The sequence below is a fragment of the Pseudomonas sp. BN515 genome, from assembly GCF_029873155.1.
In the GTDB taxonomy this organism is placed as follows: domain Bacteria; phylum Pseudomonadota; class Gammaproteobacteria; order Pseudomonadales; family Pseudomonadaceae; genus Metapseudomonas.
In genome coordinates this window covers 1-57,149 of sequence record NZ_SSOH01000041.1, presented here as the reverse complement: position 1 = coordinate 57,149, position 57,149 = coordinate 1, and the positions used below count along the sequence as shown (strand labels likewise).

General features: G+C 64.3%; 48 protein-coding genes and 1 riboswitch. Of the genes, 25 read left to right on the top strand and 23 right to left on the bottom strand.

The features are described from left to right. Positions 1 to 232 precede the first annotated feature (232 nt). Both E8E91_RS10755 and E8E91_RS10750 read right to left on the bottom strand, forming a co-directional pair. Positions 233 to 1,768, bottom strand: coding sequence for a sigma-54-dependent transcriptional regulator (locus E8E91_RS10755; RefSeq protein WP_280375748.1), 1,536 nt, complete (start codon positions 1,766 to 1,768; stop codon positions 233 to 235). A gap of 22 nt (positions 1,769 to 1,790) precedes the next feature. Then, positions 1,791 to 2,702, bottom strand: coding sequence for a LysR family transcriptional regulator (locus E8E91_RS10750; RefSeq protein ID WP_280375747.1), 912 nt, complete (start codon positions 2,700 to 2,702; stop codon positions 1,791 to 1,793). A 156-nt stretch (positions 2,703 to 2,858) separates the two neighbouring features. Between E8E91_RS10750 and speB the strand changes: the two genes are divergently transcribed. The 5 genes from speB (at position 2,859) to E8E91_RS10725 (ending at position 9,973) form a co-directional block, all read left to right on the top strand. Beyond that, on the top strand, positions 2,859 to 3,830 hold the full coding sequence (gene speB / locus E8E91_RS10745) for an agmatinase (protein ID WP_280375746.1): 972 nt from the start codon (positions 2,859 to 2,861) through the stop codon (positions 3,828 to 3,830). 20 nt (positions 3,831 to 3,850) lie between these two features. After that, positions 3,851 to 5,353 carry an aldehyde dehydrogenase family protein gene (locus E8E91_RS10740; protein ID WP_280375745.1) on the top strand — a complete coding sequence of 501 codons (1,503 nt, stop codon included), beginning with the start codon at positions 3,851 to 3,853 and terminating at the stop codon, positions 5,351 to 5,353. 138 nt (positions 5,354 to 5,491) lie between these two features. Continuing rightward, a complete protein-coding gene (locus E8E91_RS10735; protein WP_280375744.1) occupies positions 5,492 to 6,997 on the top strand; it encodes a cytosine permease in 1,506 nt (501 codons plus the stop codon). A 32-nt stretch (positions 6,998 to 7,029) separates the two neighbouring features. Then, on the top strand, positions 7,030 to 8,715 hold the full coding sequence (gene betA / locus E8E91_RS10730; RefSeq protein ID WP_280375743.1) for a choline dehydrogenase: 1,686 nt from the start codon (positions 7,030 to 7,032) through the stop codon (positions 8,713 to 8,715). Between the two features lie 259 nt (positions 8,716 to 8,974). Then, complete coding sequence (locus tag E8E91_RS10725) at positions 8,975 to 9,973, top strand: alpha/beta hydrolase (RefSeq protein WP_280375742.1); 999 nt, start codon at positions 8,975 to 8,977, stop codon at positions 9,971 to 9,973. Positions 9,974 to 10,186: 213 nt separating this feature from the next. On the opposite strand, the gene glpD is transcribed toward E8E91_RS10725, so the two are convergent. Together glpD and E8E91_RS10715 are read right to left on the bottom strand one after the other, a co-directional pair. Then, entirely contained in the window at positions 10,187 to 11,716 is a 1,530-nt protein-coding gene (gene glpD, locus E8E91_RS10720) for a glycerol-3-phosphate dehydrogenase (RefSeq protein WP_280375741.1), read from the bottom strand. A 137-nt stretch (positions 11,717 to 11,853) separates the two neighbouring features. Further along, positions 11,854 to 12,612 carry a DeoR family transcriptional regulator gene (locus E8E91_RS10715; RefSeq protein ID WP_280375740.1) on the bottom strand — a complete coding sequence of 253 codons (759 nt, stop codon included), beginning with the start codon at positions 12,610 to 12,612 and terminating at the stop codon, positions 11,854 to 11,856. Positions 12,613 to 12,713: 101 nt separating this feature from the next. Here E8E91_RS10715 and ybaK point away from each other — a divergent pair, with 101 nt between their 5' ends. The 4 genes from ybaK (at position 12,714) to E8E91_RS10695 (ending at position 16,462) form a co-directional block, all read left to right on the top strand. Then, complete coding sequence (gene ybaK / locus E8E91_RS10710) at positions 12,714 to 13,184, top strand: Cys-tRNA(Pro) deacylase (RefSeq protein WP_190834334.1); 471 nt, start codon at positions 12,714 to 12,716, stop codon at positions 13,182 to 13,184. 89 nt (positions 13,185 to 13,273) lie between these two features. Then, positions 13,274 to 14,761, top strand: a complete 1,488-nt coding sequence (glpK, locus tag E8E91_RS10705) for a glycerol kinase GlpK (protein WP_280375739.1) — start codon at positions 13,274 to 13,276, stop codon at positions 14,759 to 14,761. Between the two features lie 25 nt (positions 14,762 to 14,786). After that, a complete protein-coding gene (locus E8E91_RS10700) occupies positions 14,787 to 15,578 on the top strand; it encodes a transporter substrate-binding domain-containing protein (protein ID WP_280375738.1) in 792 nt (263 codons plus the stop codon). A gap of 101 nt (positions 15,579 to 15,679) precedes the next feature. Then, the gene (locus E8E91_RS10695) at positions 15,680 to 16,462 is read left to right on the top strand and encodes a PhzF family phenazine biosynthesis protein (RefSeq protein WP_280375737.1); all 783 of its coding nucleotides are present in this window, start codon (positions 15,680 to 15,682) and stop codon (positions 16,460 to 16,462) included. 56 nt (positions 16,463 to 16,518) lie between these two features. Here the strand turns inward: E8E91_RS10695 and E8E91_RS10690 are convergent, their stop codons facing one another. Both E8E91_RS10690 and argF read right to left on the bottom strand, forming a co-directional pair. Further along, on the bottom strand, positions 16,519 to 17,628 hold the full coding sequence (locus E8E91_RS10690) for an ABC transporter ATP-binding protein (protein WP_280375736.1): 1,110 nt from the start codon (positions 17,626 to 17,628) through the stop codon (positions 16,519 to 16,521). Continuing rightward, on the bottom strand, positions 17,625 to 18,542 hold the full coding sequence (argF, locus tag E8E91_RS10685) for an ornithine carbamoyltransferase (RefSeq protein WP_280375735.1): 918 nt from the start codon (positions 18,540 to 18,542) through the stop codon (positions 17,625 to 17,627). Before argF ends, E8E91_RS10690 begins: the two co-directional genes overlap by 4 nt. A 371-nt stretch (positions 18,543 to 18,913) precedes the next feature. Here argF and E8E91_RS10680 point away from each other — a divergent pair, with 371 nt between their 5' ends. From E8E91_RS10680 to grxD, 4 genes are all read left to right on the top strand, one after another. Beyond that, positions 18,914 to 20,437, top strand: coding sequence for a sensor domain-containing diguanylate cyclase (locus E8E91_RS10680; RefSeq protein WP_280375734.1), 1,524 nt, complete (start codon positions 18,914 to 18,916; stop codon positions 20,435 to 20,437). Positions 20,438 to 20,620: 183 nt separating this feature from the next. Further along, complete coding sequence (locus E8E91_RS10675; protein WP_280375733.1) at positions 20,621 to 21,058, top strand: hypothetical protein; 438 nt, start codon at positions 20,621 to 20,623, stop codon at positions 21,056 to 21,058. A gap of 136 nt (positions 21,059 to 21,194) precedes the next feature. Continuing rightward, positions 21,195 to 23,303: a molybdopterin oxidoreductase family protein gene (locus tag E8E91_RS10670; RefSeq protein WP_280375732.1), complete on the top strand. Its 2,109-nt coding sequence runs from the start codon at positions 21,195 to 21,197 to the stop codon at positions 23,301 to 23,303. Between the two features lie 93 nt (positions 23,304 to 23,396). Beyond that, positions 23,397 to 23,723: a Grx4 family monothiol glutaredoxin gene (gene grxD, locus E8E91_RS10665; protein WP_280365197.1), complete on the top strand. Its 327-nt coding sequence runs from the start codon at positions 23,397 to 23,399 to the stop codon at positions 23,721 to 23,723. 99 nt (positions 23,724 to 23,822) lie between these two features. Here grxD and E8E91_RS10660 read toward each other — a convergent pair whose 3' ends face one another. The 3 genes from E8E91_RS10660 to E8E91_RS10650 all read right to left on the bottom strand — a co-directional run bounded on the left by E8E91_RS10660 (position 23,823) and on the right by E8E91_RS10650 (position 24,870). Next, a complete protein-coding gene (locus tag E8E91_RS10660; protein ID WP_280365199.1) occupies positions 23,823 to 23,975 on the bottom strand; it encodes a hypothetical protein in 153 nt (50 codons plus the stop codon). A gap of 6 nt (positions 23,976 to 23,981) precedes the next feature. Continuing rightward, positions 23,982 to 24,452, bottom strand: coding sequence for a bacterioferritin (gene bfr / locus E8E91_RS10655; protein ID WP_280375731.1), 471 nt, complete (start codon positions 24,450 to 24,452; stop codon positions 23,982 to 23,984). A 199-nt stretch (positions 24,453 to 24,651) separates the two neighbouring features. After that, complete coding sequence (locus tag E8E91_RS10650; protein ID WP_069085145.1) at positions 24,652 to 24,870, bottom strand: bacterioferritin-associated ferredoxin; 219 nt, start codon at positions 24,868 to 24,870, stop codon at positions 24,652 to 24,654. 282 nt (positions 24,871 to 25,152) lie between these two features. On the opposite strand from E8E91_RS10650, the gene E8E91_RS10645 reads away from it, so the two are divergent. After that, on the top strand, positions 25,153 to 25,755 hold the full coding sequence (locus E8E91_RS10645) for a peroxiredoxin C (RefSeq protein WP_280375730.1): 603 nt from the start codon (positions 25,153 to 25,155) through the stop codon (positions 25,753 to 25,755). 122 nt (positions 25,756 to 25,877) lie between these two features. Here E8E91_RS10645 and rnt read toward each other — a convergent pair whose 3' ends face one another. Together rnt and pyrC are read right to left on the bottom strand one after the other, a co-directional pair. Then, positions 25,878 to 26,552 (bottom strand): ribonuclease T, encoded by a 675-nt coding sequence (gene rnt / locus E8E91_RS10640; protein ID WP_190834353.1) that lies wholly within the window; start codon positions 26,550 to 26,552, stop codon positions 25,878 to 25,880. After that, complete coding sequence (gene pyrC / locus E8E91_RS10635; protein WP_280375729.1) at positions 26,549 to 27,595, bottom strand: dihydroorotase; 1,047 nt, start codon at positions 27,593 to 27,595, stop codon at positions 26,549 to 26,551. The genes rnt and pyrC overlap by 4 nt, the downstream gene beginning before the upstream one ends. Positions 27,596 to 27,762: 167 nt before the next feature. On the opposite strand from pyrC, the gene E8E91_RS10630 reads away from it, so the two are divergent. The 6 genes from E8E91_RS10630 (at position 27,763) to modC (ending at position 33,562) form a co-directional block, all read left to right on the top strand. Next, positions 27,763 to 28,779, top strand: a complete 1,017-nt coding sequence (locus E8E91_RS10630) for an OmpA family protein (RefSeq protein WP_280375728.1) — start codon at positions 27,763 to 27,765, stop codon at positions 28,777 to 28,779. 129 nt (positions 28,780 to 28,908) lie between these two features. Continuing rightward, positions 28,909 to 30,126, top strand: coding sequence for an argininosuccinate synthase (locus tag E8E91_RS10625; RefSeq protein WP_280375727.1), 1,218 nt, complete (start codon positions 28,909 to 28,911; stop codon positions 30,124 to 30,126). A gap of 95 nt (positions 30,127 to 30,221) precedes the next feature. Then, entirely contained in the window at positions 30,222 to 30,614 is a 393-nt protein-coding gene (gene gloA / locus E8E91_RS10620) for a lactoylglutathione lyase (protein ID WP_190834359.1), read from the top strand. Between the two features lie 57 nt (positions 30,615 to 30,671). After that, entirely contained in the window at positions 30,672 to 31,718 is a 1,047-nt protein-coding gene (locus tag E8E91_RS10615) for a sensor domain-containing diguanylate cyclase (RefSeq protein WP_280375726.1), read from the top strand. Between the two features lie 68 nt (positions 31,719 to 31,786). Continuing rightward, positions 31,787 to 32,473: a molybdate ABC transporter permease subunit gene (modB, locus tag E8E91_RS10610; protein WP_280375725.1), complete on the top strand. Its 687-nt coding sequence runs from the start codon at positions 31,787 to 31,789 to the stop codon at positions 32,471 to 32,473. Between the two features lie 3 nt (positions 32,474 to 32,476). Further along, positions 32,477 to 33,562, top strand: coding sequence for a molybdenum ABC transporter ATP-binding protein (gene modC, locus E8E91_RS10605; protein WP_280375724.1), 1,086 nt, complete (start codon positions 32,477 to 32,479; stop codon positions 33,560 to 33,562). 226 nt (positions 33,563 to 33,788) lie between these two features. Here the strand turns inward: modC and E8E91_RS10600 are convergent, their stop codons facing one another. The 9 genes from E8E91_RS10600 to E8E91_RS10560 all read right to left on the bottom strand — a co-directional run bounded on the left by E8E91_RS10600 (position 33,789) and on the right by E8E91_RS10560 (position 45,493). Beyond that, the gene (locus E8E91_RS10600; RefSeq protein WP_280375723.1) at positions 33,789 to 35,282 is read right to left on the bottom strand and encodes a sensor domain-containing diguanylate cyclase; all 1,494 of its coding nucleotides are present in this window, start codon (positions 35,280 to 35,282) and stop codon (positions 33,789 to 33,791) included. Positions 35,283 to 35,337: 55 nt separating this feature from the next. Then, positions 35,338 to 36,192, bottom strand: a complete 855-nt coding sequence (locus tag E8E91_RS10595) for a DUF4824 family protein (RefSeq protein WP_280375722.1) — start codon at positions 36,190 to 36,192, stop codon at positions 35,338 to 35,340. Beyond that, positions 36,189 to 37,259, bottom strand: a complete 1,071-nt coding sequence (locus E8E91_RS10590) for a DUF2157 domain-containing protein (protein ID WP_280375721.1) — start codon at positions 37,257 to 37,259, stop codon at positions 36,189 to 36,191. The genes E8E91_RS10595 and E8E91_RS10590 overlap by 4 nt, the downstream gene beginning before the upstream one ends. A 197-nt stretch (positions 37,260 to 37,456) precedes the next feature. Further along, positions 37,457 to 41,095 (bottom strand): urea carboxylase, encoded by a 3,639-nt coding sequence (gene uca, locus E8E91_RS10585; RefSeq protein WP_280375719.1) that lies wholly within the window; start codon positions 41,093 to 41,095, stop codon positions 37,457 to 37,459. Between the two features lie 220 nt (positions 41,096 to 41,315). Next, complete coding sequence (locus E8E91_RS10580; protein WP_280375718.1) at positions 41,316 to 41,951, bottom strand: urea amidolyase associated protein UAAP2; 636 nt, start codon at positions 41,949 to 41,951, stop codon at positions 41,316 to 41,318. Positions 41,952 to 41,962: 11 nt separating this feature from the next. Continuing rightward, positions 41,963 to 42,691, bottom strand: coding sequence for an urea amidolyase associated protein UAAP1 (locus E8E91_RS10575; RefSeq protein WP_280375717.1), 729 nt, complete (start codon positions 42,689 to 42,691; stop codon positions 41,963 to 41,965). Positions 42,692 to 42,705: 14 nt separating this feature from the next. Continuing rightward, complete coding sequence (locus E8E91_RS10570) at positions 42,706 to 43,503, bottom strand: ABC transporter ATP-binding protein (RefSeq protein WP_280375716.1); 798 nt, start codon at positions 43,501 to 43,503, stop codon at positions 42,706 to 42,708. Continuing rightward, the gene (locus E8E91_RS10565) at positions 43,500 to 44,315 is read right to left on the bottom strand and encodes an ABC transporter permease (protein ID WP_280375715.1); all 816 of its coding nucleotides are present in this window, start codon (positions 44,313 to 44,315) and stop codon (positions 43,500 to 43,502) included. The genes E8E91_RS10570 and E8E91_RS10565 overlap by 4 nt, the downstream gene beginning before the upstream one ends. A gap of 110 nt (positions 44,316 to 44,425) precedes the next feature. Next, the gene (locus tag E8E91_RS10560) at positions 44,426 to 45,493 is read right to left on the bottom strand and encodes a putative urea ABC transporter substrate-binding protein (protein ID WP_280375714.1); all 1,068 of its coding nucleotides are present in this window, start codon (positions 45,491 to 45,493) and stop codon (positions 44,426 to 44,428) included. 64 nt (positions 45,494 to 45,557) lie between these two features. After that, positions 45,558 to 45,657, bottom strand: a riboswitch (guanidine-I (ykkC/yxkD leader). Between the two features lie 306 nt (positions 45,658 to 45,963). On the opposite strand from E8E91_RS10560, the gene E8E91_RS10555 reads away from it, so the two are divergent. Further along, positions 45,964 to 46,557, top strand: a complete 594-nt coding sequence (locus E8E91_RS10555) for a hypothetical protein (protein WP_280375713.1) — start codon at positions 45,964 to 45,966, stop codon at positions 46,555 to 46,557. Here E8E91_RS10555 and E8E91_RS10550 read toward each other — a convergent pair. Next, complete coding sequence (locus E8E91_RS10550; RefSeq protein WP_280375712.1) at positions 46,554 to 47,456, bottom strand: LysR family transcriptional regulator; 903 nt, start codon at positions 47,454 to 47,456, stop codon at positions 46,554 to 46,556. The two genes, E8E91_RS10555 and E8E91_RS10550, sit on opposite strands and share 4 nt — an antisense overlap. Positions 47,457 to 47,553: 97 nt before the next feature. On the opposite strand from E8E91_RS10550, the gene E8E91_RS10545 reads away from it, so the two are divergent. From E8E91_RS10545 to lapD, 4 genes are all read left to right on the top strand, one after another. Next, positions 47,554 to 49,341: an alkyl sulfatase dimerization domain-containing protein gene (locus tag E8E91_RS10545; protein ID WP_280375711.1), complete on the top strand. Its 1,788-nt coding sequence runs from the start codon at positions 47,554 to 47,556 to the stop codon at positions 49,339 to 49,341. Between the two features lie 84 nt (positions 49,342 to 49,425). Continuing rightward, on the top strand, positions 49,426 to 49,671 hold the full coding sequence (locus tag E8E91_RS10540; RefSeq protein ID WP_280375710.1) for a DUF1145 domain-containing protein: 246 nt from the start codon (positions 49,426 to 49,428) through the stop codon (positions 49,669 to 49,671). Positions 49,672 to 49,937: 266 nt separating this feature from the next. Next, entirely contained in the window at positions 49,938 to 50,597 is a 660-nt protein-coding gene (gene lapG / locus E8E91_RS10535) for a cysteine protease LapG (RefSeq protein WP_280375709.1), read from the top strand. A gap of 8 nt (positions 50,598 to 50,605) precedes the next feature. Then, positions 50,606 to 52,555 (top strand): cyclic di-GMP receptor LapD, encoded by a 1,950-nt coding sequence (gene lapD / locus E8E91_RS10530; protein WP_280375707.1) that lies wholly within the window; start codon positions 50,606 to 50,608, stop codon positions 52,553 to 52,555. A gap of 142 nt (positions 52,556 to 52,697) precedes the next feature. Here the strand turns inward: lapD and E8E91_RS10525 are convergent, their stop codons facing one another. Both E8E91_RS10525 and E8E91_RS10520 read right to left on the bottom strand, forming a co-directional pair. Beyond that, positions 52,698 to 53,048, bottom strand: coding sequence for a tryptophan synthase subunit beta (locus E8E91_RS10525; protein WP_280375706.1), 351 nt, complete (start codon positions 53,046 to 53,048; stop codon positions 52,698 to 52,700). An 86-nt stretch (positions 53,049 to 53,134) separates the two neighbouring features. After that, on the bottom strand, positions 53,135 to 57,149 hold a 4,015-nt coding region (locus tag E8E91_RS10520), incomplete at its 5' end, for an Ig-like domain-containing protein (RefSeq protein WP_280375705.1).

Genomic DNA, 57,149 nt, shown 5'->3' with positions numbered 1-57,149 from the left:
CAGCTGCTCTGAATGAGGAAAGGCCCGGAAGCCGAGGCTTTGAAGGACATTGGAGCGAAATCGCTCCAGTGGAATGGAATCGAACCGGTTGCGAAAAGATGCCGGGTGACTTGTAGGGGCGAATTCATTCGCCAAGGGCAGCGCAGCTGCCCCCAACAACCCGAAGGGCAGGACTGCGTCCTGCTTTGTCGAATGAATTCGACCCTACAGGAGAGGTTGCCCCACGCCCGCCCTAGCGGGAAATGCCGTACTTGCGCAGCCGCTGCCCAATGGCGGTGTGGGAGGTATTCAACCTGGCCGCCAACTGCCGGGTGGACGGGTAGGCGGTGAAGAGTTGCTGCAGCAGGTTTTTCTCGAAGCCCTGCACGGCGTCTTCCAGGCTGGTGACTTCCATGGGGTCGGCCTGGGGAGCACCGAGGGCCGTGCCGGCAAGCTCCAGGCCGTCGCAGTCGATCAGGTCACCTTCGCTGATGGCGGCGGCGCGGAAGATCACGTTCTGCAACTGGCGGACGTTGCCCGACCAGCGGTTGCCCAGCAGCAGCGGGTAGGTGGCCGGGGCCAGGTGGCACGGAGCGCGCTGGATCTGCGCGCAGGCCTGGTCGAGGAAGTGCTCGGCGAGCAGGAGGATGTCCTGGCCGCGTTCGCGCAGGGGCGGTACGTCGAGGTTGAGCACGTTGAGGCGATAGAACAGGTCCTCGCGGAAACTGCCTTCGCTGACCATGCGTTCCAGGTGCCTGTGGGTGGCGCCGAGCACGCGGACATTCACGTGGACTTCCTTGTCGCCGCCGACCCGGCGGAAGCAGCCGTCGCTCAGAAAGCGCAACAGCTTGGCCTGCAGGTAGGGCGACATCTCGCCGACTTCGTCGAGGAATACCGTGCCGCCGTCGGCCAGTTCCAGCAGGCCGGGCTTGCCGCCGCGCTGGGCGCCGGTGAAGGCGCCCGCCGAGTAACCGAAGAGTTCGCTTTCGGCCAGGCTCTCCGGCAACGCCGCGCAGTTCAGTGCGAGGAAGGGCGCATCCTTGCGGTCACTCAAGGCGTGGCAGGCGCGGGCCACCAGTTCCTTGCCGGTGCCGGTTTCTCCGCGAATCAGCAGGTGCGCGTCCAGCCGGGCGACCTTGTGCAGGCGCGCCTTGAGCTGCTTCAGGGGCGCCGACTTGCCCAACAGGGTTTCCAGGCCTTCGCCGCTTTCCGGGCGCAGGGAGGCCAGGCGCGAGCCGATGCGGCTGGGCGGGTAAAGGGTCAGCAGGCTGCCGGCCAGGTCCTGTGCCTCGGCGTCCGCACCGCCCGTAATCGGAGTGGCGTCCAGCAGCAGAGCGAGGCCCTTGAGCGCCACTTCGCACATGGGCAAGCGGAAGCCCCGCTCGATCAGGGTCTGCGCCAGGCCAGGGTCATCGAACAGGTTCGACAGAGGCTCGCCCGTCGGATCGCGACCGTAGAGGCCGACCAGCGAAGGGTTGGCCAGCAGCACGTGGCCGCTGGCGTCCACCGCCAGCAGCGGGTCGCTGACGGCGGCGAGGAGGGCATCGAGCTGCAGACGGCGGCGCTGGCCGGGGAGGATGTCGACCACTGTCACCGCCTGCACACCTTGTACGCCATGCAGGGCTTCGCGCAGTTCGTCCAGCACCTCTGGACCGAGGCTGGGGGCGTCGATGTAGACGTTCGGCGGAATCATCTCCACCGCTTCCAGATTGAGGTTGCGACCACCAAGCAAGGCCAGGACTTCCTGGGTGATGCCGACGCGGTCGATGAAGGTGACGTGTATGCGCATGGGGAATTCGCCTGCTGGCTGGTCAGCCCTTGGTCAAACCGCCGGAGCAGGCGGTCAGGTCTTCGAGGAAGGCGCGGAGGATCGGTGGCGCCGCGCCGCGACGGGTGATCACGTCGAAGGGCGACTCCAGTTGGTCCCGGGAGATGGGCAAGTGGCGCATCTCGCGGGTGCTGACCCACTGCTCGGCGACGTGCGCCGGAAGCAGGCCGATATAGGCACCCGAAATGACCAGGATCGCCAGGGCCTCGATGTTGTCCACAGTGGCCGCCGCCTTGCTCACGCCGAGCACGTCGAGGTCGTACTGCTGCATGTAGCCGCGTACCGCGATGCGGCTTACGGCAATGGCCTCGTGCAGTGCCTGCCCGGTCAGGGTGCTGGCGAACAGCGGGTGGTGACGCCCGCAGTACAGGCCCAACGCCTCCTGGTACAGCGGTGAGTAGTCGAGGCCGGGAATTTTCGCGGGAAAGTGACCGATGGCCAGGTGCAGACGGTTGTCCAGCACCCGCTCTTCCAGCTCCGCCGGGGTACCGACGTAGACGCTGAGGTGAACGTCGTGCCCACGGGAAACGAAACGCTGGGTGGCGCGGGGCAGGGGGGAAGCGCGATCGGTGAGGGTGCTGTCGATGATGCCGAGGTTGAGCTTGCCGCTGATGCGCTGCTTGAGCACGTCGGCGTCCATGCAGAACGTCTCCACCGCCGAAAGCAGGCGCTGGGTCGCCTCGTGGATGGCCACGCCCTGCTCGGTCAGGCGGAAGCCGCTGCGGCCGCGCTGGCAGAGCTTGACCCCGAGGCGGGTCTCCAGGTGGCTCATCTGTTCGCTGATGGTGGACTGACCGGCATTCAGGGCCGCCTGGGCAGCGGAAAAGCCCCCGCATTTGACGATCGTGGCGAAGACCCGAAGCAGCTTCAGGTCGACATCGTGCAACTGGATCACGTGGGCCTCCCGGTCGGCGATTTACATCGCTACTGGCGATATGAGCATCTGATGTTTTGCATTTTTACAAAATAAATCTGCGCACATATTCGCTGCAACGGCGAATTCGAAGCCGGTTCGCCGACCACTGAAAACAAAAAAGCGAGGCGTGCGACTATGTCGAAGAATGCTTATGAATCCGGACGGTTGAACCTGCCTTTCGTAGGTCACTGTACGTTTGCCAAGTCCCCGATCTGCACCGATTGGGATGCCATCAACGCGGACGTCGCCATCCTCGGCGCGCCCAATGACATGGGCACCCAGTGGCGCTCCGGTGCACGCTTCGGACCGCGCAGCATTCGCGAAGCCTCCACGCTGTTTTCCTTCGGCCATTCCGGCGCCTACGACCATGAAGACGACGCCCTTTACCTGACCCAGGATCAGGTGACCATGGTGGATGTCGGCGATGCGGACATCGTCCACACCGACATGGCCTCCAGTAACGACAACATCGAATTCGCCGTACGCAAGATCCTCGAATCCGGCGCCATGCCGGTGGTGCTGGGCGGGGACCACTCGATCCATGCCCCGGTGATCAAGGCCTTCGAGGGCCACGCCCCCATCCATATCGTGCATTTCGATGCTCACCTGGACTTCGTCGACGAGCGCCACGGTGTGCGCTACGGCCACGGCAACCCGCTGCGCCGCGCCTCCGAGCTGGACCATATCGTTGGCATGACCCAGATGGGCATCCGCAACGTGTCGTCCTCCAACCGCGATGACTACGACGCCGCCCGCGCCGCCGGTTCGCAGATCCTGTCGGTGCGCGACGTGCGCCGCCTGGGCACCGAAGGCGTCATGGCGAAGATTCCGGAAGGCCTGGACTACTACATCACCATCGACATCGACGGTTTCGACCCGTCCATCGCCCCTGGCACCGGCACCCCCAGCCACGGCGGCTTCCTCTACTACGAAGTGCTGGAAATCATCCAGGCGCTGGCCAAGCGCAGCCAGGGCCGGGTCGTCGGCATGGACCTGGTCGAGGTTGCACCGGCCTACGACCCCACTGGCGCCACCTCGATCCTCGCGGCGCAACTGCTGATGAACAGCATCGGCTTCATCTTCCACGAACGCGCCCGTAACCGCTGACAGGTCTGGAGGAATAGAGAGTGGACATCAAAGTAAAAGAGTATCTGCAGAAATTCGGTGTATCCGAGGCGACCCAGCGTTTCCTCGGCAAGTCCCAGAAAATGTTCGTTGGCGGTGCCTGGCTGGAATCGGCTGATACGGCCGAGGTGATCGAGCCCTCTACCGGCGCCGTGCTCACCCGCATCCCCATGGGCACTGCGGACGATCTGGATCGTGCCGTGCAGACCGCTCGCGCGCAGTTCGACGGCGGTGCCTGGAGCCAGCTCAAACCGCTGGAGCGTGAGCGCCTGCTGCATGGCCTGGCCGACCTTATCGAAGCCAACGCAGATGAACTGGCGGAGATCGAATCCATCGACATGGGCAAGTCGGTCGCCCAGGCGCGTGCGGTGGATATCCAGGGCACCATCGACACCTTCCGCTACTTCGCCGGCTGGGCCAGCAAGATCCACGGGCGCACCGTGGAGCCGTCGCTGCCCGGCAACTACCTGGCTTACACCCGCAAGGAGCCGGTGGGCGTGGTTGGGGTGATCGTGCCCTGGAACTTCCCGCTGCAGACCATGGCCTGGAAACTCGGCGCCGCCCTGGCGGTGGGCTGCACCGTGGTAGTGAAGCCGGCCGAGCTGACCTCCCTGTCGGCCCTGCGTTTCGCCGAACTGGTACAGGAAGCCGGCATCCCCGATGGCGTGGTGAACATCGTCACCGGGCGCGGCAGCGTGGTCGGTTCGGCCATGTCCAGCCATCCGGGCATCGACAAGCTGAGCTTCACGGGATCGACCCCGGTGGGCTGCTCCGTCGGCAAGGCGGCCATGGACCAGATGAAGCGCCTGACCCTGGAACTGGGCGGCAAATCGCCGGTGATCGTCTTCGCCGATGCCGATATCAAGGCGGCGGCCCAGGCAGTGGCCAACGGCGTGTTCTTCAACTCCGGGCAGGTCTGCGACGCCGGTACCCGCGCCTATGTCCACCGCAGCGTGTACGCCGAGTTCCTGCGCGAGCTGGCGGACTACACCGCAACACTGAAGATCGCCCCCGGCCTGGACCCGGATTGCTTCATCAGCCCGATGGTGTCGCGCCAGCAACAGCAGCGCGTGCTGGAGTACATCGAGACCGGCAAGGCGGAAGGTGCGGAGCTGTATTACGGCGGCGAGCCGGTCGACGGCCCCGGCTTCTACGTCCAGCCCACCGTCTTCGCCAACTGCCGCAATTACATGCGCATCGTCCAGGAAGAGATCTTCGGCCCGGTGCTGGTGACCGCGCCCTTCGACGACGAAGAAGAAGCGCTGGCCCTGGCGAACGATTCGCTCTTCGGCCTGGCCGCGGCGCTCTATTCCAACGACCTCGGGCGGGTTCACAGCCTGATCCCGCGACTGCGTGCGGGCACCGTCTACGTCAATGCCCACAGCACTCTCGATCCCTCCATGCCCTTCGGCGGCTACAAGCAGTCGGGCTATGGCAAGGACCTTGGGTCGGAACAGTTGGATTACCTGCTGGAAACCAAGGCGGTGTGGATCACACTTCCTTAAGTGATTTCAGCTGAAGCGTCGGCAGTCCCCGCTGCCGCCGCATGATCGATCCGCACCCGCCTTGCAAGGCAGTTCCTGACGGGCTGCCTGGGTGCGGAGCCTGGTGATACTCCATACGAAAATAAGAGCGGAGATACCATGAAATCAGCATCACAAAGTCTGCCCGCGACCGAGGGACAACGCGGACTGGAAATCGAAGGACACTCCATCGATTTCATCCAGGAGAACGAGAGAACCGACAAGCTGTCCGCCCAGGGCCCCTTCTGGTTCGTTGGCAACTTCACCTTCTTCACCATGACCATCGGTTTCGTGGGCCCGAGCGTCGGCTTGAGCGCGTTCTGGACCATGATCGCCGGCACGCTGGGCATCATGTTCGGCACCCTGTTCATGGCCTTCCACGGCTCGCAAGGGCCGCATCTCGGCCTGCCGCAGATGATCCAGTCCCGCGCCCAGTTCGGCTATCGCGGTGTGGTGCTGGTGCTACTGGCGACGCTGTTCGTCTTCGCCGGCTTCAACATCGTCAACCTGGTGTTGATGATGCAAGGGCTGGAGCACCTGTTCCACTGGGACCCCATGACCGTTGCCCTGGTCGTCTCGGTGCCCGCCACCGCCCTGGCCATCCTCGGCCATGACTGGATGCACAAGACCTTCAAATGGTCGCTGTTCCTCTCGCTGCCGCTCTACGGGCTGGTGACGCTGGCGGTACTGCTGGGCTGGGTACCGTCCGCACCGCTGCCGGCTGAGGGGGCTGAAACGGTCAAACTCGGCTTCACCCTGACCGGTTTCGTCGCCCAGTTCGCGGCGGCCGCCAGCTACAACATCGCCTACGCACCCTACGTCTCGGACTACTCCCGTTACCTGCCGAAGAACACCTCGAGTGGGAAGCTGATCGCGGCGGTCTTCATTGGGGCCTCGCTCTCGGGCGCCTGGATGATCTCGGTCGGTGGCTGGTTGGCTGAACACCTGCGTACCGCTGATGTGCTCGTTGCGCTCAACAGCGTCGGTGCCAGCTTCGCCCCGGAGTTGGGGACGGCGGTGGTGGCGGTCACCATCCTGGCCTTCCTGCCGGTGATCGCAATGAATATCTACAGCGCCAAGCTGACCACCATCACCGGCGTGGATTCGTTCAGGAAGATCAAGCCCACGGCCCGCGTACGCATCCTGGCGATCATCTTCGTCGTGCTCCTGCAACTGGGCGTGGCCATCAGCATCAATGCCTCCGGTTCGGGACTGTCGATGCTCAACATGTACCTGGTGGTGATGCTGTACTTCCTGGTGCCCTGGACCGCCGTCAACCTCACCGACTACTTCTTCGTGCGCAAGGGCCGCTATGCCATCCCGCACTTCTTCCTGCCGCACGACAACATCTACGGTCGCTGGGGTAGCCGTGGGCTGATCGCCTACCTGATCGGCTTCGTGGTGATGATTCCGTTCTTCACCATCTTCAGCGGTCCCGATGAGGTCTACGTCGGCCCGCTGGCCCGAATGATCGGCAGCGTGGACATGGCGTGGCTGGTCGGTCTGATCGTTTCGGGTGTCGCCTACTACCTGCTGTGCCTGTCGCTCGACCTGAAGAAGGAGGAAACCCTCATTCGCCAGATCGAGAAAGAGGCCCCTCAATTCACGACGGGTAAAGCCTGGTAACAGCCCCGTCCCGTTTCATTGCGAGAAAGATCATGGCTAACAGATACGACTACATCATCATTGGTGCGGGTTCGGCTGGCTGCGTCCTGGCCAACCGCCTGACTGAAGACGCCGGCACCTCCGTGCTGGTTCTGGAATTCGGCGGCAGCGACCGCAGTGTGCTGATCCAGATGCCCAGCGCCTTCTCCATTCCGATGAACACCAAGAAGTACAACTGGCGCTACGAGACCGTGGCCGAGCCGCACCTGGATGGCCGCCGCCTGCATTGCCCGCGCGGCAAGGTGCTGGGCGGTTCGTCCTCGATCAACGGCCTGGTTTACATCCGTGGCCACGCCTACGACTTCGACGAATGGGAAAACCTCGGGGCGAAGAACTGGAGCTACCGGAACTGCCTGCCGTACTTCAAGCGCGCGGAGACCTACAAGTTCGGTGGTGACGACTATCGCGGCGCCAGCGGCCCGCTTTCCACCAACAACGGCAACAACATGCAGAACCCGCTCTACGGTGCCTGGGTGGAGGCCGGCGCCGAGGCTGGCTACATCAAGACCGACGACTGCAACGGCTACATGCAGGAAGGCTTCGGCGCCATGCACATGACGGTCAAGGATGGCGTGCGCTGGTCCACCGCCAACGCCTACCTGCGTCCGGCGATGGAGCGCCCCAACCTGACCGTGGTCACCCACGCCATGACCCGTCGCATCATCCTCGATGGCAAGCGTGCCGTGGGCGTGGAATACGACCAGGGCGGCCAGACCCACGTCGTGCAATGCAACCGCGAGGTGCTGGTGTCCTCCGGTCCCATCGGCTCGCCGCACCTGCTGCAGCGTTCCGGCATCGGCCCGGCGGCGGTCCTGAAGAAGGCTGGCATCGAGGTCCGTCACGACCTGCCGGGGGTGGGCGAAAACCTCCAGGATCACTCGGAGATCTACATCCAGTACGCCTGCAAGGAGCCCGTCACCCTCAACGGCAAGATGAGCCTGTGGGGCAAGGCGCTGATCGGTTTGCGCTGGCTGCTGTTCAAGGATGGCCTGGGCGCCAGCAACCACTTCGAGGCGGGCGGTTTCATTCGTTCCGAGAAGGGGCTGCGCTGGCCGGACATCCAGTTCCACTTCCTGCCGGCGGCGATGCGCTACGACGGTGACAAGCCGTTCAAGGGCCATGGCTTCATGATCCTCACCGGGCCCAACAAACCGAAGAGCCGTGGCCACGTCCGCGCGCTGTCGGCGGACCCGTACCAGCACCCGGAGATCCGTTTCAACTACCTGGAGAGCGAAGAGGACCGCGAGGGCTTCCGTCGCTGCGTGCGCCTGACACGCGAGATCATCGGCCAGCCGGCCATGGACCGTTTCCGTGGCGAGGAACTGGCGCCCGGTCCCCACGTGCAGACCGATGAGGAAATCGATGCCTTCGTGCGCGCCAACATGGAAAGCACCATGCACCCTTGCGGTTCCTGCCGCATGGGCGAAGACGACATGGCGGTGGTGGATTCCGAGCTGCGCGTGCGGGGCATCCAGGGCTTGCGGGTGATCGATTCGTCGGTCTTCCCCACCGAGCCCAACGGCAACCTCAACGCGCCGACCATTATGCTCGCCGAACGCGCCTCGGACCTGGTGCGCGGTCGCCGGCCGCTTGCGCCCGAGGATATGCCCGTGGGGCTGGCGGCCAACTGGGAAAGTGCCCAGCGCAGCCACGCGCCGGTGCGTCAGGTGGGTGTCTGAGGGGGCTCTGTTCATCCCAGAACCTCTGTGCCCGCTGACGCAGCCCTCACCCCCGCCCCTCTCCCAGAGGGCGAGGGGTGACTCGCGCCGGCTAGGCGCAGGTCATCCTGAAACTCTCACTGGTCTGTAACCGAGTAGACGGGGCAGGGCATGACCGTTCGGCGCCGGTCATCAAACTGTCACGGTTCTGTGGCAGAGCGACACACGGAAATTCATCAGAATTGCGTTCGACTGGGGTTTTGCGTTCTGGATTTCCAACATGCGTGTGCTGATCCTGCTCGCCGCGCTCATTTGCGGCCTGCCTTCATTTGCTTTCGCCAACGCTCGCTGCGATGTGACCGTGCCGACGGAAACCGTCGACCTGGGCGAGGTGCGTCTGGCGTACCAGAGTGTGGGGCGTGAGCGGGATCCGGCGCTGCTGTTGATCATGGGGTTGGGCGGGCAACTGATTCACTGGCCGGATGAGGTGGTAGAGCGCCTGTGCGAAAGCGGTTTCCGGGTGATCCGCTTCGACAATCGCGATGTCGGGCTGTCCGCCTGGATAGGTACCGCGCCTTCGGCGAACCTGCCCTATGAAGTGGTGCGCTATCGCCTGGGCCTGCCGGTGTCGGCGCCCTACGGCCTGCGCGACATGGCGCGTGATTCGCTGAACCTGCTGGACGCGCTGCATATCCGTCAGGCCCACGTCCTGGGCGCCAGCATGGGCGGGATGATCGCCCAGCACCTGGCGGACCTGGCCCCGGAACGGGTGCTCAGCCTGACCCTGGTGATGACCAGCTCCGGCGCCCAGGGCCTGCCGGCGCCGAGTGCCGCCTTGCTCGACCTGCTGGCGCGGCGCGAGGCGCCGAGCCGGGAGGTGGCCATCCAGCAACAGGCCGACCTGCTGGCCGCCCTTGGCAGTCCGGAGGTCAGTGATGATCGTGAGCAACTGGTCGAACAGGCCGCCCGCGCCTATGACCGGTCCTTCAACCCCGAAGGCGTGCAGCGGCAGATCCTGGCGATTCTCGCCGAGCCCAGCCGCGTCGACATGCTCAACCGCCTGCGGGTGCCGACCCTGGTGGTGCACGGCACCGCCGATCCGCTACTGCCGGTGATGCACGGCGTGCATGTGGCGGCGCATATCAAGGGTTCGGAACTGAAGCTGATTCCCGGCCTGGCCCATCGCTTCCAGGAAGCCTTCAAGGAGCCGCTGCTATCGGCGGTGCTGCCACATCTGAAGGCCCATCGCCGCGCCGAGGGGCATGTGGCGCAGCTGTGATTGGGGAGCCTTCAAGTTGTGACAATTCGAATGCTCAGGCTGGCAGGATGAAGCCGATCCGGTAGGGTGCGCCGCGCGCACCGGCGGTTTGACAGGGTGCGAAAGCCGATGCCGGAATCTGTGCGCACAGCGCACCCTACGATCCAGACCGAGCCAAAGATGTGGGCATTGTGCACGGGGGCAATTCGCCCCCACGAAGTTTCCCGGTACGTCTTACGCCGCATCCGCCCGCGGCCGGCGCGGATGTTCGTGCTTCAGGTACTGAGCCAGGCGCGCCTGCTGGGTCGCGCTCATGAACAGGCCGAGCTTGGTACGGCGCCAGAGGATGTCCTCGGCGCTGGCCGCCCATTCTTCCTGGCAGAGATAGTCCACTTCCCGCGTATAGAGGCCGGCGCCCAGGTGTTCGCCGAGGTCTGTCAGTTCGCGGACATTGCGCAGCAGGTGCCAGCTGCGACTGCCATAGAGGTTGGCCCAGCGCCTGGCGATGTGGGTGGGCAGCCAGCCGAAGCTGGAGCAGAGGGCTTCCACCAGGGCGCTGCGGCTTTCCATCTGTTCACCACCGGGCAACGGCGCGCTGGCGGTCCAGGGGCCCTTGGCGAAGGGGAACCAGGGCACGAGCTGCTGCAGGGCGGCTTCGGCGAGTTTGCGGTAGGTGGTGAGCTTGCCGCCGAACACCGAAAGCAGGGGGGCATCGCCGGGATGGGCGGAAAGGGCCAGGGTGTAGTCACGGGTCACCGCTGACGGATCGTCCGATTCGTCGTCGCACAGCGGGCGCACGCCGGCATAGCTGTGGAGGATGTCCTGCTCGCTCAACTGGCGCTTGAAATGGCGATTGACCACGTCCAGCAGGTAGCGGGTCTCTTCGGCGGTGATCGCCACCTCGGCCGGATCGCCGTGGTATTCGCGGTCGGTGGTGCCGATCAGCGTGAAACGCTCCAGGTAGGGAATCGCGAAGACGATGCGGCGGTCCTCGTTCTGCAGGATGTAGGCCTGCTCGCCGTCATGCAGGCGCGGCACGATGATGTGGCTGCCCTGGATCAGGCGCACGCCGTAGGGCGCCGCCTGCTTGAGATCCTGTTCGATGAAGCGTGCCACCCAGGGGCCGGCGGCGTTCACCAGGGCGCGGGCGCGGATCGACAACAGGCTGCCATCGGCACGCTCCAGGTGGATATGCCAGAGGCCCTTGCTGCGGCGGGCGCTGACGCAGCGGGTGCGGGTATGCACATGGGCGCCGCGCTCGCGGGCGGCCATGGCGTTGAGCACCACCAGGCGGGCGTCGTCGACCCAGCAATCGGAGTATTCGAAGCCTTGGGTGATCTCCGCCTGCAGCGGGCTGCCGGCGCCGAAACGCAGGCCACGGGAGGCGGGCAGGCGCTTGCGCTTGCCGAGGTGGTCGTAGAGGAACAGGCCGGCGCGGATCATCCAGGCCGGGCGCAGGTGTGGCCGGTGGGGCAGGATGAAGCGCAGCGGCTTGACGATGTGCGGCGCCTTGGCGAGCAGCACTTCGCGCTCGGCCAGGGCTTCGCGTACCAGGCGGAATTCGTGGTGCTCCAGGTAGCGCAGGCCGCCATGGATCAGTTTGCTGCTGGCCGATGAGGTGTGCTGGGCGAGGTCGTCCTTCTCGCAGAGGAATACCGAAAGACCTCGGCCAGCCGCGTCGGCGGCGATGCCGACGCCATTGATGCCGCCACCGACGATGGCGAGGTCATAGACCTCGGCGATAGGGGAATGGTTGTGATTCATAGGCAGGCACCAAGGTCGAAACTGAACTTTCAATGTTCATTTCCGAAAATAGCCTAGATGAGAGCGAACAAAATGACCAGCCCGATGCGCGGTTTCGCGCCAGGTGGTCATTGAAAATTCATGTGGGGGAGGGCGGGTCAGACCCGCTCGAGGTGCACCTTGTGCTCGGCCAGCAGGCGGCCCAGCGCGGGGGAGGGTTGGTGGTCGGTGAACAGGCGATCCACCAGTGCGATGGAGCCCAGACGAACCACGGCATTGCGGCCGAACTTGCTGGAGTCGGCGGCGAGGAACACCTGCCGCGCGTTTTCAATGATGGCCTGGGAAACCCGCACTTCCTGGTAGTCGAAGTCCAGCAGGCTGCCGTCTTCGTCGATACCGCTGATGCCCACCAGGGCGTAGTCCACCTTGAACTGCTGGATGAAATCCACCGCCGCCTGGCCCACGATGCCGCCGTCGCTGCGCACGGTGCCGCCGGCCACCAGTACTTCGAAGTCCGGCTTGTCCGCCAGTTGCGCAGCCACGTGCAGGTTGTTGGTGATCACCTTCAGGCCCTTGTGGCCCATCAGGGCGCGGGCGATGGCTTCGGTGGTGGTGCCGATGTTGATGAACAGCGAGGCGTGGTCGGGGATGTATTCGGCCACCGCATCGGCGATGCGCTGTTTCTCGTCACGGTTCTGCCCGGCGCGCATGGCGTAGGCGGTGTTCTGGGTGCTTGAACCTTCGCTGGCGGCGCCGCCGTGGGTACGCCGCAGCAGGCCGTGTTCGGCGAGCTGGTTGATGTCGCGGCGGATGGTCTGCGGGGTGACGCCGAAGGCCTGGGCCAGTTCGTCAATGCTGACGTAGCCGCGTTCGCGGGCGAGGTCGAGGATGTCTTGTTGCCGTGGGCCCAGGTTCATGCTGGCTCCTTGTTTTGCGCGGCATTATAGCGGTGGGCTGTCGAATCACCGCTTTTCCGCTAAGGTACGCCGAATCTGTCGCAGGATTTTCACAATCGAACATGACTCCCGCCATCGATCTGCTGAAGAAAGCCAAGGCTGAGCACAAGGTGCACAGCTACCACCACGATCCCAAGGCGCCTTCCTACGGGCTGGAGGCTGCCGAAAAGCTCAACCTGGACCCGGCGAGGGTGTTCAAGACCCTGCTCGCCGCCACCGAAAAGGGCGAACTGCTGGTGGCCGTGGTGCCCGTGGCAGGCACCCTGGACCTCAAGGCCCTGGCCCATGCCGCTGGCGCGAAGAAGGCCGAGATGGCCGACCCGAACCAGGCCCAGCGCAGCACTGGCTACCTGGTGGGCGGTATCAGCCCGCTGGGACAGAAGAAGCGCCTGCGCACCTTCATCGACGGTAGCGCCCGCAACTTCGACACCATCCACGTCAGCGCCGGCCGGCGCGGGCTGGAAGTCGAACTCTCGGCCGACACCCTGGCGACCCACACCCAGGGACATTTCGCCGACATCGGCCGCCCCTGAGGAATCACCCACGATCCGCCGCGCAGGGGTGGCGGGATCGTGGACAGGCTCGAAACTGACAACAAGAACGCCAACAAGGAAGCATCCCCATGGCCCAATACCTGCTCGCCATCGACCAGGGCACCACCAGCAGCCGCGCCATCGTTTTCAGCGCCCAGGGCCTGCCGGTGGCGCGCGCCCAGCAGGAGTTCAAGCAGTACTTCCCCAAGGACGGCTGGGTGGAGCATGACGGCGAGGAAATCTGGCTGACCACTCTCAAGGTCTGTCGCGAGGCCATCGAGCAGAGCGGCCTCAACCCTGCCGATATCGCCGCCATCGGTATCACCAACCAGCGTGAAACCACCCTGGTCTGGGACGCGGTGACTGGCACGCCCATCCATCCGGCCATCGTCTGGCAGGACCGCCGCACCGCGGACTATTGCGCCTCGCTCAAGGCTGCTGGCCACGAGGCGGATGTGGCCAATCGAACCGGCCTGCTGATCGACCCCTATTTCTCCGCCACCAAGCTGCGCTGGGTGCTGGAAAACGTTCCGGGCGCCCGCGAGCGTGCCGAGCGTGGCGAGCTGCGTTTCGGCACGGTGGATTGCTTCCTGCTCTGGCGCCTGACCGGCGGCAAGGTGCATCGCACTGACGCCACCAATGCCTCGCGGACCCTTTTGTTCAACATCCACAGCCAGCAGTGGGACGCGGAACTGCTGCGCCTGTTCGACATTCCCGTCAGCCTGTTGCCAGAGGTGCTGGACTGCGCCGCGGAGTTCGGCGATACCGACGCGTCTCTGCTCGGCGCCAGTATTCCGGTACGCGGCATGGCCGGCGACCAGCAGGCGGCGCTGATCGGCCAGGCCTGCTTCCAGCCGGGAATGGTGAAGAGCACCTACGGCACCGGCTGTTTCATGATCCAGAACACAGGCGATCAGCCAGTGGTTTCCCGCAACCGCCTGCTGACCACGGTGGGTTACCGCCTGAATGGCAAGGTGAGCTATGCGGTGGAAGGCAGCATCTTCGTCGCTGGAGCCGCGGTGCAGTGGCTGCGTGACGGCATCAAGCTGATCAGCCACGCCCGCGATACCGAGGCCCTGGCCGAACAGACTGGCGATGCCTGTGGCGTGTACCTGGTGCCGGCCTTCACCGGCCTCGGCGCTCCCTACTGGGACCCGCGCGCACGCGGCGCCATCTTCGGCCTGACCCGCGACACCGGCATCAAGGAGATCGTCACCGCCGGACTGCAATCGGTCTGCTACCAGACCCGTGACCTGCTGGAGGCCATGGCCCAGGACGGCGCCGCCGCGCCCAGCGCCCTGCGTGTGGACGGCGGCATGGTGGAGAACAACTGGGTGATGCAGTTCCTCTCCGACATCCTCGGGGTGCCGGTGGAGCGCCCGGAAGTGACGGAAACCACAGCGCTGGGCGTGGCCTATCTCGCAGGTTTGCAAGCCGGGCTCTATCGCGATCTGGACGAAGTGGCCAGCCACTGGCATCGTCAACAACGCTTTGCCCCGCGCATGGCCGACGAGCATCGCAAGAAGCTCTATGACGGTTGGCTGGATGCCGTTAAGCGGGTGCGCAGCGGGGCTTGAGTTCGCCACAGGGACGGGAGGCGCAATGGGGAAAGGGCAAGGATGGCTGAAATGCCGCTGGCAGCTACTGGCGCTGCTGATCGTTCCTTTGCTCTTTCCTACGGTTCGCGCTGAAACCCTGGTGATCGCCGGGGATATCTGGTGCCCGATCAATTGCCAGCCCGGCTCGCCACGGCCGGGCATCTTCGTTGAATTGGCGCGGGAAATCTTCGGCGAAGCCGGCATCAAGGTGGAAGACCGCGTGGTGAACTGGGCCCGTGCTGTCCACGACACCCGAAACGGCCGCCTGGATGCGCTGATTGGCGCCGGTATCCAGGACGCTCCCGACTTCGTCTTCACTCGCACGCCGCCCGGCGTGTCGCGCATGTGCTTCTACGTTGCCCCTGATAGCCAATGGCGTTACCGCGGATTGGCGTCGCTCGCTGAAGTTCGTCTGGGCAGCATCAACAGTTACAGCTACGGCCAGGAACTGGACACCTACATTCGCATCAAGCGGGATGATCCGGCGCGGGTGCAGGTCGTGTCCGGCGATCAGGCTCTGGCAATGAATGTGGAAAAGGTCCTGCTCGGCCGCGTCGATGCCACCGTCGAGAATGCCTGGGTGATGGACGCCTTGCTCACCAGCACTGGCCAGCAGGGCAAGTTGATGAAGGCGGGTTGCCGCACGCCGGACGTGCCCATCTACCTCGCATTCTCTCCGGCGCTGAAAGCCAGCGCGCGGCATGCTGCGGTGTTCGAGGCAGGGCTCAAGCGCCTGCGAGAGTCCGGGCGGATGAACGCGCTCCTGCAGCGCTATGGTTTGCCTCCACTAGACTGATTTGGCTGTACCCCCGATAAAAGCTGGCCGCTGTACGGCGCGCGGGACGCTGATGGCTGGCAAGCTGGTTTTTCCCACCCCGCTTCAAAAAGGAGCTTGTGATGCAGCTGGAATTCCATCAGGTCGACGCCTTCACCCAACGCCCATTCGGTGGCAACCCGGCGGTGGTCTATCGCCTCGACGCCTGGCTCGACGACCAGCTCATGCAACGCATCGCCGCCGAACACAACCTGTCGGAGACCGCTTTCCTGGTTAAGGAGGGCAGTGCCTGGCACATCCGCTGGTTCACTCCCAAGGCCGAGGTGCCGCTGTGTGGCCACGCCACTTTGGCCAGCGCCCACGTGCTGTTCGAGCTTTATCAGGAACCGGGCGACCGCCTGGAGTTCATGAGCAAGTCCGGCGAGTTGCGGGTGAGCCGTGAGGAGGAGGGTCGACTGGCCCTGGATTTCCCCGCTCAGGTTCCCCAGGAGGTGGGTGTGACCCTGGAACTGGAGCATGCCCTCGGCGTTGCCCCGGTGGATGCCCTGGGAGCCAACTTCCTGCTGGCAGTGCTGGATTCGGAGCAGGCCGTGCGCGAATGCGCGCCGGACTTCAAGGCGCTGGCGAAACTGCCCTGGTCGGGGGTGATCGTCACTGCGCCGGGGATGAAGCATGACTTCGTCTCGCGCTTCTTTGCCCCGGTGATCGGTATCGATGAGGACCCCGTAACCGGTGCAGCTCACTGCGCGCTGATTCCTTACTGGGCGAATCGCCTCGGCAAGCGCGTGCTACGCGCCGAACAGTGCTCCGCGCGCAGTGGCGATCTCTGGTGCCGACTCGACGGTGATCGGGTGAGCATCGCCGGACATTCAGTGCTGGTGGCCAGCGGCAGGCTTTGGGTGTAGGGCGAACTCAGGGGCAGCTGCGCTGCCCTTGGCGATTGAAATCGCCCCTACAGGTTTCAGAGTGCGCCGCTGATGCGGCGTACGCCGGAATCCTGGGGCGTGAAGTGGGCGGCGACGCTGCCCTGGGCCGGGAACACCACGAGGTGATCGGCGGCGATGCGGATGCCGACTTCCTGTCCGGGCTGGTGGTCGGCATGGCTGGGGAAGATCGATTCCAGCTGGCTGCCGGTGGACAATTGCAGGCGGTAAAGGGTGGCGGCGCCGAGGAAGGTCTTGCCGATCACCTTGGCGCGCAGGTCACTTTCCGGCGCATGCACGATGTCATCCGGGCGCAGCAGCACGTCCACCGCCGAGCCCTGCGGCCAGGTGTAGGCGCGGTTGCCGCGGATGGTGCCCAGTTCGGTGTTTACCGAATCGGCCGAAACCAGCTGGCCACGGATGAAATAGCCCTGGCCGACGAAGCTGGCGACGAAGGGGGTCAGGGGCTCGTGATAGAGGTTGTAGGGTGTATCCCACTGCTCCAGCAGGCCGTCCCTGAACACGCCGACATGGTCGCTGACCGCGAAGGCCTCTTCCTGGTCGTGGGTCACCAGGATGGCGCTGGTGCCGCGGGCCTTGAGAATCTCGCGGACTTCCTGGCTCAGGCGGCGGCGCAGTTCGCCATCGAGGTTGGAGAAGGGTTCGTCGAGCAGTAGCAGGCGCGGCTCGGGCGCCAGCGCACGGGCCAGCGATACGCGTTGCTGCTGGCCGCCGGACAGCTCGTGGGGATAACGCTTGGCCAGGTGGCCAAGCTTCACCAACTCCAGCAGTTCGCCAACCTTGTCTTCGAAGTCGGGTTCCTTGCGGATACCGAAGGCGACGTTCTCGGCCACGGTCAGGTGCGGGAACAGGGCGTAGTCCTGGAACACCATGCCGATGTGACGCTTCTCCGGCGCGAGAGTGAATCCGGCGCGGGAGATGATGTCGCCGGCCAGCGCGATTTCGCCCTCCAGCACCGGCTCGAAACCGGCGATGGCGCGCAGGGTGGTGGTCTTGCCGCAGCCCGACGGGCCGAGCAGGCAGCCGATATCACCGGCATTGAGATGAAGGTTCAGGCCCCGCACAACCTGCTGGTCGTGGTAACCGCAAGTGAGGTTGCGCAGGTTGAGGAGCATTTCGCGATTCATGCGTGATGGGCGTGTTCTACCAGCAGTTCGAGCAGGGCCTTCTGGGCATGGAGACGGTTTTCCGCCTGGTCCCAGGCCACCGAACGGGGGTCGTCGAGCAGGTCGACGCTGATCTCCTCGCCGCGGTGGGCCGGCAGGCAGTGCATGAATATCACGTCCTCCGCGGCCAGGTCGAGGAGCGCCTTGTTCACCTGGTAGGGGGCGAACAGCGCCAGGCGCTTGGCGGTTTCTTCTTCCTGGCCCATGGAGGTCCAGACGTCGGTGCTGACCAGGTGGGCGCCGGCCACGGCTTCGCGCGGGTCACGCACGACCTTGACGCGGTCGCCGGCCTGGGCGAGGAACGCAGGATTGGGTTCGTAGCCTTCGGGGCAGGCGACGCGCAGCTGGAAGTCGAACTGGATGGCCGCCTCTATATAGGTGTTGCACATGTTGTTGCCGTCGCCGATCCAGGCCACGGTCTTGCCCTGGATGCTGCCGCGGTGCTCGAGGAAGGTCTGCATGTCGGCCAGCAGCTGGCAGGGGTGCAGGTCATCGGACAGGCCGTTGATCACCGGCACACGGGAGTGGGCGGCGAACTCTGTCAGCGTGCTGTGGGCAAAGGTGCGGATCATCACCGCATCGAGCATGCGCGACATAACGATGGCGCTATCGCTGATGGGCTCGCCGCGGCCGAGCTGGGTGTCGCGCGGGGACAGGAAGATGGCCTGGCCGCCGAGCTGGATCATGCCGGCCTCGAAGGAGAGGCGGGTACGGGTGGAGGCCTTCTCGAAGATCATGCCCAGCACACGGCTTTTCAAAGGTTCGTAACGCACGCCTCGGTTGCGCAGATCCTTCAGCTCGGTGCCTCGACGGATCAGGCTGTTCAGCTCCTGGGGAGTGCAGTCCATCAGGGAGAGAAAATGCCTAGCGCTCATGGTTACTACCTTTCTTCTTTTGTCACTGGCCGCATGTCCTGGCCGGGTGTTGCGGGAACAAAGCAGGCGGGACGGGCGGTCAAAGCCGCACGTGGCGACGATTTAGGGGGAAGGCGCGATCTTATAAGGAAATGTCGCGCTTTTCCAATATGCGCTGGAGGCCGCGTCGTTCGTGGCTATGCGCCTGACGGGGCGGCACTGGCCGGGGCACTCCGGTGCTATCGGAAAGGCCGCTCTAGCTCGCCATTCGCGCCGGGGCGAAGGTTGTACAACGACCTCGGGGGTGGCGGCAATCATCCATCGCTCCAGATTGTTTCGACCCAGGCGCTTGTCTAAGGTGTGTCCAGTCGCAGGCAGTGAGGAGTACGCGGATGGCCGGAAACGGTCCGGAGCCCGTTCAGGACAATCCGGGAACCCGACGTTCCCTGTGGCTGGCTTACGCCTTGCTGCTGGTCGCCGGGTTGGGCGCCATCCTGGTGAATCTGGCGCAGGTCCTGGATTCCAAGCAGCTCTATCTGCGGGAGGCGGACAAGGCCAATGCCAACCTGGCCTACTCCGTCGCCCAGCATGCCCAGGAATCCATAAAGGAAGCCGATATCGTCCTCAGCGCCCTGGTTCCCCTGCTGGAACGAGGCGAGACCAGTGCCGATGCCATCGACCAGTTGCTGCTGACCTTCAAGCAGCGCTCCCCGCAGCTGGCCGGGGTGTTCGTCTACGACGCCGAAGGACGCTGGCTCCACTACACCAACCCGCCGCCCACGGTGGACGCGAACAACGCGGATCGCACCTATTTCCAGCATCACCGCCATTCGGTGAGCCGTGACACGGAGGTGAGCAGTCCGCTCCGCAGCCGTTCCACTGGCGAGTGGATACTGCCGGTTTCACGCCGTTTCAATGACAAGGACGGTCGATTCGCCGGCGTCGTGCTGGCGAGCATCCGTATCGATCACTTCCGCGAGTTCTACAAGCACTTCGACATCGGTGCGCAAGGCAGCATCCTCATCACCATGAATGACGGCACCATCATCTATAGGCGGCCGGAGGACGTCGGGGGTACTGGAGAGAGCATGGCTGGCAGCTACATGTTCCAGCACGACCTCAAGCGCTCGCCTGTGGGGGTCGGGGCGAGCATTTCAACGCTCGACGGGGTGGACCGGGTCTATGCCTACCGTGCCCTGGACCACTTTCCGCTGGTGACGGCCGTGTCCATGTCCCGCCAGGAAGTGCTGGCCGAATGGGGGCGCAAGGCGGCGATGGTCGGCAGCCTGGTCGCGGTTCTGGTACTGGCGTTGATCGTCGTCGGCGGAGGGCTGGTGGCACGGATGCGCAAACGCATGGCCGTTGCCCAGAGCATCGCGCAGGAAAACCGCGAACTGTTTCACCTGGCCAACCGCGACAGCCTGACCGGCATCGCCAATCGCCGGCAGTTCGATCAGGCCCTGCAGGTCGAGTTCCACCGTGCCGCCACAGTAGGTTCACCCCTGGCGCTGGTAATGATCGACGTCGACTACTTCAAGGCCTACAACGACCGCTACGGCCACCAGGCCGGCGATGTCTGCCTGAAGGCGGTGAGCGATGTGCTGCGTCGCTTCAAGGTGCGCGCCGGCGATACGGTGGCGCGTTACGGCGGCGAAGAGTTCGCGGTGCTGTTGCCACACACGGACCTGGCCGGCGCGCGGCTGGTGGCGGAGCGGATTCTCCAGGCGGTCTACGAGCGGGGGCTGGCCCATTTCGACAACCCCGCCGGCGTGGTGACGGTGAGCGTGGGCGCACACAGCCTGGTGCCCAGTCCCGACGACCGTCCCGAGCAACTTCTGGAATGGGCCGATACCGCCCTCTATCGTGCCAAGAGCGGTGGGCGCAATCGGGTTTGCCTGGTTGAGCCTACGTCCTGAGGTAATTCGGGGCGGAACTGGTGGGAAAGTATCTGAGAGCCCTTTAGGAATGCATGAACTGATGCTCCAAGCCGTCGATTGATAGGTTTGCGCGTCCCCGGAATCGAGTGGTTCCGGGGATGGCTCCCGCATATGGAAAACCTGCGGAGCCGCTCAGACTTTCAACGATCCATGGAGATTCCAATGAATAAGTTCCTCGTTCCCGCCGCCTTGGCCGCTGCCCTCGCTGCTCTGACGGGTTGCAGCAGCTACAACGTCAGCCAGCCGAGTTCGCCGCTGAATGGCAGCGTGAAAACTGATCTCAAGGCCGACGTCGCCGTGGGTGAGCAGATCAGCGGACAGTCCGAAGTGAACATCCTGTTCAACTTCCTGAAGTTCGGTGGGGACTCCCAGTTCGCGGATGGTGTTGCCTATGGTGGCGACACTGGCGGTGGTCTGCCGTTCGGTCCCGATCCCATCTCCGCAGTGAAATCCGCCGCTGCTTACAAGGCCGTCAAGGAATCCGGCGCTGACCTGATCGTGGCGCCTCGCTACGAGCTGACCGTCCAGGACTATGTGGTATTCAAGAAGGTGACCGCCAAGGTGACTGGCAACAAGGGCACCATCAAGTCCATCCGCTGACCGCGTTGGCGAATCGGCAGGCCTGATGCCTGCCGATTCATGGCGCTGACGCTGCTGGCCGATCGGCCAATCTGGCTCCATAGTCTTCTCCTTGCGACCCGACCGGTCGTCTCGAACAAGAACTTGAGGCCAGGCCATGACCAAGACCCTCCATCACCGTGCGTGCCATCTCTGCGAGGCCATCTGTGGCCTGACCATCGAGACCGAAGACCAGGAAGACGGCAGTCGCCGCATCCTTTCTATCAAGGGCGACGCGCACGACAGCTTCAGTCGCGGCCATATCTGCCCCAAGGCTGTGGCTCTGCAGGACATCCAGAACGACCCGGACCGCATTCGCCAGCCCATGCGCCGCGCCGGCAACGAATGGCTGCCCATCGAATGGGACGAAGCCTTTGCCCTGGTTGCCGAGCGCCTGGCCGATATCCAGGCGCGCCATGGCAACAACGCGGTGGCTGTGTATCAGGGCAACCCGAGCGTGCACAACTATGGGTTGATGACCCACAGCAACTACTTCCTCGGCCTGCTCAAAACCCGCGGGCGCTTCTCCGCCACCTCGGTGGACCAGCTGCCCCATCACCTGATCAGCCAGCAGATGTATGGCCACGGCCTGCTGATCCCGATCCCCGACATCGACCACACCCGCTTCATGCTGATCCTCGGCGGCAACCCGCTGGCCTCCAACGGCAGCATCATGACCGTGCCGGATGTGGAAAAGCGCCTGAAGGCCCTGCAGGCACGGGGCGGCAAGCTGGTGGTCGTAGACCCGCGACGCAGCGAAACCGCGGCCATGGCGGACCAGCACCTGTTCGTGCGTCCGGGGCAGGATGCGGCACTGCTTTTCGGCCTGCTCAACACCCTGTTCGAAGAAGGCTTGGGGCGCGCCACCCACCTCCAGGTCGAGGGGCTGGAGCAGGTCAGGGCGGCCATCGCCCATTTCACACCCGAAGCCATGAGCCAGCGTTGCGGCATCCCGGCAGAGCAGATTCGCCAGCTGGCGCGGGAATTCGCTGCGGCCGAGAGTGCGGTTTGCTATGGCCGCATGGGCGTTTCCACCCAGGCCTTCGGCAGCCTCTGCCAATGGCTGATCCAGCTTATCAACCTGGTCACGGGCAACCTGGACCGGGTCGGTGGTGTGCTCTGCACCGAGCCGGCGGTGGATCTGGTGTCCGCGACCTCGGGCGGGCATTTCAATCGCTGGCAGAGCCGCGTATCCGGCCTCCCCGAGTACGGCGGCGAACTGCCGGTGGCGGCACTGGCCGAAGAGATGCTCACGCCCGGCGAGGGGCAGGTGAGGGCGCTGGTGACGGTCGCCGGCAACCCGGTGCTGTCCACGCCCAATGGCCGCCAGCTGGAACAGGCACTGGACGGCCTGGAATTCATGCTCAGCATCGACCTCTATATCAACGAGACGACCCGTTACGCTGACCTGATCCTGCCGCCCACCGCGCCGCTGGAGCACGAGCACTACGACACCACCTTCAACCTCTTCGCCGTGCGCAACGTCACCCGCTTCAACGAGGCCGTTCTGGACCGGCCGGCCGGAGCAAAGCACGACTGGGAAATCTTCGTCGGCCTGGCCAAGGCCTTTGCCGCCCGTACCGGTATCGAGCTCAAACCTACCCTGGCGCCTGAGCAGATGATCGACATTGGCCTGCGCGCCGGCCCCTATGGCGACCGTTCCGAACACAAGCTGTCTGTGGCGCGCCTGCGGGAACATCCCCACGGCATCGATCTGGGAGCGCTGAAACCCAATCTGGCCGGACGCCTGAAGACGACCAGCGGCAAGGTGGAGGCAGCCCCCGCGATCCTGCTGGGCGACCTCGACCGCTTTGCGGCGCAGCCTGTACCCCGGGAGGGACAACTGATGCTGATCGGCCGCCGTCACGTACGCAGCAACAACTCCTGGATGCACAACTACCATCGACTGGTGAAGGGCAAGCCGCGTCACCAGTTGCTGATGCACCCGAACGACCTGGAGGCTCGCGGGCTGGTGGATGGCCAGCGGGTCAAGGTGCGTTCGCGGGTGGGCGTGATCGAGGTGGAGGTCGGCGCCAGCGACGACATGATGCCCGGCGTGGTCAGCCTGCCCCACGGCTGGGGGCACGCGCGTCCCGGCGTTCGCATGGGTATCGCCAGTGAGCAGCCCGGTGCCAGTGCCAACGACCTCACCGACGAGCGCCATCTGGACGCGGTTTCCGGCAACGCGGCACTCAATGGCGTTCCCGTGGAAGTGGTGGCCGCCTGAAGGTATGGAGAGTCCGAGCGCACCGCTCGGCTTTCCGTTACAATGCCGCCATCCTGCCGACTCACCAGTCGGAAAGTTCAGCCGAGGTGCCCAATGGATATCATCGAAACCATCAAAGAGCAGATCGCCAACAACACTGTCCTGCTGTACATGAAAGGCTCGCCGAACGCTCCGCAGTGCGGCTTCTCGGCCCGCGCCGCGCAAGTCCTCATGGCTTGCGGCGAAAAGTTCGCCTACGTGGACATCCTGCAGAACCCGGAAATCCGCGCCAACCTGCCGAAATACGCCAACTGGCCGACCTTCCCGCAGCTGTGGGTAGCCGGTGAACTGGTTGGTGGTAGCGACATCATCACCGAGATGTTCGAAAAGGGTGAGCTGCAGACCCTGGTCAAGGATGCCGTGAGCAAGGCCAGCGCCTGATCCGTCATTCAATGAAAAAGCCCCGCCAAGTGCGGGGCTTTTTCATTGGTGCCTGGCAAACAGCCTTCCGGAACCTGGGGGAAATGTAAGGCGTACCGGTCAAGGAAGTTGAGTCACGGATAGTGGGCGTAAGTTCAGTTCGGGAAGTTCTGTCTTATTTCCCGCTGCCATTTGCCAATTGGAAATATTCCCGTTTTCCATTATTTCAAAGGCAAATAAAAAGCCCCGCAATTGCGGGGCTTTTTTAATCACGCTGGATTACTCGTCCATCTGCGACTGCAGGTAGTTTTCCAGGCCAACCTTATCGATCAGGCCCAGTTGGGTTTCCAGCCAGTCGATGTGCTCTTCCTCGGACTCGAGGATCTCTTCCAGCAGTTCGCGGCTGCCGTAGTCACCCACGCTTTCGCAGTAGGCAATGGCGGTCTTCAGGTCCGGTATTGCCTGCTGCTCCAGCTTCAGGTCGCTGGACAGCATTTCCTTGGTGTTCTCGCCGATCATCAGCTTGCCAAGGTCCTGCAGATTCGGGAGGCCTTCGAGGAAGAGGATGCGCTTGATCAGCTTGTCCGCATGCTTCATCTCGTCGATGGACTCGTGGTATTCGTGATCGCCCAGTTTCTTCAGGCCCCAATCTTCATACATGCGGGCGTGCAGGAAGTACTGGTTGATCGCAACAAGTTCGTTGCCGAGGATCTTGTTGAGATGCTGAATGACTTTCTTGTCGCCTTTCATGTGGAGTCCTGCCGTAGGTGGGAGATTTATGAATTCTGAGCCTGGCAGTTAAGTGTGTCAAATCTAAGCTATTGAATTTCAAATGAATTTGAATATTAATAAGAATGTTTAACTTCTACATTTGAACTCTAAATAATTGAAAAACAGGCACAAAAAAACCGGACGCTGAGGTCCGGTTTCCTGTGTTTCCGCCGAATGGTCAGGCGATAGCGTAGGCAGCGGGGTAGGCGAGGGCTGCCTGGCTGCTCTGTACCTCGGCGAGGGTCTCCTTGACCACCTGCTTGGCCAGGCACGCGCACTTGCCGCATTGGGTACCCACTTCCAGGGTGTTGCGTACTTCGCGATAGCTGCAGCAGCCTTCATAGATGGCTTCGCGAATTTGACCGTCAGTGACACCTAGACAGAGACAGACGTACATAGCACTCAGAACTCAGGGAGTGGTTGGATGGAGGGGATACTAATAGTAATGAGAATGATTGTCAAAGATATGCTTGAAAGGCCCGGACCAGAGGCCTTCCCGCGTTCCCGGACGGTGTTTCGCCGACATTGACCCGCTAGTCGAAAGCGGTGGGCGGGGCTACCTGCCGAGTGTATTATTGCCCGTCCTTTTGGAAGCGGGTGTCATGGCGCCGCCACATCGGTTGGCCAGGCTGTGACCCCCGGCCCCACTGATTACTCATGACAACTCAGGAGACATTCAATGAGCGTACTCGTAGGCAAGCAGGCTCCGGACTTCACCGTTGCCGCCGTTCTGGGCAATGGCGAAATCGTTGACAGCTTCAACCTGTCCTCGGCCATCAAAGGCAAATACGGTCTGGTGTTCTTCTACCCGCTGGACTTCACCTTCGTGTGCCCGTCCGAGCTGATCGCCCTGGACCACCGCATCCCCGAATTCCAGGCTCGCGGCGTGGAAGTGATCGGCGTGTCCATCGACTCCCACTTCACCCACAACGCCTGGCGTAACACCCCGGTAGACAAGGGCGGCATCGGCCAGGTCAAGTACACCCTGGCTGCCGACATGAAGCACGAAATCGCCAAAGCCTACGACGTCGAGTCCGAAGACGGCGTGGCGTACCGCGGTGCCTTCCTGATCGACAAGAACGGCATTGTGCGTTCCCAGATCGTCAATGACCTGCCGCTGGGCCGTAACATGGACGAGCTGCTGCGTCTGGTCGACGCCCTGCAGTTCACCGAAGAGCACGGCGAAGTTTGCCCGGCCAACTGGAAAAAAGGCGACAAGGGCATGACCGCTTCTCCGGAAGGCGTTGCTCAATACCTCGCCGAAAACGCTTCTTCTCTGTAAGCGTTTCCAGGTCAAGAAAAAGCCCGGCATTTGCCGGGCTTTTTCATGTCTGGGTGTTGGTAGGAGCCAGCTTGCTGGTGAAGCTTCGCGAGCAAACTCGCTCCTACAACTGGATGCAGAGGTCAGTCCTCGTCGTCGATCCAGCCGCCCATTTCCTTCCAGCGGTTGACGATGCCGCAGAACAGCTCGGCGGTCTTCTCGGTGTCGTAACGCGCCGAGTGCGCCTCGCGGCCGTCGAACTCGATGCCAGCGGCCTGGCAGGCCTTGGCCAGCACGGTCTGCCCGTAGGCAAGGCCGGCGAGCGTCGCGGTGTCGAAGCTGGAGAAGGGGTGGAAGGGGTTGCGCTTGAGGCCGGTCCGGTTAACCGCGGCGTTGAGGAAGCCGAGGTCGAAGCTGGAGTTGTGGCCGACCAGGATGGCGCGCTTGCAGCCGTTGGCTTTGATCGACTTGCGCAGGCCGCGGAAGATTTCCGTCAACGCGTGCTCCTCGCTCACCGCCATGCGCAGCGGGTGATCCAGCTTGATCCCGGTGAACTCCAGCGCGGCCTGTTCGATATTGGCGCCTTCGAACGGCTCGATGCGGAAGAAGTGGGTGTGGTCCGGATAGAGGAAGCCCTGCTCATCCATCGCGATGGTGGTCGCGGCGATTTCCAGCAGGGCGTCGGTCGCGGCATTGAAACCGCCGGTCTCCACGTCCACCACTACCGGCAGGTAACCACGGAAACGCGCCGCCATGGGATGGCGCGGGCCGGACGGCAGGCTGCCGTCCAGTTCGTCGTCGTAGAGGTCCTCGCTCACGCTTGCTCCTCCAGCAGACGCCAGCGCAGCTTCTCGCCGGCGCGCAGCGGTACCACCACCTGCTCGCCCAGCGGCAGGGTGGCCGGGGCGGTCCACTCCTCGCGCACCAGGGTGATGCGGTCGGTGTTGCGCGGCAGGCCGTAGAAGTCCGGCCCGTGGAAGCTGGCGAATGCTTCGAGTTTGTCCAGCGCATTGCGCTGCTCGAAGGCTTCGGCGTACAGCTCGATGGCCGCGTAGGCGGTGTAGCAGCCGGCGCAGCCGCAGGCGGCTTCCTTGGCGTGCTTGGCATGGGGCGCCGAGTCGGTGCCGAGGAAGAACTTGGCGCTACCGCTGGTGGCGGCGTCCAGCAGGGCTTCCTGGTGCACGTTGCGCTTGAGGATCGGCAGGCAATAGAAGTGCGGGCGGATGCCGCCAACCAGCATGTGATTGCGGTTGTACAGCAGGTGATGGGCAGTGATGGTGGCGCCGACGTTGGCCGAGGCCGACTGCACGAACTGCACCGCGTCGCCGGTGGTGATGTGTTCGAACACAACCTTCAGGGTCGGGAAGCGCTCGACCACACGGGTCAGGTGCTCGTCGATGAACACCTTCTCCCGGTCGAATACGTCGATCTCGCCACGGGTCACTTCACCGTGTACCAACAGCAGCATGCCGACTTCGGCCATGGCTTCCAGGGCCGGGAAGATCTTGTCGACGCTGGTGACGCCGGAGTCCGAGTTGGTGGTGGCGCCGGCCGGATAGAGCTTGGCTGCGTGCACGAAACCGGAAGCCTTGGCCGCGCGGATGTCCTCCGGGCTGGTGCGGTCGGTGAGGTAGAGCACCATCAGCGGCTCGAATCGGCTGCCGGCCGGGCGGGCAGAGAGGATGCGCTGGCGATAGGCGTCGGCTTCCTCGGCATTGCGGACCGGGGGCACCAGGTTGGGCATGATGATGGCGCGGCCGAAGGTGCGGGCAGCATCGGCGACGGTATGGGCCAGGACGGCACCATCGCGCAGATGGATGTGCCAGTCGTCGGGACGCAGGAGGGTCAAACGGTCGGACATGAGGGGCTTCCAGGCGGGCAGAACTGGGCGGACATGCTACCGGAAAAGCCCTTCCGGGGCACGCAGGGCAGGAGCTGGCGACAGCCTCATGAGTAAAACCGCGCTCAAGTTTTTCCGCTTGGCACCGATATCCAGCAGGAACGCCGTAATTCCCCGTGGAGCCCGCCGTGCGCCAGCGCTATCTCGTCTTCCTGAGCTTGTTCGCCAGCCTGCCGGCCATGGCCATTACCTTCCAGACGCGTCTGGAGAAAGTGGAGTGGAAGGTCGAGGGGGATAAGTTCGAATGCCGGCTATCGCAGCCCATCACCGACTTCGGTTCGGGGGAGTTCGTGCGCCGGGCGGGCGAGCAGGCCACCTTCCGCCTGAAGGCGCGCGAGCGCTGGATGGGCGCCGGCTCGGCGACGCTGCTGGCGGCTGCGGCGCCCTGGCAGCCGGGGAGGGGAGACATCAACCTCGGCGTGGTCAGCGTCGGCGGCGGTGAAGTGCCTTTCAACAGTTCCCAGCAACAGGCCGGTCGTCTGCTTACCGGCTTGCTGGAAGGCCGCAGCCCAGTCATACGGCATCGCACCCTCCAGGGCGGCGATGCCATGGAAGTGCGTCTGCTGCCGGTGAAGTTCAATCAGGCCTACCAGGATTACCTGGCCTGCACCGCCAAGCTGCTGCCGGTGAACTTCGACCAGGTCAAGCAGGTGCAGGTCGGCTTTCCGGGCAGCGGCATGGAGTTGGACGACATGGCGCGGGCGAAGCTGGAAATCATGCTCGACTTCATCAAGGCTGATCCCAGCGTCAATCACATCGAAATCGACGGTCACTCCGACAACAGCGGCAACCGCCTGACCAACCGAGACCTGTCGCGCCGCCGCGCCCTGGCGGTGTACGACTACTTCAAGGCCAACGGCTTCCCCGAAGCGCAGATGGTCATGCGCTTCCATGGCGAGCGTTATCCGCTGGCACCGAACAACAGCTCGGCCAACCGGGCGAAGAACCGTCGCGCCACCGTGCAGCTGTCCCGCGTTGACCTGCCCGTGGAGGCGCCAGCCGCCGCCCCTGCTCCAGCACCTGCACCCGCTGAGTCGCCCGCTCCGGCCAAGCCTGGTGTTCCCGCCGCCGCGCCGGCCGCACCGCCTAGCGCGCCGGGTGTCCAGGGCGCCGCTCCCGCTCCCCGGACTCCGACCGGGTCCTGAGCCTGCCGCTCGTCGCGCAACTGACAGAATCTGTCGCCTCGTCGTCATAAGCTGTCGCGACACTGTAATTTGGCCGCCAGGGTCAGTAGAATCACGGGTTTTTCGTACAACCCCCGTGGAGTTGATGGCATGGCGGACGTAAAGAAGGTTGTCCTGGCTTATTCCGGTGGCCTGGACACCTCGGTGATCCTCAAGTGGCTGCAAGATACCTATAACTGCGAAGTGGTGACTTTCACCGCTGACCTCGGCCAGGGCGAGGAGGTCGAACCGGCCCGCGCCAAGGCTCAGGCAATGGGCGTCAAGGAAATCTACATCGATGACCTGCGCGAAGAATTCGTTCGCGACTTCGTGTTCCCGATGTTCCGCGCCAATACCATCTATGAAGGCGAGTACCTGCTGGGTACTTCCATCGCCCGTCCGCTGATCGCCAAGCGCCTGATCGAAATCGCCAACGAGACCGGCGCTGACGCCATCTCCCACGGCGCCACCGGCAAGGGCAACGACCAGGTGCGCTTCGAGCTGGGTGCCTACGCCCTGAAGCCGGGCGTGAAAGTGATCGCCCCCTGGCGCGAGTGGGACCTGCTGTCCCGCGAGAAGCTGATGGACTACGCCGAGAAGCACAACATCCCGATCGAGCGCCACGGCAAGAAGAAGTCCCCGTACTCCATGGACGCCAACCTGCTGCACATCTCTTATGAGGGCGGCGTGCTGGAAGACACCTGGACCGAGCACGAAGAAGACATGTGGCGCTGGACCAAGTCCCCGGAAGCCGCGCCGAACACCCCGACCTACATCGAGCTGACCTACCGCAATGGCGACATCGTTGCCATCGACGGTAAGGACATGACCCCGGCTCAGGTGCTGACCGAGCTGAACCGCATCGGCGGCGAGAACGGCATCGGCCGCCTCGACATCGTCGAGAACCGCTACGTCGGCATGAAATCCCGCGGCTGCTACGAGACCCCCGGCGGCACCATCATGCTCCGCGCTCACCGTGCCATAGAGTCCATCACCCTGGACCGCGAAGTCGCGCACCTGAAAGACGAGCTGATGCCGAAATACGCCAGCCTGATCTACACCGGTTACTGGTGGAGCCCGGAGCGTCTGATGCTGCAGCAGATGATCGACGCCTCGCAGACCAACGTGAACGGCGTAGTTCGCCTGAAGCTGTACAAGGGCAACGTCATCGTGGTCGGCCGCAAGTCCGACGACTCCCTGTTCGACGCCAACATCGCCACCTTCGAGGACGATGCCGGCGCCTATAACCAGGCCGACGCTGCTGGCTTCATCAAGCTCAACGCCCTGCGCATGCGCATCGCCGCAGGCAAGGGCCGCAAGCTGTTCTGATAAGCTTGTAAGCACGAGCCTACGGACCCCGGCCAAAAGCCGGGGTTCGTCATTTAAGAGCCCACGAAATACGGGCAACCGATGAGGAAGTATCGATGAGACTGCTGCATACCATGCTGCGAGTCGGCGACCTGGACAAATCCATCGCCTTCTACACCGAAGTGCTGGGCATGACCCTGCTGCGCCGCAAGGACTACCCGGACGGCCAGTTCACCCTCGCGTTCGTCGGCTACGGCGACGAGGCCCATAACAGCGTGATCGAGCTGACCTACAACTGGGGTGTGGACAAGTACGAGCTGGGCAACGCCTACGGCCACATCGCCCTGGAAGTGGACGATGTCTACAAGGCCTGCGAAGACATCCGCGCCCGTGGCGGCAAGATCACCCGCGAACCGGGCCCGATGAAACACGGCACCAGCATCCTGGCCTTCGTGGAAGATCCCGACGGCTACAAAATCGAATTGCTGTCCCCCTCTCGCAACGACTGACGCTCTATGCTGATATGAATCCGGGGCGCTCTCGCCCCGGTCCGGAGGCGTGGGTCTATGGATGGTTCCGCTGTCAGCTACGAACGCAATCTCGAATGCCTGGTGCGGGCCATCCAGGAGTTGTCCCTGGCCCGTGATCTCGACCGTATCGCCGAGATCGTGCGCAGTGCCGCGCGGGAGTTGGTGGGGGCCGATGGCGCCACCTTCGTCCTGCGCGACGGCGATCGCTGCTACTACAAGGACGAGGACGCCATCTCTCCGCTGTGGAAGGGCCTGCGCTTCCCCATGGAAACCTGCATCAGCGGCTGGGCCATGCTCAACCGCGAGCCCGCGGTGATCGAAGACATCTACCAGGACCCGCGCATCCCCCACGACGCCTACCGCCCGACCTTTGTCAAAAGCCTGGTCATGGTGCCCATCCGCAGCATGGCCCCGGTGGGGGCGATTGGCACCTACTGGGCCACTCCGCGCCTGGCCAGCGTGCGCGAAGTCGGCTTGCTCCAGGCCCTGGCGGACTCGACCTCGGTGGCCATGGAGAACGTCCAGCTCTACAACGAGCTCGAACAGCGTGTCATTGCCCGTACCCAGGATCTGGTGGCTGCCAACCGCCTGCTCTACGACGAAGCTTGTGAGCGCGAGCGGGTTGAGCAGGAGATCCAGCGTTTCTCCATGACCGACGAACTCACCGGCCTGCACAACCGCCTCGGCTTCCTGCGTCACGCCGCCGAGAGTCTCGATGCGTCACGCCAGCGCGACACACCCTGCTTGCTGCTTCACCTGCAAGTGGAAAGCAACGACGGTGGGCCCGCCGAAAACCTGCCGCTGGTGGCCGCGCGCATGTTGCGGGCGCAGTTCCGCCGGGACGACCTGATCGCGCGCCTCGGTGGGGGAGAGTTCCTCGTGCTGACCACCGGCTATGGCGAACCGCACGCCGTTCTGCAGCGCCTGCGCGCTGGCCTCGGAGCCTTCAATCGCGCAGCGGAGCAGAGCCTGACCCTGCGCATCGGCCATGCCGAGTCGAGCCGAGGGCAGGACCTGGAGCAACTGCTGCAGGAGGCCGACAACGCCCTGCATCGCGCCGGGCCTGGTTGGAGCAGCGTCTGATTCTGGCTGGCCGCAAAGCTTCGCTATATAGTTCGCCACACAGCGAAAACTGATCATTCGGCCAACCCATGAGCTTCCCCCTCGACCGCACCGACCTGGCCGCCATCTGGCTGACGCTTGAACTGGCGACCCTGACCACTTTGCTCCTGCTCGTCGTAGGCACGCCCATTGCCTGGTGGCTGGCACGTACCCGTTCGCGCCTGAAAGGGCCAGTGGCCGCGGTGGTTGCCCTGCCGCTGGTTCTCCCCCCCACCGTCATCGGCTTCTACCTGCTGGTGAGCATGGGGCCCCACGGTTTCATCGGCCAGTTCACCCAGAGCCTTGGCCTCGGCACCTTGCCCTTCACCTTTGCTGGCCTCGTGGTGGGCTCGGTGATCTACTCCATGCCCTTCGTGGTGCAGCCCCTGCAGAACGCCTTCACCGCCATCGGCGAGCGTCCCCTGGAAGTCGCTGCCACACTCCGAGCCAGCCCATGGGATACCTTCTTCTCGGTGGTGCTGCCCCTGTCCCGGCCAGGCTTCGTCACCGCTTCAATCCTCGGCTTCGCGCATACGGTGGGTGAGTTCGGCGTGGTACTGATGATCGGCGGCAACATCCCGGAGAAGACCCGCGTGGTCTCGGTGCAGATCTTCGATCACGTCGAAGCCATGGAATACGCCCAGGCCCATTGGCTGGCCGGCGGCATGCTGTTGTTCTCCTTCCTCATCCTGCTGGCACTGAACACCAGCCGACGCCTGAAACCCGGTTGGACCTGAGCCATGCAACAGATTCGTGCACGTTTTCACCTGCGCCACCCGGACTTCGTCCTGGAGGCTGATCTGGCGCTGCCGGGACGCGGCGTCAGTGCCCTGTTCGGCCATTCCGGTTCGGGCAAGACCACCCTGCTGCGTTGCATCGCCGGCCTGGAACGGGCGGCCGAAGGCTTCCTGGAAGTGAATGGCGAAGTCTGGCAGGACAGCGCCCGGGGCCACTTCCTGCCCACCCACAAGCGGCCGCTTGGCTATGTGTTCCAGGAGGCCAGCCTGTTCGAGCACCTCTCCGTGCGGCGCAACCTCGAATTCGGCCAGCGGCGCATTCCCGCGCAGGATCTCCGCGTCCACCTGGACCACGCGGTGGAACTGCTCGGCATCGGCTACCTGCTGGAACGCATGCCGGGACACCTTTCCGGTGGCGAGCGCCAGCGCGTCGGTATCGCCCGCGCCCTGCTCACCAGCCCGCGACTGCTGCTGATGGATGAGCCCCTGGCGGCGCTGGATCTCAAGCGCAAGGGCGAAATCCTTCCCTACCTGGAGCGCCTGCATGACGAACTGGATATTCCGGTGCTCTACGTCAGCCATTCGCCTGATGAAGTGGCGCGCCTGGCCGATCACCTGGTGCTGCTCGACAGCGGCCGGGTGTTGGCCAGCGGCCCACTCGACCAGACCCTGTCACGCCTCGACCTGCCCATCGCCCAGGAAGACGAAGCAGGCGTGGTGATCGAAGGCCGGGTGCAGGGATTCGATGCCCGTTATCAGTTACTGACCCTGGCCCTGCCCGGCAGCTCGCTGAGCGTGCGGGTGGCCCATTCTCCGGTGACTGAGGGCCGTACGTTACGCTTCCGGGTGCTGGCGCGGGACGTCAGCCTGAGCCTGGAAAAACAGCGCGACAGCAGCATCCTCAACCTGCTGCCGGCACGGGTGGTAGAAGAATTTCCGGCCGCCAATCCGGCCCATGTGCTGGTGCGCCTCGATGTGGACGGTGCGCCCATGCTGGCGCGCATCACCCGCTTTTCCCGTGATCAGTTGGGTCTCTATCCGGGGCAGTCGATCTGGGCGCAGATCAAGTCGGTGGCGCTGCTGGCCTGAACCTGGGGCTGAAGTCGTGCTTCACATCCACAGAGAGAGGGCGGACCCCCACCGGACGGATGAAGCGCGATCGCTTGTAGGTTGTGGCTGAGCTACGCGAAGCCCAACAGTGTGAACTTGATACCGCGCCACGTTGGGCTTCGCTGCGCTCGTGGAACGCCGCCCGACCCAACCTACGGAAAGACCAACCGAGTGCGGACAGGCACCGATGGTGGTCCGCACAGGATCACAACACGTCGGCGTTGCCCGAGGGCTCCACACATACGCAATTGCGGCCGGATTGCTTGGCCCTGTAGAGGCCGCGGTCGGCGCGGCCGATCAGGCTGTCCAGGGAATCGTCCGGGTGCATCTCGGCCAGGCCGATGCTGGTGGTCACCTGCAGATTCACCCCCCTGAAGGGATAGCGCTGCGCGGCCACCTCGCCACGGACTTTCTCCGCAAGCTGGTGGGCTGTGGCGTTGCCGGTGTCTTTCAGCAGGATGATGAATTCCTCGCCACCCCAGCGGCAGACGATGTCCGACTGGCGCAGGCCGTCGCGCAGGTTCTGGGCGAAGCCCTGCAGCACCTGGTCGCCGGCCTGATGGCCGTAGGTGTCGTTGAGCAATTTGAAGTGATCCAGGTCCAGCAGCAACGCCGTCAGCGGCTTGCGGTCGCGGCGGGCTTCCTGCAGCGCCTGGCCGGCGAGCAGTTCGAAGCCGCGTCGGTTGGGCAGGCTGGTCAGGCTGTCGGTGGTGGCCAGGGCGGCGATGCTGTGCTGGTAGCGGCGCATCAGGCGGCTCACCATTACCAGGACGATGGCGGTCACCAGCAGGCAGATCAGCAGGTTAAGGTAGAGCGTGTTGCGCAGGCCGGCGAGCAGGCCACCTTCGTGCTTGTCGACGAACAGGTACCAGTCCAGCTCAGGGATGTAGCGCACGTTCAGGTAGTGGTCGCGACCGCGTTCGTGATACCCGAACTTGCCCGTCTGCGGGCGTCCCAATCTCGCCTGCAGATCCTCCAGCCCCGGCACGTCGGCCAGCGTCTGGCCGACCCGAGCCCCCAGCGGGCCGCCATCGGCGCCGGTCAGGACGATACGCCCGGTGGTGTCGACGAAGTACACGCTGCGATCGTAGCGGCGCTGGTATTCGTCGATCAGCTTGATCACCGCGTCGACCGTCAGGCCGACGCCGGTGGCGCCGAGAAACTTGCCGTCGTAGTCGAACACCTTGTAGTTGATGAAGATGGTCAGCCGGTCCTGGTTGGCCATGTCCACATCGACATTGATCTCGTACGGTTCCTTCATATCCCGCACGCGGAAGTACCAGATGTCCCGTGGTTCCTTCGGGCTCACCTGCTTGAGCACGCCCTTGGTCTGGTAGTAGGTGAGGGTACGGTCGGAAATGAAGAAGGAGGTAAAGGCGCCGTAGTGCTCCTGCACTTCGCGCAGGTAGCGGGTCATGGGCTCGGCGTTTTTCTCGCCGTGCATCACCCAGTCACGCACGAAGGTGTCGCGGCTCATCATGGAGGAGATCAGGATGGGCCGGACCAGATCCTTCTGGATTTCCGAGTAGACGTTATCCGAGGTCAGCGGCAACTCGGTGTTGATGATGGTGTTGCGAATGGACTTGAGCGACGCCTGGTAGCTGACCAGGGAGGTGGCCAGGAAACCGCAGCCAAGCAGCAGTACCAGTGTGATGACCAACAGGCGGTGGCTTTGCTTGGTGTGTTCTTGTAGCGGCATCGGACAACATGGCCTCGGTGTGGTGGCGCAATGCTAGCGTGCAGTAACACAGGCGTCACGGACGGGTACTTGACGCCAGGCTATCGACGTCGTCGGGCGTTCCTTGACGGCCGCGGCGCTGAAACTCCGGTGCTGAATCGATCCAGGGTTCCAGGCGTTGGCCGAAGCTCAACCACAGTCGGAAGCGCGGCGGCGATTCGCTGTTGCGGTCGCGCGCCAGCTCCTCACCCAGTGCTTCGCGCCAGGCATGCGGCACGTTGATTTCGCTGATGCGCAGACTGCCGATCTGGCCGGTGAGGTGTCCGTCGCGAACCCAGGCGCTGACGCTGCCGGGCACGATGGCGTAGCGGCTGCGATCGGCGTAACGCTCGCGCAGGGCTCCACGGTCCAGCCCCACGTCCACCGCGAACAGGCGACTCTCGCGTTTTTCCTCCTGCTCAAGATAGTCGCGGGCGGCGCGTTCGGCGTCCTGTCTGCGCTTGTCCGTGGGTTTTGCGCGCAACTCGCCTTCAGCCTCCTTCATGCGCTGTCGGGCGCGTTCCAGTTCGGCCTTGCGCGTGGGGCCGTCCAGTTCGAGCACCACCAGCACCTCGCGGTTGCGGTTGTCGAAGCGCTGCCCGTCGCGGTCATCGGCGGTGAAGCCCAGTTGCAGCAACTTGGTTTCATCGAGCGGCAGGCGCTGGTAGCGGTCATCACCCTTCGGGTCGCTGGGGAGTCGCCAGTCCAGGCGCAGGGCCAGGCCGCTGTTTTCGCGCAGGCTCCAGTCGTGGTCGCGGCGCAGCTCGCGTTCGGAAAGCTGCAGGCGGCTGTCCGGCTCGCCACTGCGGTTGAACCAGACGCCGCCAAGGGCGATGGCGTTGGTCAGGCCGATCAGCGCAAGGCCGCTGAGCAAGGCAGTACGGGCCTTCATGCGTGCTGCCCTCCCTTGTGGGCTCGGCGCAGGCGGCCGAGCACCAGCAGGATGAGCACGGCAACCAGTCCGAGGACGAGGAAGAACAGGTACTTCGGCATGACCTCCCACCACCAGTCGAACAGCTTGATGAACAGGAAGAGCACGAAGAACAGCAGGCCGGTGTGCATCATTTCAGGCCAGTCGCGGCGATTGCCGAGCCAGATGGCCAGCGCGGCGCCGGTGAATCCCACGATCTGGTAGAAGCCTTCCACCAGGTCGCGTGGCCAGGGCAGGTAGCTGCCTGCCGCCCAATTGGCGAGCACCAGCAGCGGCACGAACAGTCCGAGCAGGCCCAGCACCCGGTAGATCGCGGCGAAGCCGCTGTAGCGGACCTGGGAAATGAACTGCGGCACCAGGAAGATCAGCAACCCGGCGGGCAGCAGGTGTTCCGGGCGCTCGGTGCAGTCCAGCCAGTAGAGCCCGCTCCAGGTCGTCAGCCGGGTGGCGATGAAGGCCATGATGCAGGCCAGGCCGGCCCCCAGCAGCAGGCGCACTTCGCAGGCATAGGCCAGCAACAGGGCGTAGGCGGCCCAGGGCAGCAGCGCCTTGTCGCTGGGGGTGATGTTGAAGATCTGCCCGAGCATGACCACGTTGAGCACGAAGCAGGCAAACGCCAGTACCGCCGCCAGCCTGGCGAAATAGCCGGACGGGTCGCGCCGACTCAGCAGCAGGGTCAGCAGCAGGCTGCCCACCGAGAAGCCGGCGAGGATGCCCACCTGGGCAGCTTCCGGGAACAGTCCCCAGAACTGATAGAAAAAGAACAGCAGGCTGGCCGCCAGCGCCAGGGCCCCCAGCAGGGAAGCGATGCGCATGCCGAGGGAAAGACGCCTGGCCTGGGCGTCCGGGTCGATATCGAAGGTGTTGCGATAGTCCGCCAACAACTGGCGATGGTGATCGCCCAACTGGTCGATCTGTTCGGGGGAGAGCAGCAGGGTCTGTTCTTTGTGCAGGCGCTCCAGCTCCCGGTAGAAGGCCTGGATATCGTCGGCGCGGCGTTGCGCCTGGTCGCGGCTGAGCGGCGGCATTGCGGATCCTTTTGCGTGCGGTGCCGCTTGAACTGTAGGTGTGCGGATGGGGACCAGCAATGGGAGATTTTGAACTGTGGGAGCGAATTCATTCGCGATGGGGCAGCAGCGCTGCCCTGCTTGTAACGAGGCAGGACTTCGTCCTGTTTCGCGAATGAATTCGCTCCCACAAGATGCCCTTCAATCATCTCTTCAGATCAAGCCTCCTCCATCACCACCACCCGCTGTCCGGCGCGGACCGGCGAACCGGGCTGCACACGCACTTCCTTCACGACGCCATCGCGAGGTGCGGTGAGGGGGATTTCCATCTTCATGGATTCGAGGATCACCAGGATGTCCCCGGCCTTCACGCTGGCGCCTTCCTGCACCTGCACCTGCCAGAGGTTGCCGGCGATATGGCTTTCCACCGCGTGCTGGCCAGCGTCCAGCGGCGCGTCTTCGCCCAGGTCGACGGCAAGGTCGTCGCTTTCGAAGTGCGCCTGGCCGGAGACGATCCAGCGTTCCCGCTCGGCATTGAAGGCAGCTTGCTGCTGCTGGCGGAAGGCTGCGATGCCGTCGGCTTCACGGGCGAGAAAGGCCTGGTAATCGGCCAGGCACAGCTCGCTCTCTTCAATACGCAGTGGGTAGCGGCCAAGGGGGAAGTCGCGGCGAATCTTCAGCAACTCGTCGGCGGATACCGGGTAGAAGCGAATCTGATCGAAGAAGCGCAGCAGCCAGGGCTTTCCACCGAAGGCCTCCACGTCGCGGTAACGGTTCCACATCTGCAAGGTGCGGCCGACGAACTGGTAGCCACCGGGCCCTTCCATGCCATAGACGCACATATAGGCGCCGCCAATGCCCACCGAGTTCTCGGCGGTCCAGGTGCGCGCCGGGTTGTACTTGGTGGTCACCAGACGGTGGCGCGGGTCCAGCGGCGTGGCCACCGGGGCGCCGAGGTAGACATCGCCCAGGCCCATCACCAGGTAGCTGGCGTCGAACACGGTGTGCTGCACTTCGTCCAGGTTCGGCAGGTCGTTGATGCGGCGGATGAACTCCAGGTTGCTCGGACACCAGGGGGCGTCCTTGCGCACCGTGGTCATGTATTTCTCGATGGCCAGTTGGCAGGCCGGGTCATCCCAGGAAAGCGGCAGATGGACGATGCGCGACGGCACCTTCAGGTCGCCGGCTGCGCAGACGCCATCCCAGAGTCCGGTAACGGTTTCCAGCAGCGCCTCCAGCGGCAGGGTTTCCGGTTGGTAGTGCACCTGCAGGGAGCGGATGCCCGGCGTCAGATCGATCACGCCGTCCAGGGCCTTGGCCTCCAGCGCCTGCATCAGCGCATGGGCGCGGAAGCGCAGCACCAGATCGAGTTCCGGCGCGCCGATTTCCAATAGCAAGTGGGTGTCGCCGGAAAGACGGGCCACCAGGCGCTTGTCCGATTCGCCCAGGTCGAGCACGACGGGCGAGGTCAGCTCCAGACTGCTCCCTCTCCCTTTGGGAGAGGGCTGGGGTGAGGGTAGTTCGGCGCGCGCTGAGGTTTCCCTCTCCCCCGGCCCCTCTCCCAGAGGGAGAGGGGAGAAAGCACGCGCCTCGCCAACGCTCACCGCCACGAACCTCACCTTGTCCCCCGCCTTCAACTGCCCCAGCTGCCAGAGGTCCGCTTCGATGATGGTCACCGGGCAGACGAAGCCGCCGAGGCTGGGGCCGTCCGGGCCGAGGATCACCGGCATATCGCCGGTGAAGTCCACGGCACCGATGGCGTAGGGGTTGTCGTGGATGTTGGAGGGATGCAGCCCGGCTTCGCCGCCACTTTCGCGCACCCATTCCGGCTTCGGCCCGATCAGGCGCACGCCGGTCCGGCTGGAGTTGAAGTGCACTTCCCAGTCAGTGGCGAAGAAGGTGTCGATGTAGGCCGGGGTGAAGTATTCGGGCGCGCCATGGGGGCCGTAGATCACCCGCAGGGTGCGCACCTCGGTTAGCTCCGTACGCAGGGCCGGTTCCAGTGTCTGGCCGGCGCCGCGATCGGCCAGAGGCGTGAGGTGCAGAACATCGCCAGCACGCAGGGCGCGGCCACCGTGGCCGCCGAACTGACCGAGGGTGAAGGTGCTCTTGCTGCCGAGATAATCCGGCACCTGCAGGCCGCCGCGCACGCAGAGGTAACTACGCGCGCCGGCCCCGGCGATGGTCCCGAGGGCCAGGGTGGCGCCCGCCGGTACGAACAAGGCGGTGTCCATCGGTTGCGGCTGGCCGTCGAGGGTCAGCGGAATCGGTGCGCCGGTAATCGCCACCACAGCGTCAGTGTTGAAGCGCAGGGTCGGGCCGCTCATGGTGATTTCCAGCCCGGCTTCACCTTCGGCATTACCCAGCAGGCGGTTGCCCAGGCGCAGGGCGCGGCTGTCCATGGGGCCAGATGGCGGCACGCCCACGGCCCAGTAACCGAGACGTCCGGGATAGTCCTGCACTGTGGTCTGGGTGCCGGCGCCGAGCACTTCGAAGGTGCTGGCGCGATAGCTGAGGCCTTCCAGGCAGCGGGTCCAGGGCGAGCCGCTGGCGAAGGGGACGTCGACCAGAATCTGCCGCAGGTAGTCGCGGTTGGATTCCACGCCATAGAGCAGGGTGTCGGCCAGGGCCTGGTCCAGCGCCGCGCTGGCTTCGCTACGGCTCGGCGCCCAGGCGATGACCTTGGCGATCATCGGGTCGAAGTAGGGCGGAATCTCGCATCCGGCTTCCACCCAGGTGTCGATGCGCAGGTCCCTGCCATTGGCTTCGGGGAATGCGACCGCTGTGAGCAGGCCGGGGCAGGGCTGGAAGTCGCGGCCCGGGTCTTCGGCATAGAGGCGCGCCTGGATGGCATGGCCGCGGGGTTCGAGTCCTGCTGCCAATTCGGCCAGGGGCGGCAAGGTGCCGGCGGCCAGTTCGATCATCCAACGCACCAGGTCCACGCCCCAGACCTGTTCGGTGACCCCGTGCTCCACCTGCAGGCGGGTGTTCACTTCCAGGAAGTAGAAGCGCTCGGCCGCGCTGTCGTAGACGAACTCCACCGTACCGGCGCTGCGGTAGCTCACGGCCTTGGCCAGTTTGATGGCGGCGGCGCAGAGTTCGTCGGCCATGCCGGCGGGCAGGTTCGGCGCGGGGGTTTCCTCCAGCACCTTCTGGTTGCGTCGTTGTACCGAGCAGTCGCGCACGCCGAGGGCGATCACCTCACCCTGTCCATCGCCGAACACCTGCACTTCCAGATGGCGGGCGCGCTGGATGTACTTCTCGATGAACACGCCGGAGTCGCTGAAGTTGTTCTGCCCGAGACGCTTCACGGCCTCGAAGGCGTCGCTCAGCTCTGTGGCCGAGCGGCACACACGCATGCCGATGCCGCCACCGCCGGCGGTGCTTTTCAGCATCACCGGGTAACCCACCTGTTCGCCAGCCGCCAGGGCGGCTTCCAGGTTTTCCAACAGTTCGGTGCCTTCCAGCATGGGCACGCCGTTGGCCTTGGCCAGGGCGCGCGCGGTGTGCTTCAGGCCGAATACCCGAAGCTGCTCTGGCGTCGGGCCGACGAACGCGATGCCGGCCGCTTCGCAGGCTTCGGCGAAGGCGGCGTTCTCGGAGAGGAAGCCGTAGCCGGGGTGGATGGCCTGGGCGCCGCTGTCGCGAGCGGCTGCGAGAATCTTCTCCACCACCAGGTAGGTGCTGGCGGCCGGGCCGTCGCCCAGGCTGATGGCCTGGTCTGCCTGCTGGATGTGCAGGCTGGCGGCGTCGGCTTCGGAATACACCGCCACACCGCGAACGTCGAGCTGGCGCAGGGTACGCAGGATGCGGCAGGCGATGGCGCCGCGGTTGGCGATCAGGAGTTTTTCGAACATTGCAGAACCCTCGAAAGGGATGACGGGCCGTCCCGCCTTATTCGTCTGCACCACGGTCGTCCGTGGCTGGAATTTCGGTGTTGTCCGTAGGAGCGAGCTCTGCTCGCGAAGAGCTTCGCCAGCAGAGCTGGCTCCTACTGGTCTGGCGTCGGAGTGGGAGAATTCAGGCACTGCCCCGACCGGCTCTGGCACAGCAGGAACAGCCAGGCACGCAGCTGTTTCAGTCCCATACCAGCACCTCGGCGGGCGTGGGGTTGTAGGCGTTGCAGGGGTTGTTCAGCTGCGGGCAGTTGGAGATCAGCACGATGATGTCCATGTGCGCCTTGAGCTCGACGTACTTGCCGGCGGCGGAGATGCCGTCCTCGAAGGTCAGGCCGCCATCCGGGGTGACCGGCACGTTCATGAAGAAGTTGATGTTGGCGCTGATGTCGCGCTTGGTCAGGCGGCCGTCATGCAGGCTGGCGCGCAGGAAGTTGTCGCGGCAGCTGTGCATGTAGCGCTTGTCCAGGGCGTAGCGCACGGTGTTGCTTTCCTGGGCGCAGGCGCCGCCGAGGGTGTCGTGGCGGCCGCAGGTATCGGCAGTGATGGTCAGCATGGGGTTGCCGAGGTTGGAATAGAGCACGCTGCCGGCGCTGAGGTAGACGCGGTTCTGCCGGCGCAGGGTGCGTTGCACGTCGTAGCGCTCGCGCGGGTTGTGGGCGCTGTAGAACAGGGTGTCGACTGCCTGGTTGCCTTCCAGGTCCAGCAGGCGCAGGGTCTGGCCGGCCTTCACTTCGGTCATGAAGGGTTCACCAGCGGCGATTACGGCGCGGTACATGGCGGCTTCGGAATGTTTGTCGCTGTGGGTCAGGTTCATGCGGGCAGCCCTCAGATATACAGGCGTTCGGTGTTGTGGAAGCCGCGGCCGTTCTCCGGGCGCGAGGTGCGGCAGAGCAGGGTGATGCCGTCGCTCTGTACCTGCTGCCAGGTGAGCTGCACCGGTTTGGGGGTGTATTCGGGATTGGGGTCCATGGGGTGCTGCAGGGCGGTGAGGACCACCAGCGTGTCCATCGGCGCATATAGCTCGATGTAGTCGCCGGCCTTGGAGTTGCCCGGCTGGAAGTGGAAGCAGCCGTCGCTGTCCACGGTGACCTTGCTGAACAGGTTCAGGCACATCAGGAGGTCCTGGAGGTTCAGGTCCCACTTGCCCATTTCCACCAGCAGGTTGTCCACGCCGTTGCGGAAGAAGCCGTTGCGCAATTCCTGGTAGCGTCCGGCACCGTACTTTTCCTTCACTTCGGACGCGTTGAGCACGCCGCCGAAGCTGTCGTGCCAGCCGCAGGTGTCGGCGGTGATGGCGGCCAGCACCCGGCCCATGTCGGAGTAGAGGCAGTGGCCGGCGGTGAGCTTGGCGGTGTGTTGGCACTTGAGGCTGTCCGGCAGGTTGAGGCGCTCGCTCTTCTCCTGTGCGTTGAGCAGCAGCAGGCTGACGTTGGCACCGCCTTCGAGGTCGGTGATGCGCAGCTGCTGGCCGCGTTTCAACACGAAGGAGGTGTGGCCGCCGCCGGGGACGGTTTCTTCATAGAGGGTTGGGCAGAGGGCCAGGGATGCGGTCATGGGCAGGTTCCTTGTCAGTGGGCGATGGCCGGCTGCAGGGCGGCGGTGACCCGCTCCGGCAAGGCCTCGACAGCCGCGCGGGCAGCACGGCGGTCGCTGTTCAGGGGAATGTCGTAGGTAATGCGCGCGCCGAAGGCGTTGGGGGCGTGCGGGTCCTGGCGCACCTTGTCGAAGACCAGCAGGCGGGTGCCCAGGCTGAAGCCTTCGGAGAGGTCGTGGGTGACCATGAATACGGTCAGCCGGGTTTCGTGCCAGAGGCCGAGCAGCAGCTCATGCATGTCCTTGCGGATGCCCGGGTCGAGGGCGCCGAAGGGCTCGTCCAGCAGCAACACGCGGGGTTTCATGATCAGCGCCTGGGCGATAGCCAGGCGTTGTTGCATGCCGCCGGACAGCTGGCTGGGGTACTTGTCCAGCGCATGGCCCAGGCCGACCTTGGCGAGAATGGCGGCGGCTTCCTCGCGGGCGGCGCGTTTCGCACCACCGAACAACCGACCGAAGAGGGGCGAGCGGGGCAGTTCCAGGCCGAGGGCGACGTTGTCCAGCACGCTGAGGTGCGGGAACACCGAGTAGCGCTGGAACACCACGCCACGGCTGGCGTCGGGTTCGGCCGCCAGCGGCTGGCCATCCAGCAGGATGCTGCCGCGGCTGGGCGATTCCTGGCCCAGCAGCATGCGCAGGAAAGTGGATTTGCCGCAGCCGGAAGCGCCGACCAGGGTGCAGAACTCGCCTTCGTTCACCGACAGGTCGAGATTCTCCAGCACCACCTGGTCGCCGTATTCCTGCCAGACATTGCGGACGCTGATGAAGCTCATGCCTTGGCTCCTTCGTACCAGGGGAAGGCCAGCCGGGTGAGCTGGCGCAGGCCCAGGTCCATCAGCCAGGCGAGCAGGGTGATCCACACCACGTAGGGCAGGATCACATCCATAGCCAGGTAGCGGCGGACCAGGAAGATGCGGTAGCCCAGGCCATCGGTGGAGGCGATGGCTTCGGCGGCGATCAGGAACAGCCAGGCGGAACCCAGCACCAGGCGCAGGGAAATCAGCAGGCGCGGCATCAGTTGCGGCAGCACCACCCGCAGGATCAGCGTCCAGGTGTTGGCGCCAAGCGTCTGCGCCTTGATCAGCAGTTCACGGGGGATTTCCCGCGCGCGCTGCTCCAGGTCGCGGGCGATGCAGGGGGCGACGCCAATGACGATCAGCATCACCTTGGACAGCTCGCCCAGGCCGAAGACGATGAACAGGATCGGCAGGATCGCCAGCGGCGGGATCATCGACAGCACCGTCAGCAGGGGCGACAAGGGAGCGCCGAACAGCGGCAGGGTGCCAGCGGCGATGCCCAGTGCCAGGCCCAGCAGCGCAGCGATGGACAGGCCCAGCGCCAGGCGTTTCAGGCTCGATGCGGAGTCCTGCCAGAACAGGTAGTCGCCGCTGCGCTTGTCTTCGGTGAAGGCCAGGCGCTCGACGGCGTCACTCATCTGCGCAGCGCTGGGCAGCAGCTTGTCGTTGGGGTTTTCCGTCAGCCGCGCAGCCGAGCCGGTGAAGTAGGCGAACAGCAGCAGGGCGAAGGGCAGCAGGACCAGGATCAGGCGTCCGGCGCGGTCCGGTTGGCGGTTGATCAGGCGCATGGCGGTTACTCGGTTCGGAGGGACTGCGTAGGTTGGTCCGAGGAACGAGGCCCAACATTGTGGTGTTGGGCTTCGCTTCGCTCTGACCAACCTACGGTTCGGGGCAGCAATCAGAGCTTTCCGTCGGCGGCCAGCTGCACGTAGGTGGGGTCGAAGCGCAGTTTCACGTTGCCCTTGTCGCCGGTGACCACGCCCTTGGCGAAGCTCATGCCGACGGCGTTGGCATCCTTGGCACCTTCGCCCAGCAGGCCGTGGTGGAAGCTGAAGCTGGCCACCTTGTCCATGGTGGCCGGCAGCTTCGGGCTGGTGACGAAGGCCAGCGCATCGGCCGGGGTGTGGAACAGGCGGGTGGCGGCCAGTTGCGCCTGGTAGCCGGCGAGGTCAGTGCCGGAAGCCTTGGCCATGTGTTCCAGGGCGGCGGTGCTGTCGGCATTGCTGGCCTGCATCAGGGCGACGATCTCGAACCAGGCGCCGGTCAGTGCCTTGCCCAGGGCGGGGTTGTCTTTCAGGGTTTCGGTGTTGACCACCATCATGTCCATGATTTCGCCAGGCACCTTGCTGGAGTCGAACACCAGGCTGGTGCCGGGCTTGGCCTTGATATCGGCCAGCATCGGGTTCCAGGTGGTCACGGCCTGGACTTCGGCGGTATCGAAGGCGGCGGCGATATCGGCGTCGGAGGTGTTCACCACCTGCACGTCCTTCTCGGAGAGGTCGGCGCGTTCCAGGGCACGAGCCAGCAGGTAGTGGGAGACGGACAGCTCCACCAGGTTGATGGGCATGTCCTTGAGGTCGGCCAGGGTCTTGCCTTCGCCCTTGACCACCACGCCGTCGTTGCCGTTGGAGAAGTCGCCGACGATCAGCGCGGTGCTGTCCACGCCACCGGCGGCGGGGATGGTCAGGGCATCCATGTTGGTCATGGTGCAGCCGTCGAACTGGCCAGCGGTGTACTGGTTGATGGATTCGACGTAGTCGTTGAGCTGGGTGACCTGGATCTCGATGCCGTACTTCTTCGCCCACTTGTCGACGATGCCTTTGGTGGCGCCGTACTCCCAGGGCATCCAGCCGGCGTAGATGGTCCAGCAGACGTTGAAGCTGTCTTTCTGTGCGGCGGACGTGTTGAAGCTGAGAGCGGCGGTGAGACCGGCAACGGCGAGGGCGAACAGACGGGACTTACGCATGGAGGACCTCCAGTTCGGTTTAGGGCGGGCGGAGCTGCGCGGCACTTCCCTATCAAGGGGCGCGTTCTCCCGGGCTTTTGTCCCGCCGTGTAACCTCGCTGGAGGTCGCCAGCTCTCGGACCAGTCATCCGCGTTCGCGGATCGGAACCCTAGCCAGCCATTGCAAGTTGTGGTGCCGCGAACCCGGTCACCCGGGTAGCTCCTGCACGTCTTGGCCAAAGCGAACGGCGTGCCAACCTGGCACAAGGCCTCTGGCATGGGCCTTCTGGCGAGTTTTGCGTGTTGGCTGGAGGGAAGGGGTGCCCGCTCATGGGGCGTCTGGCGTCAACTTGGTGCGCGCAACAATTGGAAACGGACTTTTCCGACAGATGTCGCGCGCTGTTCTGTAGGACGCGTTGTCCAACGCAGTGGGAGAAATCCCAGTCGCCGACATTTGTCTGCGCCGTCCCTAGCGGTCGAAGGAGGCCGCCATGTCCTACCGAGCATTCTTCCTTGCCGTACTGAGCCTGACCCTGGGCGGCTGTGCCGTCTATGACTACGACAACGACTACTACGGTCGCCGCTACTACGACGACGGCGACTATCCCGTGCACCGCAACTACTACGAGGTGCCGAGGCGGAACTATTACATCGTCGATCACCGTGACGACGACCGTAATTACGATCGCCGCTATTACGACCGTCGCGACTATGACGGGCGCAAGGACTACTACAAGTCCGACAAACGCTTCCACGACAAGCGCTTCCACGACAACGACCGCAAGTTCCATCACCAGCGGCGCTATTACCAGCAGCCCTACGACAACTTCCAGGAACGCCGCCACGACTACACGCCGCGGCTGCAGACCTGGGGCAAGAACAATCTTCAGCCGGGCTATCGCGAGTCCAACTACCGGCAACAAAACTATCGCCGGCAGAACTATCAGCAGCCCAACTATCAGCAACAGAACCATCGGCAGCACAACGTTCGCCAGCAGTACCGGGTAGAGCCGGGCTACGAGGCACGGCCGCACAATCCGCGCTACAACAACCGCAGTGACTGGTCCATGAAGAACCGCCGCTAGATGGCGGAGAAGTCCCGGTCCTCTTCCAGCAACAGCTCCCTCACCGCCCGCGCAGCCGGAGACAGGCTGCGCGCGGCATGGCTGACGATTCCATAGGCCGAAGACGTTCTTGTGCCCTCCGGGATCTGCAGCAGTGCCAGACGCCCGGCGCGCACATCCTCGGCCACCACATCCCAGGGGGCCATGCTGACCACATCGCTTTCGGCCACCAGCGCCTTCAGCACCATGAAGTTGTCGCATTCGATGCCCAGTGGCTTTTCGCTGCTGCTCAGGGCACCAATGGCCCTTGCCACCTCCACCGGCAACTGGGTACCTGCCAGGGCGTAGCGGGCGAGGTCGGTCAGTTGCAGTTGGTCCAGTGCCAGCAAGGGGTGACCGGGCCGGCAGAAGAGGGTGCCCGGATGGCGACGCAGGGGAATGACATCCAGCAGGGGATCTCCTTCGAGTTCACGGATGTCGGCGACGAACAGCTCGATGGCGTCGTCCAGCAAGCGTTGGCGCAGGCTGTGCCAGTTCTCCAAGGTGAGTTGCACGCGAACGCCGGGATGGCGGCTCGCGAAACGTCCAAGGGCTCGGGGGACCAGGCGCGCGGCGGGGTAGGGGCCGGCACCCAGGCGCAGTTCGCCGCTGTCGAGATTGTCCAGTTGGGTCACCGCGCTGTGCAGGGCGCGGCTGCCGTCCAGCAGGCGCCGGGCATGTTCCAGCACCAGCCGGCCGTGGGCCGTCAGGCTGATCTGACGGGGAGTCCGGTCCAGCAGGCTGCAACCCAGGCTGGCCTCCAGGGCCTGGATGCTGCGGCTGAGGGCGGGTTGGCTGAGATTCACCGCTTCCGCCGCGCGGGCGAAGTGGCCGTGCTCGGCGAGGGCGACGAAATGGCGGAGTTGGCGAAGATCGTTCATGCGTGCCTTGCATCAAATATGGAAAAAGAATGCATTGGAATTATTAGCAGGCGCCTGCCAGCCTGTCTCGGCCAATAACAACAATCCCGAGCGAACCATGCGCATCACTACCCGTTTCAGCGGCCTGCTCCTGGCCGCCGCACTGCCCCTGGGCGCCGACGCCGCATTGCCGGAAGAGTCCATCCAGCCAAGCATCAACGCCGAGCTGGCCGAGCACACCAAGCACTTCAACGAGAAGGTCTACAAGATCGCCGACAACGTGTACTCGGCGGTGGGCTGGAACCTCGCCAACAGCGTGATGATCGTGGCCCCGGAAGGGCTGATCATCGTCGACACCGGTGAGTCGGCCGAGCAGTCGCGCAAGGTGCTCGCGGAGTTCCGCAAGATCAGCGACAAGCCGATCAAGGCCATCGTCTACACCCACTTCCACCCGGACCACATCAACGGCGTGAAGGGCTTCATCAGCGAGGAACAGGTGAAGTCGGGCGAGGTGCAGATCTACGCCCAGGAAACCCTGCTGGACAACGTGGTGACCCAGGGCGCGCTGGTCGGCCCGATCCTCGGCATGCGCTCGGGCTACAGCTTTGGCGCGGCGCTGCCGGACAGCGACAAGAAGGACATGAACGCCGGCCTCGGCCCCCTGGCCCATGAAGGCAAATCCACCTTCATTGCGCCCACCATCACCTTCAAGGACAAGCTGGACACCACCATTGCCGGCCTGCCGGTGCAATTCCTCCATGTGCCCAGCGAAGCGCCGGACGAGATCGTGTTGTTCCTGCCGCAGAACAAGGTGCTGATCAGCGCCGAGGTCACCCAGGGCCCGACCCTGCCGAACATCCATACCCTGCGCGGCACCAAGTTCCGCGACCCGGTGGTGTGGGTGAACAGCCTCGACAAGCTGCGTGCCTACCAGGCCGACTACATGGTGCCGCTGCACGGCCAGCCGGTGAGCGGCAAGGACAAGGTGGAAGAAGTGCTGCGCATGACCCGCGATGCCATCGCCTACGTCCACGACCAGACCGTGCGCTGGATGAACAAGGGCCTGACGCCCGACGAACTGGTGGAGAAGGTCAAGCTGCCGCCTTACCTGGCCGGCTATACGCCCTACCTGCGTGAGTACTACGGCACCGTGAAGCACAGCGTGCGGCAGATCTACCAGGGCTACCTGGGCTGGTTCCAGGGTGATCCGGTGGACCTCGACCCGGTCCCGCCCGTGGAGAAGGCCAAGCGCCTGGTGGAGCTGATGGGGGGACGCGAGAAAGTGTTGCTGGCTGCCGGCGACGCCTATCTCAAGGGTGACTACCAGTGGGCCGCCGAGCTGGCCGGATACGCCATCCGCATCGACCACGGCGACCAGCTGGCTCGCGAGATCAAGGCGCGCAGCTTCCGCCGCCTGGGCTACGCCAGCATGAACATCAACTGGCGCAACTGGTACCTGATGAGCGCCATGGAGCTGGAGGGCAAGCTGGACGGCGATGCCGCGCTGCAGCTGTCCCAGTCCATGCGCAATGCCTTCCTCTCGCCCGACATGCTGAAGAACCTGCCGGCACGGATCTTCCTGCAGAACTGGGTGACGCGCCTGGACCCGGAAAAGAGTGCCGACGTGAACCTGACCCTCGGCTTCGTCTTCCCCGACATCCAGGAAGAGTGGGCGCTGGAAGTTCGCCGTGGCGTGGCCGAGTTGCACAAGGGGATCCCCGAAGGCACCACACTCAAGCTGACCTTCGACAAGACCTACCTCGATACTGTGATCAGCGGTGAAAACGGCCTGCTCAAGGGCGCTGTGCTGGGGGATGTGAAGGTGGACGGCAACCTGCTGGACATCAAGACCTTCCTCGGCTGCTTCGACTTCGAGGAGGCGCCCATCGCTCTCACCGTGCGTTGAGCGACGGCTCCAACCGAAAGTGCGGAGAGCCGCAAGGCACCAGGCGGCACACTGGCCGCCTGGTCCGCACACTTCGGAGGTACCATGCACCTGTCATCTTTCCTCAAGGGCGCCCTGGCCATGTTCTGGCTGGTGGCGCTGCTCAACCTCATCTACCCCTTCGGCGAGCCGTTGCACCGACCACTGCTGCTGGCGGCGGGCCTGGTGCTGCTGGCGCACATTGCCGAGGCGGCACTCTTCAACCGCAAGCTGAAGGCACGTCCCTTCCCCTGGCTGGAGCGGCTGCAGGTGCTGCTGTTCGGCTTCCTGCATCTGCGCGGTCTGCGCTGAGCCACGCGCACCGGCCTTTTGCAGGTAGGGTGCGCTGTGCGCACCGGCGCTCGGATGTGAAGCCGAGAGGCCCTGGGCAATCCTTGGTGCGCACGGCGCACCCTACGCGCTGTCGTCCATTACATGGCGGCAGAATGCCATTGTTATTTTCAAGTCCAGACCGCACCATTCGCGCCGTGTTTCATGGGGCCCCGATGGCCTCCTGGATGGGGTAGTGGATGTTCCGAGGTTGCGTTCAGGCCTGGCGTACGTGCAGGGGATGGCAAGTGCCGACCCTGGTCGCGGCGTTGCTGTCGGCGCTGCTGGCCGGCGCACTGCAGGCGGATTGGGATTTCACCCTGATCAGCCGCCGCGCCGAAAACCTCTACGGCCCCCTTGGCCCCGGCAAGCAGCGAATCGATGACTGGCAAGAGACCCTGGGACGCCTCGCCGGTGCAGACGAGAAGACGCAACTGGAAGAGGTGAACCGCTTCTTCAACGCCAAATTGCGCTTTCGCGACGACCGCGAACTCTGGGGCGAAACCGATTTCTGGGCGACGCCGGTGCAGGCCCTGCGCATAGGCGCCGGAGACTGCGAGGACTTCGCCATCGCCAAGTATTTCAGCCTGCGCCAGCTCGGTGTGCCCAGCGAAAAGCTGCGCATCACCTACGTCAAGGCGCTGCGCCTGAACCAGGCGCACATGGTGCTGACCTATTACGCATCCCCGGACGCCATGCCGCTGGTGCTGGACAACCTGGTGGGCATCATCCGCCCCGCCAATCAGCGCACCGACCTGATGCCGGTCTACGCCTTCAATGCCGAGGGCCTGTGGCTGGCCGGCAGCGGTGGTGGAAAACAGGTGGGGGATGCCAAGCGGCTGTCGCGCTGGCAGGAATTGCTCAAGAAAATGAATGCTGAAGGCTTCCCCGTGGAGCCCGCCCGATAGGAGTCGAGATGTCTCTGTTCAAACAGTTGTTGATCGCCATCTGCCTGTTCCTGGTGGTCGCCTTCAGCGGCAGTTTCATGGTCGGCCTGGAGAGTTCGCGGGAGCAGTACGTCAACCAGCTGCGCTCCCACGCCCAGGATGCGGCGACCGCCCTCGGCCTGTCGCTGACCCCGCATATCGACGATCCGGCGATGGTCGAGCTGATGGTCAGCTCCATCTTCGATAGCGGGTATTACGAGAGCATCCGGGTAATCGACCTTGCGAACGGCCAGGTGCTGGTGGAACGCACCGGCGTACCCGACGCGGCCGGTGCCCAGGTGCCGCAGTGGTTCGTCAGCCTGATCGGCCTGCAATCGGTTGGTGGCGACGCCATCGTCAGCCGTGGCTGGCAGCAGGCGGCACGGGTGGAGGTGAAGAGCCATCCGCTGTTCGCGCTAGCCCGGCTCTGGCAGAGCGCACTGGGCAGCCTTGGCTGGCTGCTGGCCTGCGGCCTGGTCAGCGCAGGCCTTGGCGCCTTCCTGTTGCGGCGCCAGCTGAGACCCCTGGATTACATGGTGGAGCAGTCCCACGCCATTGCCCGCCGCGAGTTCCTCAGTTTGCCGGAACTGCCGCGCACCCCTGAGCTGCGCCGCGTGGTGCAGGCGATGAACCAGATGGTGGAGAAGCTCAAGGCGCTGTTCCAGGAACAGGCCGAGCGCAGTGAACGACTGCGCGACGAGGCCTACAAGGACAGCCTGACTGGCCTCGCCAACCGCCGTTACTTCGAAATGCAGCTGCAGGCGCGCCTCAGCGCCGAGGACCACGCCAGTGCCGGTTACCTGTTCCTTCTTCGCCTGCACGACCTCGCAGGACTCAATCAACGCCTGGGTGGCCAACGCACCGACCAGTTGTTGATGGCGGTGGCCGAGCTGCTCCGGCAGGTGGCGGCGGGGCAGGGCGCGGGCCAACTGGTGGCGCGCAGCCGGGGTGGTGACTTCGCCCTGGTGGTACCCGGTCTGGTGGCCGAAGAAGCCGAGCAGCTGGCCCAGCGCCTGGATGCCGGCCTGGCGAACCTGGTGACCACGGGGGCCGCCGATGCCCTGCCGGTGGCCCATATGGGGCTGGTGCCGTTCAGTCCGGGCGAAGCGCTCGCCGACCTGTTGCGTCTCGCCGACGAGGCCCTGGCCAAGGCGGAAGGCCAGGCGGACCGGACCTGGGCCAGCCTGACCCAGGGTGATGCGCCCAGCGTGGGCGACGAGCGCCATGCCTGGCATCAACTGCTGGACCGGGCACTTGGCCAGCGCCAGTTGCAGCTCTACTTCCAGCCGGTGGTGGATAGTCGTGATCGTTCGCGGGTGCTGCATTACAAGGTGCTGTCGCGCCTGCGCGACGAGCGTGGCGAGAACCTACCGGCCGGTCGCTTCCTGCCCTGGCTGCAGCGCTTTGGCTGGATGGCGCGTCTCGATCTGCTGATGCTGGAATTGGTCCTGCAGCAGATGGCCAGTCACGGCGAAACCCTGGCACTCAACCTGTCCGGCGCGCTGCTGCGCGAGCCGCAGGCGCTGGAAAAAGCTTTCGACCTGTTGCGCAAGCATCCCCACCTGGGGCCGCGCCTGGTGCTGGAGCTGGAAGAGGATCAACTGCCGGAGCAGGCCGTGCTGGAGCAACTCACCCGCCGCCTGCGCGAGCTGGGCTTCAGCCTCAGCCTTCAACACTTCGGTGGCCGCTTCAGCATGATTGGCAACCTGGCCCGCCTGGGCCTGGCCTACCTGAAGGTGGATGGCAGCTATATCCGCGCCATAGACCTGGAAGCCGACAAGCGCCTGTTCATCGAGGCCATGCAGCGTGCCGCCCACAGCATCGACCTGCCGCTGATCGCCGAGCGAGTGGAAACCGAAGGTGAACTGCTCGTGCTGCAGGAGATGGGCATCCAGGGCGTTCAGGGTCAGCTGTTCGGAGCGCCGGCACCCTGGCGTTAGTGCTATGGGAGAGGGGATATCCCTGTAGGGGCGAAATCATTCGCCAAGGGGCACGCAGTGCCCCCAAGGGAATCCCAAGGGCAGGCCGCTGGCCTGCAAGGCGAATGAATTCGCCCCTACAAGGTGCTCGAAAACCCGGGACTCAGATCAGCCCCGAGCCAATCTCGTCATCTTCTTCGACGATCAACCGCGAAATACCGCCCAGGGCTTCCCGCGCCTGGTTCCGGCTGAGCAGTTTGGATTGGGCTGCCGGCGGCAGGTCGGTGATGCGGATCAGACCCTTGGTCATCAGCACCGTGATGAGGTCGTCGAGTACCCGGATCATGTCCAGGTCGCTCTGTTTCAGTTGCAGCAGGCTGCTCTGCATCGCCAGGTTGGCGTACCAGCCCTGAATCTCCTGGTCGTCAGCCGGCAGGGTGCCGGACATTTGGTCGAATTCGGTTGCTTCAACGCGAACCAGGTTTCCGTCTTCATCGCGCTGGATATAGAGCATGGCGAGTCTCCCTTGAGGACTGCCGCGAGCATGAGGGCAGATGCCCCCCGTCCGCAACCATCGGAGTGGTTGCGGACGGGGAAACATCAGTTCTGGTCGACCTTGATGGTCGGGTCGGCACCCGCGATCAGGGAGTTGATGGACTGTCCGCTGAGCTGGGCTGCCGCACCCTCCAGGGTGATGGACAGATCGGCGTGGCTGACGGCGCCACCAGGTTGGTTCAGGTGGCCTTCCGAGCTGACCAGCAGGGTTGCATGGCCAGTACCGTTATCGACTATCAGCTTGAGGTAATTGTCGATATTGCTCGTGGTTTCCCCGTGCAGGAGGTCGCTCAGGTCCAGGCGGTCGCCCGCCCCCTTGTTGAAGTCCTTCACCACGTCCTGGTTGGGGCTGCCCTCGTTACCCACGTGGCCGGATTTCCAGACGAAGGTATCGCCGCCGCCACCACCCGTCAGGGTGTCATTGCCCTTGCCTCCGGTCAGGAAGTCGTCACCACTGCCACCGATCAGTTTGTCTGCGCCGTTACCGCCGCCCAGGGCGCTGCCGGTGGAGCCGGCCTGGATTTCGTGGTCCGAATCGAAGGTGATTTGCAGCGACTGGTTCGCCGTGCTGTCGGAGTCCCCGTCAACTCCCTTGACGCCCAGGTTGATTCGCTGGTCGTAAGCTTCTGTCTGTCCGGTGATGGAGTTGATCAGCAGCTTATAGGCGGTACTGCTGCCTGCACCGAAGCTGACGGAGCTGAACTCATGCACCCCGCTGTTCAGCTTGCTGCCATCAATAGTGAAGGAGGTCGTACCGCTGCCTACCCCGTTTACCGTGCCGCTGCCTACGGTGTTGCCCGCGCTGTCGAACGCCGTCCAGGTCAGTTTTTCGCCATTGCCGAGCTTATCGGTCGTCAGCGAAATCGAGGTCATGTCCGTGGCTTGGTTGGTGGTCTTGTCGAGGAAGGTGAACTTGAGCACGTCCCCGGTATCGATCGACTGGCCACTGCCCACACCGAAGCTGTTGTTGCTGGTGTTCACCGTGGAGGTCGCACCGTTTTCGGTTGCCGTGGCCTGCAGGCTGAATCGGGAGTCAGCACCCAGGTCGTACAGACCTGAGTTGCCGCCAGACAGGTTGAAGTTGTTGAAGGTCGAGGAAGGCGAGTCCAGGTCGACGAAGTTGGTGACCTGATAATGGCCGGTTACCAGGTCGGCCGTGATCTTGAACACCTCGGTGTTGTTTGCGTCGACTGCAGTCAGGGAGTTGGTTCCCGATACGTAATGGAGCTTGCTGCCCTGATAGGTCAGATAGCTCGACGAGCTGACGACGCTTCCGTCCTTGGTCAGTACGGTGCTCAGGATATTGCCGCTGGCGTCGACGGCGCCGCTGACAGCCGAGTTGAACTGCACGCTGGCACCCTTGGAGTCAGCGCCGGTGGACAGGTTCAGATCGCCGACAGCCGTGGAGCCGGCACCGTCCAGCACGATGCTCTGCATCGGCGTGGCCAGGATCGGGGAATCATCTTCGACGGTGACCTGCAGGGAGCCGTCGGTGCTGTTTATGCCATCGCTGGCGGTCACTTTCACCGCGAAGTTCAGCAGGTTTTCCGCCGCAGCCGCCGGATGATCCAGCTGGCCCAGCAGGGTTACGGTATAGGCACCCGTGCTGTTGATGCTGATGGTCATGATCGGCTGGCCGCCGGCGCTCGCGCTCAGGCTCGAGGTGCCGCTGCCCGTCCAGGTCAGGGCCACGCCATTGGAAGTCAGCGTGGTGGTCGGGGCCGTCAGGGTGACCGAAAGGCTCGGGCTGTCGATATCGGTGATGGCGAAGGTGCCGGTGGAGACCACGGCATTGGTGGTATCGCTCGGAGTGCCGGTGGTGTCCGGCAAACCGTTGGCCAGTCCCTCTTCCGAGACGATGGCGGTTCCGTTGGTATTGCCGAATACCGGCCCGTCATTGGTCGGCGTGACGGTGATATTGACCGTGGCGGTTTCCTGGTTCCCGGCGGCGGTGGTGACGGTGTAGGTGTAACTGTCGGTGCCGTTGTAATTGGGATTCGGGGTATAGGTGACGGTGCCGTTGGCGTTCAGGGTGACGGTGCCGTGGCCGGCGGTGCCAACCGAGGTGACCTGCGCGCCGGGGCCGAAGGTGTCATTGGCCAGTACGTTGCTGGTCAGCGATTGGTCTTCGGCGACGGTGACGGCGTCGTCCTTGGCGTCGACGACCGGGTTGACGGTGACGTTGACGGTGCTGGTGACGGTGCCGCCATGGCCGTCGCTGACGGTGATGGTGAAGTTGTCGCTGCCGTTGAAGTCGGTGCCCGGGGTGTAGATGTAGGCCCCGTTGGCGCCGAGGCTGACGCTGCCGTGGGCGGGGTTGGTGCCGACGCTATAGGTCAGGCTGTCGCCATCCAGGTCGCTGGCCTGGATGGTGCCGGAGAACGGCGTGTCCTCGTTGGTAGAGATGGCGAAATCATTGGTGTTCGGGACATGGCCGTTACCACCGTCGATCACCGGAGCGTCATTGCTGGGGCTAACGATGATGGTCGCGGTAGCCGGAGTGGCATCTGCCAGGGCATCGTTGTCCACGGAGGCATATTCAAAGGTTGCAGTGCCGTGCCAGTTGGCATTCGGCACGAAGGTGACGCTGGCGCCGTTGCCGGTGGCCGGCACCACGGAGCCAATGGCCAAGGCCACGCCGTTGAGCAGCAGGGTGCCATCGTTGGGCAGGGACTTGATCACGAAGTGAGCAACCGTGCCGTCGAGGTCCGAGCCGCTGAGGCTGACCGGAATACCGGCCACATCTTCGTTGCCCGCACCGCTGGCCGCATGGGTTTCCGGCGCGTCGTTGACCGAGGCGACGGTGATGGTGCCAATGGCTGGCGTGGCGTCCTCCAAGCCATCGTTATCCACCGCGGCGTATTGGAAGGTGGTGGTGCCGTTCCAGTTGGCGTTCGGTACGAAGGTGACACTGGCGCCATTGCCGCTGGCCGGGACGCTATCGCCGATGGCCAGCGCGACACCGTTCAGCAGCAGGGTACCGTTGGCCGGCACGGACTTGATCACGAAGCTGGCAATGGTGCCGTCCGCATCGGAACCGCTGAGCGCAACCGGGATACCGGCCGCGTCTTCGTTGCCGGAACCGCTGGCCGCATGGGTTTCCGGCGCGTCATTGACCGACGCGACGGTGACTGTAGCGGTAGCCGGAGTGGCATCTGCCAGGCCCTGGTTATCCACTGCGGTGTAGTCGAAGGTCGCGGTGCCGTGCCAGTTGGCGTTCGGCACGAAGGTGACGCTGGCGCCGTTGCCGCTGGCCGGCACGCTGTCGCCGATATTCAGTGCCACGCCGTTCAGCAGCAGGGTGCCGTTGGCCGGCAGCGACTTGATCACGAAGCTGGCGACAGTGCCATCGAGATCCGAGCCGCTGAGGCTGACCGGGATACCGGCGGAATCTTCGTTGCCGGAACCGCTGGCCGCGTGGGTCTCCGGTGCGTCGTTGACCGAGGTGACGGTGATGGTGCCAATGGCTGGAGTGGCGTCCTCCAGACCATCGTTGTCCACCGCGGCGTAGTCGAAGGTAGCGGTGCCGTGCCAGTTGGCGTTCGGCACAAAGGTAACGCTGGCGCCGTTGCCGGTGGCCGGCACGCTATCACCGATATTCAGTGCAACACCGTTCAGCAGCAGGGTGCCGTTGGCGGGAAGGGACTTGATCACAAAGCTGGCAACGGTGCCGTCTACATCGGAACCGCTGAGGCTGACCGGAATACCCGCCGAGTCTTCGTTGCCGGAACCGCTGGCCGCATGGGTCTCCGGTGCGTCGTTGACCGAGGTGACGGTGATGGTGCCGGTGGCCGGCGTGGCGTCCTCCAGGCCATCGTTATCCACCGAGGCATACTCGAAGGTGGCGGTGCCGTTCCAGTTTGCGTTCGGCACGAAGGTAACGCTGGCGCCGTTGCCGGTGGCCGGCACCACGGAGCCGATGGCCAGGGCGACGCCATTCAGCAACAGGATGCCGTCGGCCGGCAGCGACTTGATCACGAAGCTGGCGACGGTGCCATCGAGGTCCGAGCCGCTGAGGCTGACCGGGATACCCGCCGAATCTTCGCTGCCGGAACCGCTG

What these genes read in the sequence shown, in the direction of transcription:
- E8E91_RS10755 (WP_280375748.1), bottom strand. Translation starts at nt 1,768, where the DNA reads ATGCGCATACACGTCACCTTCATCGACCGCGTCGGCATCACCCAGGAA.
- speB (WP_280375746.1), top strand. Translation starts at nt 2,859, where the DNA reads ATGTCGAAGAATGCTTATGAATCCGGACGGTTGAACCTGCCTTTCGTA.
- E8E91_RS10735 (WP_280375744.1), top strand. Translation starts at nt 5,492, where the DNA reads ATGAAATCAGCATCACAAAGTCTGCCCGCGACCGAGGGACAACGCGGA.
- betA (WP_280375743.1), top strand. Translation starts at nt 7,030, where the DNA reads ATGGCTAACAGATACGACTACATCATCATTGGTGCGGGTTCGGCTGGC.
- E8E91_RS10725 (WP_280375742.1), top strand. Translation starts at nt 8,975, where the DNA reads ATGCGTGTGCTGATCCTGCTCGCCGCGCTCATTTGCGGCCTGCCTTCA.
- glpD (WP_280375741.1), bottom strand. Translation starts at nt 11,716, where the DNA reads ATGAATCACAACCATTCCCCTATCGCCGAGGTCTATGACCTCGCCATC.
- E8E91_RS10715 (WP_280375740.1), bottom strand. Translation starts at nt 12,612, where the DNA reads ATGAACCTGGGCCCACGGCAACAAGACATCCTCGACCTCGCCCGCGAA.
- ybaK (WP_190834334.1), top strand. Translation starts at nt 12,714, where the DNA reads ATGACTCCCGCCATCGATCTGCTGAAGAAAGCCAAGGCTGAGCACAAG.
- glpK (WP_280375739.1), top strand. Translation starts at nt 13,274, where the DNA reads ATGGCCCAATACCTGCTCGCCATCGACCAGGGCACCACCAGCAGCCGC.
- E8E91_RS10700 (WP_280375738.1), top strand. Translation starts at nt 14,787, where the DNA reads ATGGGGAAAGGGCAAGGATGGCTGAAATGCCGCTGGCAGCTACTGGCG.
- E8E91_RS10695 (WP_280375737.1), top strand. Translation starts at nt 15,680, where the DNA reads ATGCAGCTGGAATTCCATCAGGTCGACGCCTTCACCCAACGCCCATTC.
- E8E91_RS10690 (WP_280375736.1), bottom strand. Translation starts at nt 17,628, where the DNA reads ATGAATCGCGAAATGCTCCTCAACCTGCGCAACCTCACTTGCGGTTAC.
- argF (WP_280375735.1), bottom strand. Translation starts at nt 18,542, where the DNA reads ATGAGCGCTAGGCATTTTCTCTCCCTGATGGACTGCACTCCCCAGGAG.
- E8E91_RS10680 (WP_280375734.1), top strand. Translation starts at nt 18,914, where the DNA reads ATGGCCGGAAACGGTCCGGAGCCCGTTCAGGACAATCCGGGAACCCGA.
- E8E91_RS10675 (WP_280375733.1), top strand. Translation starts at nt 20,621, where the DNA reads ATGAATAAGTTCCTCGTTCCCGCCGCCTTGGCCGCTGCCCTCGCTGCT.
- E8E91_RS10670 (WP_280375732.1), top strand. Translation starts at nt 21,195, where the DNA reads ATGACCAAGACCCTCCATCACCGTGCGTGCCATCTCTGCGAGGCCATC.
- grxD (WP_280365197.1), top strand. Translation starts at nt 23,397, where the DNA reads ATGGATATCATCGAAACCATCAAAGAGCAGATCGCCAACAACACTGTC.
- bfr (WP_280375731.1), bottom strand. Translation starts at nt 24,452, where the DNA reads ATGAAAGGCGACAAGAAAGTCATTCAGCATCTCAACAAGATCCTCGGC.
- E8E91_RS10650 (WP_069085145.1), bottom strand. Translation starts at nt 24,870, where the DNA reads ATGTACGTCTGTCTCTGTCTAGGTGTCACTGACGGTCAAATTCGCGAA.
- E8E91_RS10645 (WP_280375730.1), top strand. Translation starts at nt 25,153, where the DNA reads ATGAGCGTACTCGTAGGCAAGCAGGCTCCGGACTTCACCGTTGCCGCC.
- pyrC (WP_280375729.1), bottom strand. Translation starts at nt 27,595, where the DNA reads ATGTCCGACCGTTTGACCCTCCTGCGTCCCGACGACTGGCACATCCAT.
- E8E91_RS10625 (WP_280375727.1), top strand. Translation starts at nt 28,909, where the DNA reads ATGGCGGACGTAAAGAAGGTTGTCCTGGCTTATTCCGGTGGCCTGGAC.
- gloA (WP_190834359.1), top strand. Translation starts at nt 30,222, where the DNA reads ATGAGACTGCTGCATACCATGCTGCGAGTCGGCGACCTGGACAAATCC.
- E8E91_RS10615 (WP_280375726.1), top strand. Translation starts at nt 30,672, where the DNA reads ATGGATGGTTCCGCTGTCAGCTACGAACGCAATCTCGAATGCCTGGTG.
- modB (WP_280375725.1), top strand. Translation starts at nt 31,787, where the DNA reads ATGAGCTTCCCCCTCGACCGCACCGACCTGGCCGCCATCTGGCTGACG.
- modC (WP_280375724.1), top strand. Translation starts at nt 32,477, where the DNA reads ATGCAACAGATTCGTGCACGTTTTCACCTGCGCCACCCGGACTTCGTC.
- E8E91_RS10600 (WP_280375723.1), bottom strand. Translation starts at nt 35,282, where the DNA reads ATGCCGCTACAAGAACACACCAAGCAAAGCCACCGCCTGTTGGTCATC.
- E8E91_RS10595 (WP_280375722.1), bottom strand. Translation starts at nt 36,192, where the DNA reads ATGAAGGCCCGTACTGCCTTGCTCAGCGGCCTTGCGCTGATCGGCCTG.
- E8E91_RS10590 (WP_280375721.1), bottom strand. Translation starts at nt 37,259, where the DNA reads ATGCCGCCGCTCAGCCGCGACCAGGCGCAACGCCGCGCCGACGATATC.
- uca (WP_280375719.1), bottom strand. Translation starts at nt 41,095, where the DNA reads ATGTTCGAAAAACTCCTGATCGCCAACCGCGGCGCCATCGCCTGCCGC.
- E8E91_RS10580 (WP_280375718.1), bottom strand. Translation starts at nt 41,951, where the DNA reads ATGAACCTGACCCACAGCGACAAACATTCCGAAGCCGCCATGTACCGC.
- E8E91_RS10575 (WP_280375717.1), bottom strand. Translation starts at nt 42,691, where the DNA reads ATGACCGCATCCCTGGCCCTCTGCCCAACCCTCTATGAAGAAACCGTC.
- E8E91_RS10570 (WP_280375716.1), bottom strand. Translation starts at nt 43,503, where the DNA reads ATGAGCTTCATCAGCGTCCGCAATGTCTGGCAGGAATACGGCGACCAG.
- E8E91_RS10565 (WP_280375715.1), bottom strand. Translation starts at nt 44,315, where the DNA reads ATGCGCCTGATCAACCGCCAACCGGACCGCGCCGGACGCCTGATCCTG.
- E8E91_RS10560 (WP_280375714.1), bottom strand. Translation starts at nt 45,493, where the DNA reads ATGCGTAAGTCCCGTCTGTTCGCCCTCGCCGTTGCCGGTCTCACCGCC.
- E8E91_RS10555 (WP_280375713.1), top strand. Translation starts at nt 45,964, where the DNA reads ATGTCCTACCGAGCATTCTTCCTTGCCGTACTGAGCCTGACCCTGGGC.
- E8E91_RS10550 (WP_280375712.1), bottom strand. Translation starts at nt 47,456, where the DNA reads ATGAACGATCTTCGCCAACTCCGCCATTTCGTCGCCCTCGCCGAGCAC.
- E8E91_RS10545 (WP_280375711.1), top strand. Translation starts at nt 47,554, where the DNA reads ATGCGCATCACTACCCGTTTCAGCGGCCTGCTCCTGGCCGCCGCACTG.
- E8E91_RS10540 (WP_280375710.1), top strand. Translation starts at nt 49,426, where the DNA reads ATGCACCTGTCATCTTTCCTCAAGGGCGCCCTGGCCATGTTCTGGCTG.
- lapD (WP_280375707.1), top strand. Translation starts at nt 50,606, where the DNA reads ATGTCTCTGTTCAAACAGTTGTTGATCGCCATCTGCCTGTTCCTGGTG.
- E8E91_RS10525 (WP_280375706.1), bottom strand. Translation starts at nt 53,048, where the DNA reads ATGCTCTATATCCAGCGCGATGAAGACGGAAACCTGGTTCGCGTTGAA.